This is a genomic window from Cupriavidus sp. C2SS-8b, from assembly GCF_057073745.1.
This window is the reverse complement of the sequence record NZ_CP172716.1, coordinates 2,548,890-2,604,973: the sequence shown is the minus strand read 5'-3', so window position 1 is coordinate 2,604,973 and position 56,084 is coordinate 2,548,890. Positions and strand designations below refer to the sequence as shown.

The 56,084-nt window shown below is 65.5% G+C and carries 49 protein-coding genes, 1 tRNA gene, 1 other RNA gene and 2 pseudogenes (2 of these 53 cut by a window edge); 29 read left to right on the top strand and 24 right to left on the bottom strand.

All coding sequences use genetic code 11. The features are described 5' to 3' along the window. A protein-coding gene (locus ACIGJB_RS12075; protein ID WP_483730036.1) for an Hpt domain-containing protein crosses the window boundary here: on the top strand, positions 1–18 show its 3' end. Its footprint begins 5,874 nt before the window's first position; the window shows 18 of its 5,892 coding nt (coding positions 5,875–5,892); its start codon lies off the left edge, out of view; it ends in the stop codon at positions 16–18. A 125-nt stretch (positions 19–143) separates the two neighbouring features. On the opposite strand, the gene ACIGJB_RS12070 is transcribed toward ACIGJB_RS12075, so the two are convergent. The 5 genes from ACIGJB_RS12070 to ACIGJB_RS12050 form a co-directional block, all read right to left on the bottom strand. Beyond that, positions 144–659: a hypothetical protein gene (locus ACIGJB_RS12070; protein WP_483730035.1), complete on the bottom strand. Its 516-nt coding sequence runs from the start codon at positions 657–659 to the stop codon at positions 144–146. 404 nt (positions 660–1,063) lie between these two features. Further along, positions 1,064–2,374, bottom strand: a complete 1,311-nt coding sequence (locus tag ACIGJB_RS12065; RefSeq protein WP_483730034.1) for an MFS transporter — start codon at positions 2,372–2,374, stop codon at positions 1,064–1,066. A gap of 94 nt (positions 2,375–2,468) precedes the next feature. Next, the gene (locus tag ACIGJB_RS12060) at positions 2,469–3,227 is read right to left on the bottom strand and encodes an SDR family oxidoreductase (RefSeq protein WP_483730033.1); all 759 of its coding nucleotides are present in this window, start codon (positions 3,225–3,227) and stop codon (positions 2,469–2,471) included. A gap of 46 nt (positions 3,228–3,273) precedes the next feature. Next, positions 3,274–3,516 carry a hypothetical protein gene (locus ACIGJB_RS12055; protein ID WP_276099722.1) on the bottom strand — a complete coding sequence of 81 codons (243 nt, stop codon included), beginning with the start codon at positions 3,514–3,516 and terminating at the stop codon, positions 3,274–3,276. Then, complete coding sequence (locus tag ACIGJB_RS12050; RefSeq protein WP_483730032.1) at positions 3,509–4,945, bottom strand: aldehyde dehydrogenase family protein; 1,437 nt, start codon at positions 4,943–4,945, stop codon at positions 3,509–3,511. The genes ACIGJB_RS12055 and ACIGJB_RS12050 overlap by 8 nt, the downstream gene beginning before the upstream one ends. Before the next feature lie 221 nt (positions 4,946–5,166). Between ACIGJB_RS12050 and ppa the strand changes: the two genes are divergently transcribed. Together ppa and ACIGJB_RS12040 are read left to right on the top strand one after the other, a co-directional pair. After that, positions 5,167–5,694 (top strand): inorganic diphosphatase, encoded by a 528-nt coding sequence (gene ppa / locus ACIGJB_RS12045; RefSeq protein WP_483710688.1) that lies wholly within the window; start codon positions 5,167–5,169, stop codon positions 5,692–5,694. 169 nt (positions 5,695–5,863) lie between these two features. Further along, on the top strand, positions 5,864–6,439 hold the full coding sequence (locus ACIGJB_RS12040; RefSeq protein WP_483730031.1) for a cytochrome b: 576 nt from the start codon (positions 5,864–5,866) through the stop codon (positions 6,437–6,439). A gap of 4 nt (positions 6,440–6,443) precedes the next feature. On the opposite strand, the gene ACIGJB_RS12035 is transcribed toward ACIGJB_RS12040, so the two are convergent. Further along, positions 6,444–7,691 carry a GNAT family N-acetyltransferase gene (locus ACIGJB_RS12035; RefSeq protein WP_483730030.1) on the bottom strand — a complete coding sequence of 416 codons (1,248 nt, stop codon included), beginning with the start codon at positions 7,689–7,691 and terminating at the stop codon, positions 6,444–6,446. Between the two features lie 206 nt (positions 7,692–7,897). On the opposite strand from ACIGJB_RS12035, the gene ACIGJB_RS12030 reads away from it, so the two are divergent. After that, on the top strand, positions 7,898–9,946 hold the full coding sequence (locus tag ACIGJB_RS12030) for an NAD(+) synthase (RefSeq protein ID WP_483730029.1): 2,049 nt from the start codon (positions 7,898–7,900) through the stop codon (positions 9,944–9,946). A 12-nt stretch (positions 9,947–9,958) separates the two neighbouring features. Here ACIGJB_RS12030 and ACIGJB_RS12025 read toward each other — a convergent pair whose 3' ends face one another. The 3 genes from ACIGJB_RS12025 to ACIGJB_RS12015 are packed head-to-tail and all read right to left on the bottom strand — an operon-like array spanning position 9,959 to position 11,577. After that, positions 9,959–10,216 carry a hypothetical protein gene (locus ACIGJB_RS12025; RefSeq protein ID WP_483730028.1) on the bottom strand — a complete coding sequence of 86 codons (258 nt, stop codon included), beginning with the start codon at positions 10,214–10,216 and terminating at the stop codon, positions 9,959–9,961. Between the two features lie 19 nt (positions 10,217–10,235). Further along, positions 10,236–10,562, bottom strand: coding sequence for a DMT family transporter (locus ACIGJB_RS12020; protein ID WP_483730027.1), 327 nt, complete (start codon positions 10,560–10,562; stop codon positions 10,236–10,238). A gap of 25 nt (positions 10,563–10,587) precedes the next feature. Beyond that, complete coding sequence (locus ACIGJB_RS12015) at positions 10,588–11,577, bottom strand: SLAC1 anion channel family protein (RefSeq protein ID WP_483730026.1); 990 nt, start codon at positions 11,575–11,577, stop codon at positions 10,588–10,590. A gap of 244 nt (positions 11,578–11,821) precedes the next feature. Here ACIGJB_RS12015 and ACIGJB_RS12010 point away from each other — a divergent pair, with 244 nt between their 5' ends. From ACIGJB_RS12010 to glnK, 3 genes and pseudogenes are all read left to right on the top strand, one after another. Then, on the top strand, positions 11,822–12,301 hold the full coding sequence (locus ACIGJB_RS12010; protein ID WP_483730025.1) for a hypothetical protein: 480 nt from the start codon (positions 11,822–11,824) through the stop codon (positions 12,299–12,301). 5 nt (positions 12,302–12,306) lie between these two features. Further along, positions 12,307–13,262 (top strand): annotated as a pseudogene (locus ACIGJB_RS12005) (GlxA family transcriptional regulator). Between the two features lie 277 nt (positions 13,263–13,539). Continuing rightward, the gene (gene glnK, locus ACIGJB_RS12000) at positions 13,540–13,878 is read left to right on the top strand and encodes a P-II family nitrogen regulator (RefSeq protein ID WP_039011353.1); all 339 of its coding nucleotides are present in this window, start codon (positions 13,540–13,542) and stop codon (positions 13,876–13,878) included. A 28-nt stretch (positions 13,879–13,906) separates the two neighbouring features. On the opposite strand, the gene ACIGJB_RS11995 is transcribed toward glnK, so the two are convergent. The 3 genes from ACIGJB_RS11995 to trxB form a co-directional block, all read right to left on the bottom strand. Next, complete coding sequence (locus ACIGJB_RS11995) at positions 13,907–14,548, bottom strand: trimeric intracellular cation channel family protein (protein ID WP_483730024.1); 642 nt, start codon at positions 14,546–14,548, stop codon at positions 13,907–13,909. Beyond that, entirely contained in the window at positions 14,548–15,222 is a 675-nt protein-coding gene (locus ACIGJB_RS11990; protein WP_483730023.1) for a Smr/MutS family protein, read from the bottom strand. The genes ACIGJB_RS11995 and ACIGJB_RS11990 overlap by 1 nt, the downstream gene beginning before the upstream one ends. A gap of 74 nt (positions 15,223–15,296) precedes the next feature. Beyond that, positions 15,297–16,262, bottom strand: a complete 966-nt coding sequence (trxB, locus tag ACIGJB_RS11985; RefSeq protein ID WP_483730022.1) for a thioredoxin-disulfide reductase — start codon at positions 16,260–16,262, stop codon at positions 15,297–15,299. Positions 16,263–16,428: 166 nt separating this feature from the next. Between trxB and ACIGJB_RS11980 the strand changes: the two genes are divergently transcribed. The 3 genes from ACIGJB_RS11980 (at position 16,429) to ACIGJB_RS11970 (ending at position 19,935) form a co-directional block, all read left to right on the top strand. Further along, positions 16,429–18,753, top strand: a complete 2,325-nt coding sequence (locus ACIGJB_RS11980; RefSeq protein ID WP_483730021.1) for a DNA translocase FtsK — start codon at positions 16,429–16,431, stop codon at positions 18,751–18,753. Between the two features lie 145 nt (positions 18,754–18,898). After that, the gene (gene lolA / locus ACIGJB_RS11975) at positions 18,899–19,537 is read left to right on the top strand and encodes an outer membrane lipoprotein chaperone LolA (RefSeq protein WP_483730020.1); all 639 of its coding nucleotides are present in this window, start codon (positions 18,899–18,901) and stop codon (positions 19,535–19,537) included. Between the two features lie 8 nt (positions 19,538–19,545). Continuing rightward, the gene (locus ACIGJB_RS11970; protein ID WP_483730019.1) at positions 19,546–19,935 is read left to right on the top strand and encodes a hypothetical protein; all 390 of its coding nucleotides are present in this window, start codon (positions 19,546–19,548) and stop codon (positions 19,933–19,935) included. Here the strand turns inward: ACIGJB_RS11970 and ACIGJB_RS11965 are convergent, their stop codons facing one another. Beyond that, the gene (locus ACIGJB_RS11965) at positions 19,936–20,109 is read right to left on the bottom strand and encodes a hypothetical protein (protein WP_483730018.1); all 174 of its coding nucleotides are present in this window, start codon (positions 20,107–20,109) and stop codon (positions 19,936–19,938) included. It lies immediately after the preceding gene. 220 nt (positions 20,110–20,329) lie between these two features. On the opposite strand from ACIGJB_RS11965, the gene ACIGJB_RS11960 reads away from it, so the two are divergent. Both ACIGJB_RS11960 and ACIGJB_RS11955 read left to right on the top strand, forming a co-directional pair. Continuing rightward, positions 20,330–20,743: a hypothetical protein gene (locus tag ACIGJB_RS11960; protein WP_483730017.1), complete on the top strand. Its 414-nt coding sequence runs from the start codon at positions 20,330–20,332 to the stop codon at positions 20,741–20,743. A gap of 142 nt (positions 20,744–20,885) precedes the next feature. Continuing rightward, positions 20,886–21,929: a Fe(3+) ABC transporter substrate-binding protein gene (locus ACIGJB_RS11955; protein ID WP_483730016.1), complete on the top strand. Its 1,044-nt coding sequence runs from the start codon at positions 20,886–20,888 to the stop codon at positions 21,927–21,929. 16 nt (positions 21,930–21,945) lie between these two features. On the opposite strand, the gene ACIGJB_RS11950 is transcribed toward ACIGJB_RS11955, so the two are convergent. Beyond that, a complete protein-coding gene (locus tag ACIGJB_RS11950; RefSeq protein ID WP_483730015.1) occupies positions 21,946–22,620 on the bottom strand; it encodes a hypothetical protein in 675 nt (224 codons plus the stop codon). 189 nt (positions 22,621–22,809) lie between these two features. Next, a complete protein-coding gene (locus ACIGJB_RS11945; protein WP_483730014.1) occupies positions 22,810–24,453 on the bottom strand; it encodes an ABC transporter permease in 1,644 nt (547 codons plus the stop codon). 92 nt (positions 24,454–24,545) lie between these two features. On the opposite strand from ACIGJB_RS11945, the gene ACIGJB_RS11940 reads away from it, so the two are divergent. From ACIGJB_RS11940 to ACIGJB_RS11915, 6 genes and pseudogenes are all read left to right on the top strand, one after another. Then, positions 24,546–25,646, top strand: coding sequence for an ABC transporter ATP-binding protein (locus tag ACIGJB_RS11940; RefSeq protein WP_483730013.1), 1,101 nt, complete (start codon positions 24,546–24,548; stop codon positions 25,644–25,646). A 105-nt stretch (positions 25,647–25,751) separates the two neighbouring features. After that, positions 25,752–27,092 (top strand): replication-associated recombination protein A, encoded by a 1,341-nt coding sequence (locus ACIGJB_RS11935; RefSeq protein WP_483730012.1) that lies wholly within the window; start codon positions 25,752–25,754, stop codon positions 27,090–27,092. A gap of 98 nt (positions 27,093–27,190) precedes the next feature. After that, positions 27,191–28,495, top strand: a complete 1,305-nt coding sequence (serS, locus tag ACIGJB_RS11930) for a serine--tRNA ligase (protein ID WP_483730011.1) — start codon at positions 27,191–27,193, stop codon at positions 28,493–28,495. Positions 28,496–28,575: 80 nt separating this feature from the next. Further along, positions 28,576–28,665 (top strand) — tRNA-Ser (locus ACIGJB_RS11925). A gap of 209 nt (positions 28,666–28,874) precedes the next feature. Beyond that, positions 28,875–29,747, top strand: coding sequence for a DUF1653 domain-containing protein (locus ACIGJB_RS11920; protein ID WP_483730010.1), 873 nt, complete (start codon positions 28,875–28,877; stop codon positions 29,745–29,747). Positions 29,748–29,774: 27 nt separating this feature from the next. Then, positions 29,775–30,566, top strand: a pseudogene (locus tag ACIGJB_RS11915) (phosphatase PAP2 family protein); the annotation flags it as partial. Between the two features lie 211 nt (positions 30,567–30,777). On the opposite strand, the gene paeA reads toward ACIGJB_RS11915, so the two are convergent. Together paeA and ACIGJB_RS11905 are read right to left on the bottom strand one after the other, a co-directional pair. After that, positions 30,778–32,115 carry a polyamine export protein PaeA gene (gene paeA, locus ACIGJB_RS11910; protein ID WP_483730009.1) on the bottom strand — a complete coding sequence of 446 codons (1,338 nt, stop codon included), beginning with the start codon at positions 32,113–32,115 and terminating at the stop codon, positions 30,778–30,780. A 61-nt stretch (positions 32,116–32,176) separates the two neighbouring features. Beyond that, positions 32,177–33,151: a LysR family transcriptional regulator gene (locus ACIGJB_RS11905; RefSeq protein ID WP_483730008.1), complete on the bottom strand. Its 975-nt coding sequence runs from the start codon at positions 33,149–33,151 to the stop codon at positions 32,177–32,179. A gap of 142 nt (positions 33,152–33,293) precedes the next feature. Here ACIGJB_RS11905 and ACIGJB_RS11900 point away from each other — a divergent pair, with 142 nt between their 5' ends. The 4 genes from ACIGJB_RS11900 (at position 33,294) to ACIGJB_RS11885 (ending at position 37,353) form a co-directional block, all read left to right on the top strand. Further along, on the top strand, positions 33,294–34,574 hold the full coding sequence (locus ACIGJB_RS11900; protein WP_483730007.1) for a D-amino acid dehydrogenase: 1,281 nt from the start codon (positions 33,294–33,296) through the stop codon (positions 34,572–34,574). An 87-nt stretch (positions 34,575–34,661) separates the two neighbouring features. Then, the gene (locus tag ACIGJB_RS11895; protein WP_483730006.1) at positions 34,662–35,588 is read left to right on the top strand and encodes a glutamate/aspartate ABC transporter substrate-binding protein; all 927 of its coding nucleotides are present in this window, start codon (positions 34,662–34,664) and stop codon (positions 35,586–35,588) included. A 174-nt stretch (positions 35,589–35,762) separates the two neighbouring features. Continuing rightward, on the top strand, positions 35,763–36,575 hold the full coding sequence (locus ACIGJB_RS11890; protein ID WP_483730005.1) for a transporter substrate-binding domain-containing protein: 813 nt from the start codon (positions 35,763–35,765) through the stop codon (positions 36,573–36,575). 118 nt (positions 36,576–36,693) lie between these two features. Further along, complete coding sequence (locus ACIGJB_RS11885; RefSeq protein WP_483730004.1) at positions 36,694–37,353, top strand: amino acid ABC transporter permease; 660 nt, start codon at positions 36,694–36,696, stop codon at positions 37,351–37,353. Positions 37,354–37,421: 68 nt separating this feature from the next. On the opposite strand, the gene cphA (ACIGJB_RS11880) is transcribed toward ACIGJB_RS11885, so the two are convergent. Both cphA (ACIGJB_RS11880) and cphA (ACIGJB_RS11875) read right to left on the bottom strand, forming a co-directional pair. Beyond that, complete coding sequence (cphA, locus tag ACIGJB_RS11880; RefSeq protein ID WP_483730003.1) at positions 37,422–39,992, bottom strand: cyanophycin synthetase; 2,571 nt, start codon at positions 39,990–39,992, stop codon at positions 37,422–37,424. Between the two features lie 30 nt (positions 39,993–40,022). Further along, the gene (gene cphA, locus ACIGJB_RS11875; protein ID WP_483730002.1) at positions 40,023–42,659 is read right to left on the bottom strand and encodes a cyanophycin synthetase; all 2,637 of its coding nucleotides are present in this window, start codon (positions 42,657–42,659) and stop codon (positions 40,023–40,025) included. Positions 42,660–42,901: 242 nt separating this feature from the next. On the opposite strand from cphA (ACIGJB_RS11875), the gene ACIGJB_RS11870 reads away from it, so the two are divergent. After that, positions 42,902–45,196, top strand: a complete 2,295-nt coding sequence (locus ACIGJB_RS11870; RefSeq protein WP_483730001.1) for a cyanophycin metabolism-associated ABC transporter — start codon at positions 42,902–42,904, stop codon at positions 45,194–45,196. After that, positions 45,189–45,692: a cyanophycin metabolism-associated DUF1854 family protein gene (locus ACIGJB_RS11865; RefSeq protein ID WP_483730000.1), complete on the top strand. Its 504-nt coding sequence runs from the start codon at positions 45,189–45,191 to the stop codon at positions 45,690–45,692. The genes ACIGJB_RS11870 and ACIGJB_RS11865 overlap by 8 nt, the downstream gene beginning before the upstream one ends. 33 nt (positions 45,693–45,725) lie before the next feature. Here the strand turns inward: ACIGJB_RS11865 and ACIGJB_RS11860 are convergent, their stop codons facing one another. From ACIGJB_RS11860 to ompA, 5 genes are all read right to left on the bottom strand, one after another. Further along, positions 45,726–46,127 carry a hypothetical protein gene (locus ACIGJB_RS11860; protein ID WP_483729999.1) on the bottom strand — a complete coding sequence of 134 codons (402 nt, stop codon included), beginning with the start codon at positions 46,125–46,127 and terminating at the stop codon, positions 45,726–45,728. Between the two features lie 127 nt (positions 46,128–46,254). Continuing rightward, positions 46,255–46,614, bottom strand: a transfer-messenger RNA (tmRNA) gene (gene ssrA / locus ACIGJB_RS11855). A 69-nt stretch (positions 46,615–46,683) separates the two neighbouring features. Then, complete coding sequence (gene gph / locus ACIGJB_RS11850; RefSeq protein ID WP_483729998.1) at positions 46,684–47,346, bottom strand: phosphoglycolate phosphatase; 663 nt, start codon at positions 47,344–47,346, stop codon at positions 46,684–46,686. Further along, positions 47,346–48,095: a bifunctional 2-polyprenyl-6-hydroxyphenol methylase/3-demethylubiquinol 3-O-methyltransferase UbiG gene (gene ubiG / locus ACIGJB_RS11845; RefSeq protein ID WP_483729997.1), complete on the bottom strand. Its 750-nt coding sequence runs from the start codon at positions 48,093–48,095 to the stop codon at positions 47,346–47,348. Before ubiG ends, gph begins: the two co-directional genes overlap by 1 nt. Positions 48,096–48,215: 120 nt before the next feature. Continuing rightward, on the bottom strand, positions 48,216–48,872 hold the full coding sequence (gene ompA / locus ACIGJB_RS11840) for an outer membrane protein OmpA (protein ID WP_483729996.1): 657 nt from the start codon (positions 48,870–48,872) through the stop codon (positions 48,216–48,218). A 437-nt stretch (positions 48,873–49,309) separates the two neighbouring features. Here ompA and gyrA point away from each other — a divergent pair, with 437 nt between their 5' ends. The 5 genes from gyrA to hisC all read left to right on the top strand — a co-directional run. Continuing rightward, on the top strand, positions 49,310–51,979 hold the full coding sequence (gene gyrA / locus ACIGJB_RS11835; protein WP_483729995.1) for a DNA gyrase subunit A: 2,670 nt from the start codon (positions 49,310–49,312) through the stop codon (positions 51,977–51,979). A gap of 82 nt (positions 51,980–52,061) precedes the next feature. Further along, positions 52,062–52,625, top strand: a complete 564-nt coding sequence (locus ACIGJB_RS11830; protein WP_483729994.1) for a DUF2059 domain-containing protein — start codon at positions 52,062–52,064, stop codon at positions 52,623–52,625. A 116-nt stretch (positions 52,626–52,741) separates the two neighbouring features. Then, entirely contained in the window at positions 52,742–53,893 is a 1,152-nt protein-coding gene (gene serC / locus ACIGJB_RS11825) for a 3-phosphoserine/phosphohydroxythreonine transaminase (protein WP_483729993.1), read from the top strand. Between the two features lie 93 nt (positions 53,894–53,986). Next, on the top strand, positions 53,987–55,135 hold the full coding sequence (gene pheA, locus ACIGJB_RS11820; RefSeq protein ID WP_483729992.1) for a prephenate dehydratase: 1,149 nt from the start codon (positions 53,987–53,989) through the stop codon (positions 55,133–55,135). An 18-nt stretch (positions 55,136–55,153) separates the two neighbouring features. Then, positions 55,154–56,084, top strand: partial view of a histidinol-phosphate transaminase gene (hisC, locus tag ACIGJB_RS11815; RefSeq protein WP_483729991.1) — the 5' portion only. It continues 200 nt past the right edge of the window; 931 of the gene's 1,131 nt are visible here — the first part of the coding sequence; it begins with the start codon at positions 55,154–55,156; its stop codon lies off the right edge, out of view.

Sequence of the window (56,084 nt, the reverse complement as noted above, 5' to 3'; positions counted from 1 at the left end):
GATCAGCCGGAAGCCTGAAGCGGCTTCCGGGCGCAGGGATGACAGAGCGGGCCGCCGTGAGGCGGCCCGCTTGCTTTGCGGACTTCGCTAAGCAAGTTCGATCAAGCGAGCGGGCGCATCCATGCGCGCGGCTACTCAGTCAGTCACCAGCGCATCTGCGCATTGTGCGTACCGGTGCTGACCACCTGCGTCTTGGTCCGGCCCTCATACGTAGCGCGCACGTTATAGCTGCCTGCCGGCGCCCGCAGCAGGCACTTCGGGCCGTCCGCCACGAAGTTCGCGACTTCACGACCGTTGCGCGTCAAGGTCACGGTGACGTCCGACAGGTATTCGCCGCGCGGGCCCTGCGTGAAGAGCAGCCCCATGTTGTAGTTGCCGGACTTCGCGTCCAGCGCGCGCTGTTCATCCGTGGCCACACCGCCGCAGATGTAGGTCACGGAGCCGGCCTTGCGCGGCACCATCGCATCGCGCGGCGGTGGCGGCGCAGGCGTAGCCAATGGCGGGGAGGGGGCTGGCGGGGAGGGCGCTGCCAGCGGTGGCGACGGTGCAGCCGGAGCGGTGTCGATCGGCGCGGGAGTCTGCGCAGGTGCCGCTGCCGGCGGTGTTGCCGTCGTGGGCGGCATCGGCGGCGTGCCCGGTGACGGTGGAGTCGGTGTCATGGGCGCGGCCGCGGCGTCCGCCGGTGCCGTGTAAGTCTGGGCTTGTCCCGCGGCAGGCACGAACGCAAACACTGCCGCTGCGCATGCGCCCGTGAGAAGGGCAAGCCGCTGTGTTCTGGCGCGCCGTTCCCGCGTGTCTTGCTGGTGGATGGGGCCGGACGTTTGTCGAGATAGTTTCCGCATCTTGGCCTCCTTGACGAAAGAAGGAAGGACAGTGCCGCCAGCGCCCCTTGCGGGGCCGGCGGATGTCCATTCCATGCTAAGGAGCGATGCCCGGGCGGACTGCCGGTCAGGCTCCTACATGCGTGTCGGAGGAGGGCTTTTTGCGGGGGAAGCGGGCGGCGCGCAGGCCACCCGGCAGATGCACGCCGCGGATATCCGGGGGCGTGCGAAGCGGGGAGTGCTTATGACTTGCGGCCGACCAGTCTTGCCGGCACTGACAACGTCAGTGCAGCACCCACCACCAGGCAGGCGGCGAGCAGGTACATGCCGGAATCCGTGCTGTGGGTCAGGTCCTTGAGCCAGCCGACCGCATAGGGGCTCAGGAAGCCGGCGAGGTTGCCGAGCGAATTGATCAGCGCGATGCCGGCGGCCGCGCCGGTGCCGGCCAGGAACGCCGTGGGCAGGCTCCAGAACAGCGGCAGCGTGGTCAGGATGCCGATCGTGGCCAGCGTGAGCGCCACCATGGCCAGCGCGGTGCTGTCGTGCCACTGCACCGAGAGCACCAGGCCCAGCGCGCCCAGCACGGCCGGGATCGCAATGTGCCAGCGGCGCTCGCCCGAACGGTCCGCGCTGAACGCGACCACCACCATGCCGACCACGGCGCAGCCATAGGGAATGGCGGTCAGCAGGCCGATGTCCAACGCGCCCTTGACGCCGGTCTGCTTGATGATGGTCGGCAGCCAGAAGCTCACGCCATACAGGCCCATCACGAAGCAAAAGTAGATCGCACTCATCAGCCACACGCGCGGGCTCGACAGCACGGTGCCGATGGGCGGGTCTTCCTTGTGGGCGTCCTCGCTCGCGATATTGCGCTGGAGCAGCGCCTTCTCGTCGTCGCTGAGCCACCTGGCGTGCGCGATGCGGTCATCGAGGTAGGCCAGCACTACCAGGCCGACCAGGATCGACGGGATGCCTTCGAGCAGGAACATCCACTGCCAGCCGGCCCAGCCGTTGTGGCCGTCGAAGGCCTGCATCGCCCAGCCCGACAGCGGGCCGCCGATCACACCCGACAGCGCGATGGCGGTCATGAAGAATGTAGTGGTGCGCCCGCGCCGGTTGGCCGGGTACCAGTAGGTCAGGTACAGGATGATGCCGGGGAAGAAGCCGGCTTCGGCGATGCCCAGCAGGAAGCGCAGCACGTAGAACATGGTCGGCGTGGTGACGAACATCATCGCCGCGGAAATCACGCCCCACGTGATCATGATGCGCGCAATCCAGATGCGCGCGCCGACTTTGTGCAGGATCACGTTGCTCGGCACTTCGAACAGGAAGTAGCCGATGAAGAAGATGCCCGCGCCGAGGCCGTAGACGGTCTCGCTGAACTGCAGGTCGCTGAGCATCTGCAGCTTGGCAAAGCCCACGTTGACGCGGTCCAGGTAGGCCACCACGTAGCACAGCAGCAGGAAAGGCACCAGCCGCCAGCTCACCTTGCGGTACGTGGCATCCTCAAACGCGGCGTCGCGGACGCCGGGATTCACTGCAGTCGTTGTCATGCTGTCTCCTCGGGATGATTGCGCTTCTACGACGCTTCTACGATCGGTGATGCAGCTACAGCCATGGCACGGCATGGCACGGACGACGCTATCCCTATACGCAGCGGCCGCCGTCCACTTCGATGCAGGTGCCGGTGATGAACGCGGCCTCGTCGCTGGCCAGGTACAGGCAGGCATTGGCCACATCCGGCGGGGTCGACATGCGTCCCATCGGAATGGTGGCGAGGAATTTCGCGCGGTTCTCCGGCGTATCGGGCATGCCCATGAACTCTTCGAGCAGCCCGGTCGCGCCGATCACGGGATTGACGCAGTTGACGCGGATATTGTCCTTGCCAAGCTCGGCCGCCATGGCCTTGCTCGCGGTGATGACGGCGCCCTTGCTGCCGTTGTACCAGACCAGGCCCGGACGCGGCCGGATGCCGGCGGTCGACGCGATATTGACGAACACGCCGCCGCCACGCTGGCGGAAATGCGGAATGAAAGCGCGCGCCGACCAGAAGATGCTCTTGACGTTGACCGCGTAGACGCGATCGAACTCGTCTTCGGTCACTTCCATGATCGGCTTGTTGCGGTGCGTGGTGCCGGCGTTGTTGACGACGATGTGCACGTCGCCGAAGGCGGCGAGGGTGGCGTCGCGCATGGCCTCGGTGTCGGCTTCGCGCGCGACGTCGGCGCGCACCGCACGGGCCTGGCCGCCGGCCTCGCGAATCGCTGCGGCGACACGCTCGGCGGCGTCTTCGCGCAGGTCGGCCACCATGACGCGGGCGCCTTCACGGGCGAATGTGTGCGCGATGCCCTCGCCGAAGCCGGACCCGCCGCCGGTTACTACGGCCACCTTGTCTGCCAGTCTCATCGCTCGTCTCCTTGGGTTTGTTATGTCGTGCGACGCGTCAGGTCGCTCAATGCGCAAACGGTCCGCGCCCACGCAATGCATTCGCCACCATCATCACCGCCAGCAGGAACGGCAGCGCCACATACAGGCACCAGTGCACGCGATCCCCCACGGTGTCGCCCCACTTGCGCTTGAAGACCTGCAGGCGCGGCATGCCGGACGGATTGGTGGCGCGCTTGTTCTTCACATGCCAGGCCATCCAGAAAAAGAAGATGGCAAAGGCGATCGACAGGAAATTGATGTTACCCATGTTGAATGGCAATGGTTTTCAGGGTGGTAAAGGCGTAGAGGGCTTCGAAGCCCTTTTCGCGGCCGTAGCCGGACTGGCCGGTGCCGCCGAAGGGCAGCTCCACGCCGCCGCCGGCACCGTAGTTGTTGATAAAGACCTGGCCCGCGCGCAGCTTGCGCGCCAGCCGAAGCTGCCGCCCGCCGTCTCGCGTCCACAATCCCGCCACCAGGCCGTACGGCGTACCGTTGGCCAGCGCCAGGGCTTCGGCTTCGGTGTCGAACGGCATCGCAGCCAGCAGCGGGCCGAACACTTCCTCCTGTGCGAGCCGGTGCGCGGGGGGTACATCGCGGAACAGCATCGGCACCTGGTAGTAGCCGGACTCAGGCGCGTCGCCGACGATCTGGCCCTGCGCCATCACGGCGATCCCGGCGTGCTGCGCATCCGAGACGAAGTCCCACACACGCTGCTGCTGCTTGCGGCTGATCAGCGGGCCGCATTCCAGGTCCAGCTCCGAAGGGCCGACACGCAGCGATTCGAACACCGATGCGAGCCGGTCCAGCAGCGCATTGTAAAGCGGACGCTCCACCAGCACGCGGCTGCCCGCTGAACAGGTCTGGCCCGCATTCTGGATGATGCCGTTGACGATCACCGGCACCAGCGCATCCACATCGGCATCGGCAAAGACGATCTGCGGCGACTTGCCGCCCAACTCCAGCGTGACCGGGACGTGGTTCTCGGCGGCAAGCTGGGCCACCTGCTTGCCGGTCTGCGGCGAGCCGGTGAACGAGATGTGGTTGATGCCCGGGTGGCGCGCCAGCGCGGCGCCAGCCTCATGGCCGTAGCCGGTGACGATATTGAGCGCGCCTTCTGGCAGGCCGGCCTCGGCGGCAATCTCGGCCACGCGCAGCAATGACAGGCAGGCGTCCTCGGCCGGCTTGACCACGCACGCGTTGCCGGTGGCCAGCGCCGCGCCGACGCTGCGGCCGAAGATCTGCAGCGGGTAGTTCCACGGAATGATGTGGCCCGTCACGCCGTGCGGCTCGCGCAGCGTGAGCACCGTGTAGCCGGGGTTGTAGGGGATGGTCTGGCCGTGCAGCTTGTCGACCGCGCCGGCATAGAACTCGAAGTAGCGGGCCACGGCGCGCGCATCGGCGCGGGCCTGTCGTACCGGCTTGCCGGTGTCGCGCGCTTCGAGCGCGGTCAGCTCTTCTTCGTGGGCGATCAGCGACAGCGCCATGCGGTTGAGCAGGCGCACGCGCTCGGCCGGCGCCATGGCGCCCCAGGCGCCATCGGCCGCTTGCCGCGCGGCATGCACCGCGACGTTGATGTCAGTGGCGTTGCCGCGGGCGATCTCGGCAAAGGGTTCGCCGCTGGACGGGTCGAACACCTTGATGCGCAGGCCGTTGTCGGGCGCGATCAGGCGGTTGGCAACGAAATGCTGGGCATGCATGAGAGATCTCCGGGAAGCTTGCGCGGGGTTACCGGTGCGAATATCGACGAATCGTTGCGAATCGGTGGGGCTCGGAATTCAGCGCTGGCTGAAGAATTCGCCATTATCGCGCAGCCCGGGCGGCGTGCAAGGCAGGCACGGTCTTTGTCAGCCTCGGGTCAGGGGCGAGCCGCTATAATGCCCGCCATCCATAAACACACCGCAGGCATCTGGAGAATCGCATGAGCTTCAATCTCGTCTCCCCGGGCAAGGACATCCCCAACGATTTCAACGTCATCATCGAGATTTCCGCCCAGAGCGATCCGGTGAAGTATGAGGCCGACAAGGAAACCGGCCTGCTGTTCGTGGACCGCTTTATCGGCACCGGCATGCGTTATCCGGCCAACTACGGCTTTATTCCGCAGACGCTGTCGGGCGACGGCGACCCGGTGGATGTGCTGGTGCTGAGCCCGTTCCCGATCCTGGCCGGCGCCGTCGTGCGCTGCCGTGCACTCGGCATGCTCAAGATGACCGACGAGTCGGGCGTGGACGCCAAGCTGGTCGCCGTGCCCCTGGACAAGCTGTCGCCGGCCACCGCCTTCATGAAGGGCCTGTCGGACGTGCCGCAGAACCTGCTCGACCAAATCAAGCACTTCTTTGAGAACTACAAGGCGCTGGAAGCCGGCAAGTGGGTCAAGGTCGAAGGCTGGGCCGGCATCGAGGAAGCGCACAAGGAAATTACCGACGGCGTGGCGAACTTCAAGAAGTAATTGCGGCCAGTCAGGCAATTTATGCGTCGTTCTCGCGCAAGCCTGAACGTCTGCTGAACGAACCCCGCTGCGGCGGGGTTTTTTATTGCGAAAAACCTGACCGTCGGCAAGCCGCGCAAGCGGATGCGGGAGTACGCTGTCGGTGTCCCTAAAATCACAGGAGTCCCCCATGAACCGCCTGCAGAGCGTTCCCGGTGCCATTGATTTTTCCGGAACCGCGCGCCGCTACTCCGGCCTTGCCATCTTTTTCCATTGGGCGGTGTTCCTGCTGATCGCAGCCGCCTATGCGGCAATCGAGCTGAAGGGGTTTGCCGGCAAGGGCACGCCGGCCCGCTCGCTGGCCATGGCAACGCATGAGTGGGCTGGCGTGCTGGTCCTTGTGCTGGCCGTGCCGCGCCTGCTGTGGCGTCTTGTGCATGGCGCGCCGACGGCAGAACCGGGGCCGCGCTGGATGCAGTGGGCAGGGGAGGCGATGCACTGGGTGCTGTACCTGTATATCGTGGCCCAGCCGATCCTCGGTCTGCTCGCGCTCAATGCCGGCGGCCACGTGCTGGCGCTGCCCGCGCTCGGCATCGAGATTCCGGCGCTGGTGGGCCCGGACCAGGCGCTGAAGAACCAGGTCAAGGAGATTCACGAAACGCTGGGAACGGCGTTCTATCTCGTGATCGGTTTGCACGCCATGGCGGCGCTGTTCCACCACTACATGCTGGGCGACAACACCCTGCGCCGCATGTGGCGGCGCTGAGCGCTCAGTCCCGCTGGGCGAACGGCGTGCGCTCGTTCAGTTCGTCGAGGTAGGCATCGATGCCTTCGCGCTCGCGTACCAGGAAGCGCTCCACGGCGTCGGCAAAGGCCGGATGCGCGAGCCAGTGCGCCGAGCGCGTGGGCACGGGCAGGAAGCCGCGGGCCATCTTGTGCTCGCCCTGCGCGCCGCCTTCGAAGGTGCCGATGCCGTGGCGGATGCAGAACTCCAGCGGCTGGTAGTAAGCAGTCTCGAAGTGCAGGCACGGGTGATACTCCAGCGCGCCCCAGTAGCGTCCGTACAGCGTGCTGATGCCCGGCGTGTCGTCGTAGACCAGCAGCGAACTCGCAATGCGTTGCCCCGCGCGCTCCGCAATCACCAGCAGCAGGTGCTGGGGCATTGTGGCACCGATGCGCCGGAAGAAATCCAGGTTCAGGTACGGCGTCGAGTGGTGCTCGCGGTAGGTCTGGCGATAGCAGCGGTTGAAGAAGCGCCAGGCCTCGTCGTCGATCTGCGTGCCGCGCAGGTGACGGAAGGTGATTCCGGCTTCGGCCACATGGCGGCGCTCGGCGCGGATGTTCTTGCGCTTCTTCTGCGACAGCGTGGCGAGGAAATCGTCGAAGCTCGCGTATCCCGTATTGGTCCAGTGAAACTGCACGCCGTGCCGCATCATCATGCCGGCCTGTTCCATCAGGTCGGCCTCGGCATCGTTGGGGAACAGGACGTGCAGCGATGACATCCCGCTTTCCGCCGCCAGTGCCAGCGCAAGCTGCAGCAGCATCCGTCGCGCGTCGGTGTTCTCGGCGAGCAGCCGCGCACCGCGCACGGGCGAAAACGGGATCGCCGACAACCACTTCGGGTAGTACTCCAGGCCATTGCGCGCGTAGGCATCGGCCCAGGCCCAGTCGAACACGTACTCGCCATACGAATGCGCCTTCGCGTACAGCGGCATGGCGCCCGCGAGCCTTTCCGGCTGGCCGTTGGCGGCGGGTGCCCACAGGGTGAGATAGCGCGGATTCCAGCCGGTGTCGGCGCAGGCGCTGCCGCTGGCATGCAGCGCGTGCAGGAACGCGTGGCGCAGGAAAGGGGTGGCGTCAGGATCGGTGGCGACCAGGGCATCCCAGGTATCGGCAGCGATTTCGGCGAGATCCGAGACGATCTCGGTCCGGTAGTCCCGCATGCTGCCAGACTCAGGCGGTTCCGCGGCTTGCCGCGTGTCGAGCGCGTCGCCCTGGTTGCAAGATTCCGACTGCATTGCGCCTGATTCCGTGTCTCCAACGATCGGGCCGAGTCTACCGGAATCCGCCCGATAGCGCCCGATACCGCCGCACGCCGCTCCTGCCGCAGCGTTGGCGTGCGCAGCGTCGTAAAATGGCGCATGGCCGTCACAGTACGGCCCCCAGATTCCCCGATGCCGCCGGCCGCACGCCGGCGCGCTGCAGACGCCGGCAAAGGCCCGATATGAAGAATCCGTTTTTCAACCTGTATTCCCACGGCTTTGCGCGCGTCGCGGTCGGCGTGCCGGTCTGCCGCGTGGCGGACCCGGCCTTCAATGCGGCCGAAACCATCGCGTTGGCGACGCAGGCGGCAAAGCAGGGCGCCGTGCTGGTCGCGTTCCCGGAACTCGGACTCTCGGCCTATACCTGCGACGACCTGTTTCACCAGCGTGCGCTGCTGGATGCCTGCGAAGCGGCCCTCGGGACGATCGTCGAGGCCTCGCGCAAGCTGACGGCGGCGCTGATCGTGGGCATGCCGCTGCGCGTCGAACACCAGTTGTTCAACTGCGCAGTCGTGGTGGCCCGGGGCCGCGTGCTGGGGGTGGTGCCGAAGTCCTACCTGCCGAACTACTGGGAGTTCTACGAGGCGCGCCAGTTCAGCGAAGCCGACAATGCGGCCACCGATTCCGTCCGCCTGCTTGGCCAGGAGGTGCCATTCGGCGCCGGATTGCTGTTCGAGATCGAGGACATTCCGTTCTTCCGCTTCCATGCGGAGATCTGCGAAGACGTGTGGGTGCCGATCCCGCCGTCGTCGTTCGCCGCGCTGGCCGGGGCCACGGTGCTGGTCAACCTGTCGGCGTCGAATATCGTGATCGGCAAGGCGGGCTACCGGCACCAGCTCGTGTCGCAGCAATCGGCGCGTTGCCTGGCGGCTTACCTCTATACCTCTGCGGGCAAGGGCGAGTCTTCCACCGACCTGGCGTGGGACGGCCAGGCATTGATTTGCGAGAACGGCGAACTGCTGGCCGAATCCGAGCGCTTTGCCGATACCTCGCACCTGCTGTTCGCCGATGTGGACGTCGAACGCCTGTCGCGCGAGCGCATGCACCAGGTCACCTTCGGGCACTCGGTGCGCCGGCACAAGGCCGAGGTGGACAAGTTCCGCGTGGTCCGTTTTGCGCTGGACCTATCGCTGGACAAGGCGCTGCCGCTGGACCGCAAGGTCGCGCGCTTCCCTTACGTGCCGGCCGACCCGCGCCAGCGCGACGAGCGCTGCCATGAGGTCTACAACATACAGGTGCAGGCGCTGGTGCAGCGGCTGTCGGCGAGCAAGATTTCAAAGGTGGTGATCGGCGTGTCCGGCGGGCTGGATTCCACGCATGCGTTGCTGGTTTGCGCCAAGGCGATGGACCGCCTGGGGCTGCCGCGCGCGAACATCCTGGCGTACACCATGCCGGGCTTTGCCACCAGCGACCGCACGCTGGGCCAGGCGCGCCAGCTGATGGAACTGGTCGGCTGCACGGCCCGCGAGATCGATATCCGCCCGAGCTGCCTGGCGATGCTGAAGGACCTGGACCATCCCTACGCGCGTGGCGAGAAGGTTTATGACGTGACCTTCGAGAACGTGCAGGCCGGCGAGCGCACCAACCACCTGTTCCGGCTGGCCAACCACAACGGCGCGATCGTGATCGGCACCGGCGATCTCAGCGAACTGGCGCTGGGCTGGTGCACCTACGGCGTGGGCGACCATATGTCGCACTACAACGTGAATGCCAGCGTGCCCAAGACGCTGATCTCGCACCTGGTGCGGTGGGTGGCGGAAACCGGGCAGGTCGGCACGGGCGGGTCTGACGTGCTGATCAACGTGCTCGACACGGACATCAGTCCCGAACTGGTGCCCGGCGATTCGAACCACGGCCCCGAGCAAAAGACTGAGAGCACCATCGGTCCGTATGAGTTGCAGGACTTCAACCTCTACTGCACGCTGCGCTTCGGCTTTGCGCCGTCGAAGATCGCCTTCCTCTCGCTGCATGCATGGGGCGACCGAGAGCGCGGCACCTGGCCCTATGGGCCCCATGTGGCGCGCAACCAGTATGGTCTGCCCGACATCAAGCGCAACCTGGCGATCTTCCTGGATCGCTTCTTCCGCACGAGCCAGTTCAAGCGCTCCTGCATCCCGAACGCGCCCAAGGTGGGCTCGGGCGGCTCGTTGTCGCCGCGGGGCGACTGGCGTGCGCCGAGCGATTCGGAATCGGTGGTGTGGCTGAAGGACCTGGAGAAGGTGCCTGACTGAGGCGCTGGTTAGCTAGGCGGCCGGCGGCGTTTCAAAACTGCCGGCCAGCAGGTCACGGCGGAACGCCATGAGCCAGTCGGCGGTTTCATCGAGCGGGTAGGCCTGCTGCCTGCCGCTGGCGACGCAGTCGACCACGGCATATCCATAGATGCCGGCCGGGTCGGCCTGCTGCCGTTCGCGGCCAGTCAGGCGGAAGTCCGCCTGGACCTTGTCATGGCTGCGCACCAGGGCCAGGAACAGTACGCGTTCAGCGGTTTCTATCATTGGCATGAGGATGTTATCGGCTCTGTCACGATAGGTCGGCCGAGACCAGCTTCAGGCCGATCACGCCGCACAGGATCAGCGCGACGCAGCCGATGCGGGCCGGCGATGCCGGCTCGCCCAGCAACACCATCCCCAGCATCGCTGTGCCCGCCGCGCCGATGCCGGTCCAGACCGCGTAGGCCGTTCCCACCGGCAAGGCCCGCAGGGCCAGCGTAAGCAGCACGATGCTGCTGAGCCCGGTGAGCACGGCAAACAGGCTCGGCCACAGCCGGCTGAAGCCGGCGGACCATTTCATGCCAAAGGCGAAGGCAATTTCGAGCAAGCCGGCGCAGGCCAGCAGGATCCAGGACATCTCGGGCTCCGTGGTGAAAGGGTAGTCAGCCGACCAGCAGGCGATGCGTGAACAGGCGATGCAGGGTGCGGACAAACAGCAAGGCGATGGCAAGGGTCAGCAGCGCCAGGATCACCGCGGCCACGATGTACAGCAGGCCGGTATCCGCATGGTGCGCATACTTGAGCGCGGCGTTGGACAGCGCAGCCATCGGGAAGCTGATGGCCCACCACGAAGCCGCGAACGGCACCGAGCGGCGGAACACCTTGGCCGCGAGCACAACGAACAGGAACAGGCCGAAGTAGAACAGCAGGCCGGCGAACATGTCGACGTGCTGCGTGACGTTGACGTAGGCCAGGAAGCCGACTTCGAACGGCGCGATCAGGATGATCAGCGAAGGCACCATGCCGGCGGGCAGCGGGTCGTGGTGGACCAGACGCGAGAAGATCATCGCAAAGAACACCAGCGCCATCACGGCACCGACCGACACCGCGAACAGGTTCAGTTCGGGCGCCCAGGCCATCGGCATGGTGCCGCCGGCCACGGCGATATCGAGCGTCGCCACGCCGGGAATGAGCCAGGCCGGCCCAACATGCGCCGGGTCGCCCTTGCCACGAAACAGGCGGCTGGCGATCACGTAAGTCAGCACGATAGTCAGCACCGAACCGATGGTCCACACGACCTGGCCCAGCGTCTCGCTGTAGACCCCGACCACCGACGACAGCAACAGGATGGCAATGGTGATGGTGCCGAAGAAGTTGCCGGCGATCGGGTGGTTGAACTCGGCCTTGACGGCGGCCGGATACAGGCGCCACTTGGCCAGATAGCCGATCGCCAGCGCCACGAACGTGAGCAGGGCCACCACGCCGATGGCGTCGGCAATGGCGGGGCTGGTGCCAAATACCTTGCTCGCGCCACGCCATGCCAACGACAGCCCCGACAGGCCCATGACGGCGCCGAACAGGTTGACGGGGAGATGCTGGACCGAACTGCGCGGGAGGGGCGCGGCGGCGGCGGGGTTGGCTGCAATAGTCATGGTGCTTCGTCTGCCTTTTTGGGTTGCCGGGCGCGTCGCGTCGGCGGTGGAACGACCCGGGGGTGGCTTTCCGGAATGGAGAAGGCGCCGGGTGCATTGATTATGGAAAAAGCCGGTTCTGACTTAAAGCAGCTAGATACGTCAATTTCTGCCAATCCGTGAAGGCTCTCGGCCAGCAGCGTTCCGCTGGCCTTAGGCGCCTCTAGACTGCGCTCCTTTCCGCTGAAGCTATCGAGGGCGCAATATGAACATCAGGAAAATGAGAGGTGCCAGAATCACCTTGGTCGTGCTGTGCAGTGTGGGACTCGCGGCCTGTATCCAGGCGCCGATCCAGCGTTATGAAGGTAGTCACGCGTTGAGAGAAGGACGAGGTGGCGCGCGCGAAAGTGTGGATGGCATCGATATCTGGACGCGAGGCGAACCTTCCGGTCCATACGAAGTGCTTGCTTACACTACGGTGGAGAGCCCGGACGGCTGGATCGGGGGCCGTATCCTGCTTTCGCGGGTGGCGGAACGCGTGCGTGCGGCGGGTGGCGATGCCGCTGTCATCGGTCCCGAGCGCGCGCGCGTAGACGGCACGCCGCTGGACCGGGGCCGGACCCTGCTGGAGGGGCGACGCGTTGTGGAGATCACCATCGTACGCTATCGATCCCGAGCGCGAGTTTTGGCGCCTGCGGGCTGGCCGAAACTGACTAAAATTGCGGAATCGGATTTTGCTGCCTGATCGTCATGAAGATTGCCGTACTCGCGTTTCCAGGGGTCCAGATGCTGGACCTGGCCGGCCCCATCGATGTCTTCCACGAAGCGGCGCGCCAGGCTGGTGAACCCGGCGCCTATGCGTTCGAGATCGTGTCACCGGTCCCTGGCGTACTGCGTGCGTCAAACGGCATGACCATCACGCCGGACGCGACGCTTGAAACCAGCAGCCCGGATATCGACACCTGATCGCCGGCAGCCCGCAGGTCAGCCTGTTCGAAAACGACAGCGCCATCGGCGCGTGGTTGAATCGCTATGCCAGGACGGTGCGGCGGCTCGGGTCCGTGTGCTCTGGCGCCATGCTGCTGGCCCACGCCGGCCTGCTGGACGGGCGCAGCGCGACCACGCACTGGAATTCCACGGAACGGCTGTCCCGGCAATTTCCTCAGATCAGGGTGCAGCCGGACCAGATCTATGTGAAGGACGGCAACCTCTATACGTCGGCGGGTGTCACAGCGGGGCTCGACCTGGCGTTGGCCATGGTGGAGGAGGATTTCGGGCGCACCGTGGCGCTGAAGGTCGCGCGCGAGTTCGTGATGTTCCTGAAGCGGCCGGGTGGCCAGTCCCAGTTCAGCGCGCACCTGGCCGCGCAGAGCGCGGAAAAGAGCGCGATCCGCGATGTACAGAACTGGGTGGTCGAGAATCTGGCGGAGCGGTTGTCGGTCGAGAGCCTGGCCGAGCGGGCCGGCATGAGCACGCGCAACTTCGCGCGCATCTTCAAGCAGGAATGCCAGGTCACGCCGGCGGATTTCGTCGAGAGCGCGCGCATCGACGCGGCCAGGCGCCTGCTCGAAGAAACCCGGAATCCGCTCAAGCGCGTGGCCGCGCTGACGGGCTTCAACGACCCTAACAGTCTGCGACGCGCGTTTATCCGGCGGCTGGGCGTGTCACCCGCCGACTACCGCAGGCGTTTTCGTGCGACGACGTAGCGAAAGCTTTCCACACAGAGTCCACAGGCGGTCCACAGTCAATCCACAGCTTTTGCCACCGGTTCATCACACGGTTGCCCACAGGCTTATCCACAGGTATGTGGCGCGCAAGCCAGTCTGGTGAAGCGCGTGCCAGCGCACCCTGTGCATGCATTGAACGACGCGCGCCGTCGATAGGCCGCGTCAATGGCTGGTAAAATGCCAGGCGAACCACGTCCTGTGCGCGCGCATCGCGCGCCGCGGCGCGTTACCCAACGACTATAACCAGGGGCCAGTCATGAAGCAGATTACCGCCATCATCAAACCGTTCAAACTCGACGAAGTGCGCGAATCGCTCGCGGATGTTGGCGTGACGGGGCTGACGGTGACCGAAGTGAAAGGATTTGGCCGCCAGAAGGGGCATACCGAGCTGTATCGCGGCGCCGAGTATGTGGTCGACTTCCTGCCGAAGATCAAGATCGAGGTCGTGGTCGCCGAAAACCAGCTCGACACCGTGCTGGACGCGATCGTCAAGGCCGCGCATACCGGCAAGATCGGCGACGGCAAGATCTTCGTGACGGAGATCGAGCGCGTGATCCGTATCCGTACCGGCGAGCAGGACGAAGCGGCGGTCTGATGCCTGCGCCGGGCGCCGCCGCCAGGCGTCAGCTCGGCAGTTTCCAGCCGTAGCGCACTGACACCAGCCGCATCGCGATGACGGTCAGTGCGCCGGTGAGCAGCGCGGCTTCCTGCTGCACCTGCAGCCAGGTCAGCCCCATATAGACCCAGCAGCCCACGAACGAGCACGTCGCGTAGGGCGAGCGGTCGCGCAGGATCATCGGGACTTCATTGCAGAGCACGTCCCGCACCACCCCGCCGAACACGGCCGAGATGATGCCCATCATGACCGCCACGGTCGGCGTCATCTGCGCCACCAGCGCCAGCGAGGCGCCCGTCACCGAGAACAGGCCCAGGCCGATCGCATCCGCCACGATCATGGCGCGCTCCGACGCCACGCGGCTGACCACGCGCAATACCAGCGACGCGCCGATCGACATCGCGAAGATCAGCAGCACATAGCCTTCGTGCTCCACCCAGTAGAACGGGCGGCGATCCAGCAGGACGTCGCGCACCGTGCCCCCGCCGAAGGCGGTGGCGAACGCGACGACGAAGGTGCCGACCACGTCCAGGCGCTGCTTGCGAGCGTCGACCACGCCCGATATGGCAAACGAAAGCATGCCGATCACCTCCATCACATGGAGGATCAGGGGCAGGCGCCCCATCAGCAATTCGAGTGGAAGGTGCATCAGGCGCGCGGCTGGCGCAACAGGACCATCAGCGCGCCGGCGCCGCCCAGGGCCTCGCGGGCCTGGACGAAGGCGATGACTTCCTCTTTCTGCACCAGCCAGCTGCGGACCTTGCCTTTCAGGACCGGCAGCTTGTCAGGCGAGCCAATGCCCTTGCCGTGGATCACGCGCACGCAGCGCACGCCGTTGCGCACCGAGCGGCGCAGGAATTCCGACAGCGCTTCGCGCGCTTCGTCGCTGCGCAGGCCGTGCAGGTCGACCTTGTCCTGCGGCACCCACTCGCCACGGCGCAGCTTGCGCACGACATCCATGCCGATGCCGGGGCGGCGGAAAGACAGGGACTCGTCCGTTTCCAGCAGCATGTCGACATCGTATTCATCGGACAGGGACGCTTCCAGCACGGCCTTGTCGTTGCGCTGGGTTTGCACCGGAATCGGGGCGGGGCGGGGACTCGGGAGGGTGGCGTGATTGCGCTCGCGCAACTGGCTGACCTGGCCGACGCTGCTGCGAAAGACATCGGCTTCCGCGCGCGCGCGTTCCGCGGCCTGTTCGGCGGCGAGCCGTTCGGCTTCGCGGCGCTCGGTATCGGCCTTGAGGGTTTTGCGCAGCCCGGCCAGGTCATTCAGGCCAAAGCGCTTGGTCGGACGGTCGGGTTTGCTGGCGCCGTGCGTCATGGAATTCTCCGGGGGCTCGGCGCCAATTATATCGGCAGGGGGAGGGCCCGGCCGGTCGGCCGGGCCGCAGGGGCTTACTTGAGGGCTTCGATAAAGCGCTGGGCGTCCAGCGCGGCCATGCAGCCCGTGCCGGCGCTGGTGATGGCCTGGCGGTAGACGTGGTCCTGCACATCGCCGGCCGCGAACACGCCCGGCACGCTGGTGGCGGTGGCATCGCCGGTCAGGCCCGACTTGGTGACCAGGTAGCCGTTCTCCATCGCCAGCTGGCCGACGAAGAGGTCGGTGTTGGGCTTGTGGCCAATGGCAATGAACACGCCGGCCAGCTTGATGTCTTCAGTCTTGCCCGACTTCGCGCCGCGAATGCGCATGCCGGTCACGCCGGAGTCGTCGCCCAGTACTTCGTCCAGCACGCTGTCGTAACGGATTTCGACGCGGCCTTCCTTCACGCGCTGCAGCAGGCGGTCAACCAGGATCGGTTCGGCGCGGAAGCTGTCGCGGCGGTGGACCACGGTCACCTTGCTGGCGATGTGGGACAGATACAACGCTTCTTCCACGGCGGTATTGCCGCCGCCGACCACGGCCACTTCCTGGTTCTTGTAGAAGAAGCCGTCGCAGGTGGCGCAGGCGGACACGCCGCGGCCCATGAACGATTCTTCGGACGGCAGGCCCAGGTACTGCGCCGAGGCGCCGGTGGCGATGATCAGCGCATCGCAGGTGTACTCGCCGGCATCGCCGATCAGGCGGAACGGGCGGGCCGGGTTGCCGCTTTCATCGACGAGCTTCGCCGTATGGATGTGATCGAAAATGATGTCGGTCTTGAACTCTTCCGCGTGGGCCAGCAGGCGCTGCATCAGTTCGGGGCCTTGCACGCCCTTGGCGTCGCCGGGCCAGTTCTCGACATCCGTGGTGGTCATCAGCTGGCCGCCTTGCGCCAGGCCGGTGATCAGCACCGGCTCCAGGTTGGCGCGGGCTGCGTAGACAGCGGCGGTGTAGCCGGCGGGACCGGATCCGAGAATCAGCACTTTTGCGTGTTTTGCCATGATGCATTCCTGTGGCGGTGCGCCATGCTGCGCACCGGCATTGCTCGAAACCGACATTATAAGAGGAGCCGCATTTGCCCACTGTTGCAAATTCCAATGGCGGCGATAGGGCCGGGCCACGTTAAAATGGCCGCCACCATCACCTGCAAGCGAACCAGACCAAGGCATGGCCAGAGCAACCACCACCACCCGGACGGACCCGTCGGCGCTGCCTTCGCGCATCGGCAAACTGCTTGGCGAAGTGCGCTGGTTCCTGCTGCTGGCCGTCACGCTGGGCTTCCTTTGCGTGCTGGCCAGCTACAGCAAGACCGACCCCGGCTGGTCGCACGCCAACCAGGTGGCTGATATCCACAACCTCGGCGGCCGCGTGGGCGCCTGGGTATCGGACGTGCTGTTTTTCATCTTCGGCTTCTCGGCCTATTGGCTGGCCGTGCTGCTGGTGCGCCGCTGCTGGCGCGGCTGGCGCACGCTGACCGCGGAACTGCCCGAGCGCGAGGAGCACCGCCAGGGCGTGACGGTGAGCTGGATCGGCTTCGGATTGACGCTGTTTTCCAGCATGGGCCTGGAAGCCATCCGCATGTACCCGCTGCGGGCTGCGCTGCCGCGCGCGCCGGGCGGCGTGCTGGGCGACCTGCTCGGCGGCTGGCTGCAGACCGCGCTGGGCTTCACCGGCGCCACGCTGCTGTTGCTGCTGATGCTTGCCATCGGCCTGTCGCTGTTCTTCCATTTCTCCTGGCTGACGGTGGCCGAACAGATCGGCGGCTTTGTCGAGTCCCTGTTCCTGGGCTTCAAGGCCCGCCGTGAGAGCAAGCAGGATCGCATCATCGGCGAAGCCGCCAAGGTGGAACGCACCGAGACCGTGGAGGTGCAGCGCGTGCGCATCGAGGAAGCGCCGCCGGTGCAGATCGTGCGCCCGCAGGCGGTGCCCAAGCACGAGCGCGTCGAGCGCGAGAAGCAGCAGCCGCTGTTCGCCGATATCCAGGATTCGGACCTGCCGCCGCTGGCACTGCTCGATCCGATCCCGCCGCACCAGGAAACGGTCAGTGCCGAGACGCTGGAATTCACCTCGCGCCTGATCGAGAAGAAGCTCAAGGACTTCGGCGTCGAGGTCAAGGTGGTGGCCGCCTATCCGGGCCCGGTGATCACGCGCTATGAAATCGAGCCCGCCACCGGCGTGAAGGGCAGCCAGGTGGTGAACCTGGCGCGCGACCTGGCACGTTCGCTGTCGCTCGTGTCGATCCGCGTGGTCGAGACCATTCCGGGCAAGAACTACATGGGGCTGGAGCTGCCAAATCCGAAGCGCCAGACCGTGCGCCTGTCGGAGATCCTGGGCTCGCAGGTCTACAACGAAAGCGCGTCGAGCCTGACCATGGCGCTGGGCAAGGACATCGCCGGCAAGCCGATGGTGGCCGACCTGGCCAAGATGCCGCACTGCATGGTGGCCGGCACCACGGGCTCGGGCAAGTCGGTTGGGATCAACGCCATGATCCTGTCGCTGCTCTACAAGGCCAAGCCGGAAAGCGTTCGCCTGATCCTGATCGACCCGAAGATGCTCGAAATGAGCGTCTACGAAGGCATTCCGCACCTGCTGTGCCCGGTCGTGACCGATATGCGCCAGGCCGGCAACGCGCTGAACTGGGCCGTCGGGGAAATGGAGCGGCGCTACAAGCTGATGAGCAAGCTCGGCGTGCGCAACCTGGCCGGCTACAACAAGAAGATCGACGAGGCGGCCGCCAGGGAAGAGAAGATCCCGAACCCGTTCAGCCTGACGCCGGACGCGCCTGAGCCGCTCGAAAAACTCCCGACCATCGTCATCGTCATCGACGAACTGGCCGACCTGATGATGGTCGTGGGCAAGAAGGTCGAGGAACTGATCGCGCGGATCGCGCAGAAGGCGCGTGCCGCGGGCCTGCACCTGGTGCTGGCCACGCAGCGCCCGTCGGTCGACGTGATTACCGGGCTGATCAAGGCCAACGTGCCGACGCGCATCGCGTTCCAGGTCAGCAGCAAGATCGACTCGCGCACCATCCTCGACCAGCAGGGCGCGGAAGCGCTGCTTGGCATGGGTGACATGCTCTACCTGGCCCCGGGTACCGGCATGCCGGTGCGCGTCCACGGTGCCTTTGTCTCTGACGACGAAGTGCACCGCGTGGTGGAAAAGCTCAAGGAAGGCGGCGAAGCCAACTACATCGAAGGCATCCTGGAAGGCGGCCTGGCCGAAGGCGACAGCGGTACGGACGGCTTTGGCGGCGGCGCGGGCATTGGTGGCGGCGGTGGCGAAGCCGATCCGCTCTACGACCAGGCCGTGGAGGTCGTGCTGAAGAACCGCCGCGCGTCGATCTCGCTGGTGCAGCGCCACCTGCGCATCGGCTACAACCGCGCGGCGCGCCTGCTCGAAGATATGGAGAAGGCCGGGCTGGTTTCGGCCATGTCGGGCAACGGCAACCGGGACATCCTTGCAGCGCCGGGCGCCGCAAGGGAAGATGACTGAGCGCCGCATCGGTAACATGCAGTTACCCGGCAAGTGGCGCCGGGCGGAATCTGGCGCCGCTCCAGCGCTCTAACCAGACAGGTTGCACCGCCGCGGCAGATACGCAGACGGTGCGGCGCCTCTTCCATCAGCAAGGATCTGATACATGCGAAATCGCATTCTCGTGTCGGCTTGTGCAGCGCTGGCCGTATTTGCCCTGCACGTGCCCACGGCCCTGGCCGCCGCCACCGACCAGCTCCACAGCTTCGTTTCCGGCGTCAAAAGCGCGAAGGGCGAATTCACGCAGCGCCAGGTCAAGGGACAGGGCGACACGCTCAAAGTTACCGGCACATCGAGCGGCAGCTTTGTGTTCTCGCGCCCGGGCAAGTTCACCTGGCACTACGCCAAGCCCTACGAGCAATTGCTGCAGGCCGACGGCCAGACGCTCTACATCTACGACAAGGACCTGAACCAGGTCACCGAGCGCAAGCTTGACGCCGCGCTGGGCTCCAGCCCGGCGGCCATCCTGTTCGGCAGCAACGACTTCGAGAAGAACTTCACCGTGAAGAACGGCCCCACGCGCGACGGCGTGGAGTGGCTGGAGATGACGCCCAAGTCGAAGGACACGCAGTTCGAACGCATCGGCATCGGCTTCAAGGGCGGCAACCTTGAGGCGATGGAGTTGCGCGACGCCTTCGGCAACACGACGCTGCTCACGTTCTCCGCGATGCAGAAGAACCCGCCATTGCCGGCGGATGCGTTCCGGTTCACGGTGCCCAAGGGCGCCGACGTGATGAAGCAATGAGGCGCGCCATGTCTGCACTGAAACCGGTGTTTTTGGCCCTGGTTGTCGTATCCGGGCTGTCTGCCTGCGCGACGGCGGGAGGCGGCAAGTTCGATGTCGATTCCTTCCTGCGCGCGTCCGACACGGCGCTGCCTGAAGTGCTCGGCAACCAGACCTTCCTGTCCGCGACGCGCATGCCAGCGAACGAGTGCGCGACCATGCTGCAATCGGCCAGCACCGGCGTGCTGGAAGACCTGCCGCCCAGCAGCAGTGCACGCGGCCCGGCCTGGGTGCTGCATCCCGCCGGTTCGCCCGGCAAGGTCTGGCTTGTCACCAGTGAAGCCGGCGGCGAGCGAACCTGTCACGGCCCGCTGCCCGCCGATGCCATGAAGACCCTGGTCGACCGGGCCAAGGGCTGATCAGCTAGCCGTGCTGCCCATGTGCGCGTAGCGCTGGCGCGGCACCGGCAGCGCCTTGAGTTGCTCGCGCCGCAGGTGGATGGCTTCGGCGTCGCCGCGCTTGATGGCGGTGCGAAGCTTGAGCACGGCTTTGCGATATTGCTTCTTCTTTCGAATCCTGGTGGTGATGGCCATAGCAGGCAGTCTCCGTCTGGTGAGAACAGTGGGACGGCCGGGCCAGCGGGCACGACCGTGCATGCCATGGTACTGCCGGCGATTCATGCGGGCGGTCGCTGCCCAAAAGATTCAGATCGGCTTGCCAGGAAACTGAATGCCGGTCGGCCCTGTCCCACCATAGAGGTCGCGGAAACAGAGGGTCGCGACAGACTGAAGTTATCGGACCAAGGAAAATAATATGCTCTCCGTCCTTCGTCGGCGTGCACTGCACACGCTAGCCTTCGCAGCGGCGCTTGGCGCACTGGGCGCCGGTTGCGCGGCGGCGCCGTCAGCATCCTCATCGGTAACCGCCAGCCCTGTCACGACTGCCGGCGCTGCCAGCCCGACCCAGGGACCGTCCCAAGGCCCCACGCGCAGCCCGACAGGCCCGCAGGGTGCGCTGGGTTCGCCGGAAGGCTGCCAGGCCGACAAGCTTGGCGACGACAGCCTGGTCGGCAAGACCGAAGCCGACGCCATAGCGATGCTGCAAGGCTGCGCATGGCGACTGGGCGAGCGCGATGGCCAGCAGTATCCCGGCACCATGGACTACAACCCGCAGCGCCGCACGCTGGGCATCACGTCAGGCAAGGTGGCGTGGGTCCGTCGCGGCTAGTTGCCCACCGGTTCTCCTGAGCAGCGTCAAACATGACACAAATGTAATTTGACCGCCTAAACGGGAATGATTATTTTTTCGGCTCTATCCGAATAAGCAAGGCGAGCCAGGGCTGGTTCGCCGCCATCACAGGGAAAGAGCCATGCGTGTCACCGCCACTGTTTGTCGTCTGCTGCCCTTGTCCGCAGCGCTTGCCGTCCTGATGCAGCCGCTTGCCGCGACCGCGCAGGAAAAGGTGCTCAACCTCTACACGGCGCGCCACTATCAGACCGACGAGGCGCTTTACGCCAATTTCACCAGGCAGACCGGCATCAAGATCAACCGCATCGAAGGGCAGGAAGATCCGTTGCTGGAGCGCATCCGAAGCGAGGGCGCCAACAGCCCGGCGGACGTGTTCATCACGGTGGATATCGGCCGCCTTTGGCGCGCGCAGCAGGCGGGCGTGTTCGCGCCGGTGAAGTCGACGGTGCTGGCGTCTCGCATTCCGGCGAACTACCGTGATCCGTCGGGCGAGTGGTTCGGTTTTTCCGCGCGGGCGCGCGTCATTGCCTACAACAAGACGGCCGTGAAGCCTGGCGATATCGGCCGCTATGAGGACCTGGCCGACCCGAAGTGGAAGGGCAAGGTTTGCACGCGTTCCGGCGGGCATGTCTATAACCTGTCGCTGGTCTCGAGCCTGATCGCGCACGATGGCGAGGCGAAGACCGAGCAATGGGCCCGTGGCGTCGTGGGCAACCTGGCGCGCGCGCCCAAGGGCGGCGACACCGACCAGCTCAAGGCCGTGGCCGCCGGCGAATGCGATGTGGCCATCGCGAATACGTACTACATCGCCCGCATCCTGAAATCGACCAAGCCAGAGGACAAGGCCGTGGCCGACAAGCTCGGCGTGGTCTGGCCCAACCAGGGCAGCCAGGGCGCGCATATGAACATTTCCGGCGGCGGCATGCTCAAGCACGCGCCCAACAAGGAGGCGGCCGTCAAATTCCTGGAATACCTGGCCAGCGACGACGCGCAGCGCTACTTTGCCGATGGCAACAATGAGTGGCCGGTGGTGCCGGGCGTGAAGGCCGCCAATCCCGCGCTCGAGGCCATGGGCCCGTTCAAGGCGGATGCCATCAACGTGGGTGAACTCGGCAAGTTCCAGCCGCAGGCCCAGAAGCTGCTGGACCGCGCGGGCTTCAAGTGATCGCTGGGAGCGGGCGTCAGAGCAGGAAGCGCTTGTTGCTTGTCACCTCGGCCGGCTCGACCTTGCGGAAGGTGAGCTTCACGCTGCTGTCGAGCCGCCGGCCGGCCTGTTTGCGCCGCAAGGCGCGTTGGACCAGGCCCTTGTGCCCCACGGTCCCTTCTGCGTAGGGCTGGCCGTTGCCGATCTCCAGCGCCCCGGCGGCCAGTGCGGCATTGCGCTCGGCCGCGCTCTTTTCCAGCAGCTTGTCGAGTGCCAGCCGCGCGCGCACTTGCGCCACCAGTCCCGCATCGGATGGATTGGCGCGGGCGCGGTCGGCATCCCGCGGCAACTGCACCTTGCCGGCCAGCCGTCGCAGCGCCGCGCGTAGCTCGGCGCCATCCATCTTGTTGTCCAGGACAATCCCGACCGCATCATGACGGAGCAGCGGTTCGGCATCGGCCATCCTGCGCAGCAGCACGGCCGGCAGGCCGGGTGCGCCCAACTGGTGCGAGCGGCGGATGGCGTTGATCGTGATGCGCCGGATCTGCGGGTTGGCATGATCGGCCAGGTCGGCGAGCACGCGCTGTGCGGCGTCTGGCGAGTCGATCATTTCGGCCAGCTGGCCGGCCAGGGAAACTTCCTCCACGCTGCTGAGCTTGCCCTTGCCAACCAGCCGGTTCAACTTGAAGACCAGAAAATGATACTTCAGCATAATTCCCCAAGGCGATCTGCGGCCGCGTGGTAGGTGGCGACGTCTGGCCGGCCCTGCCCACAGCCTTGTCTGCTGTCCCCGGACGATGGAAGTTTCCCGTGGCGGCGAGGGGGCGCGCTCGCAATCAAGGGAATCCGGAACCGGGCCAAGCCCCGATATCGGCAGCCGGCGTGCTGGACTTGAGCGAAATCAGGAATCCGCGCCGCGGCGGATCGTTCGCGACAGCAGCACCACCGGCAACAGCCCCACGGCCACGATGACCAACGACGCCGTGGCGGCCTCTGCCAGGCGTTCGTCGGCGGCCAGGTTGTAGGCCTGGACCGCGAGCGTATCGAAATTGAACGGGCGCATGACGAACGTGGCCGGCAGCTCCTTCATCACGTCGACAAACACGATCAGGCCAGCAGTCAGCAGGCTGCCGCGCAGCATCGGTAAATGCACGCGGCGCAAGGTGGCGGCCGGGCCGTGGCCGAGGCTGCGGGCCGCGGCGTCCATGCTGGGCGTGATCTTGCCCAGCCCCGCATTGACGGTCTGCAGCGCCACGCCCAGGAAACGCACGAGCAGCGCATAGACCAGCGCGGCAATGCCACCGGTCAGCAGCAGGCCGGCAGCAATGCCGAACCGCTGCTGCAGCCAGCCCGACAAGGCATTGTCGAGCCAGGCCACCGGCACCAGCACGCCAACGGCGATCACCGATCCTGGCAGCGCATAGCCCATGCCGCAGAGTCGCGTCAGTCCGCGCACCAGCCAGCCGCGCCTGGCGTTGGCGGCGCGTCCCGCATAGCCGATCGCCAGCGCGATACCGACGGCGACCAGCGCCGTGGTGCCGGCCAGCAGCACGCTGTTGCGGATCAGGCCAATAAAGCGCGGGCCGAGCTGCGCATCGCCATCGGTCAGCGCCATGCGGCACAGCATCAGCGCCGGCATCAGGAAACCCAGCAGCACTGGCGCCGCGCAGGCCAGCAACGCCAGCCAGGCACGCACGCCGGTGAGCGGGTTGGCCGGCGCGCGCCGCTGGTTGCCGTAGACCTGTGCGCGACCACGGCTGGCGCGCTCTGCCAGTAGGATCGCCATGACAAAGGCCAGCATGCAGGCCGACAACTGCGCGGCCGCGGTCTTGTCGCCGAGCGAGAACCACGCGCGGTAGATCCCGGTCGAGAACGTCGGAATGGCAAAGTAGGCAACCGTGCCGAAATCCGCGAGCGTTTCCATCATGGCCAGCGCGGTGCCGGCGACGATGCCGTGCCGCGCCAGCGGCAGCATCACGCGCCACAGGCGGCTCCACGTGCCATGGCCGAGCAGCCGGGCGGCTTCGAGCGTGTTCTGCGTCTGCTGCAGGAAAGCCGCGCGCGCGGTCAGGTAGACATAGGGATAAAGCACCAGCGAGAACAGCGCGATGGCGCCGCCCAGCGAGCGGATCTCGGGGAACCAGTACTCGCGCGCCTTCCAGCCTGTGAGCGCACGCAACCAACCTTGCACCGGGCCGGCGAACTGCAGCGCGTCGGTGTAGGCGTAGGCGATCACGTAGGCCGGCATGGCCAGCGGTAGCACCAGCGCCCACTCCATCAGACCGCGTCCGGGAAAACGGTAGGTCGTCACCAGCCAGGCCGATGTCACGCCAAGCGCCAGCACGCCGCACGCCACGCCGAGCAGCAGCCACAGCGTGTTGGCGACGTACTCCGCCAGCACCGTGTCGACGAGGTGGCGCCAGGTCTCGCTCGCCGGCGCCAGCACGCTGGCTGCCACGAACACGATGGGCACGGCCACGAGCAACGCCATGGCTAGCGCGACAAGGGTCAGCGGATGCAGGCGGCGATGACGGAGCAGGAGCATGCGGACGGCGCGCTGGGCGACTGGAACAGCCGGCCATTCTAGCAACCTGGGCGTCGTGCGGACCACATCGCGCCAGTCCCTATAATTCGCGGATGCGAGCCGATTCCTTCACCCCATCGGGCGCCAGCGCGCCTGTCATTGCTCCGGTCCTTGACGTTGACAACATCCGGCATGCCTTCGGCCGGCAGGTCGTGGTCGATGGCCTGTCGTTCCGGCTGGCCCGCGGCAGCATTGCCTGCCTGCTGGGCCCGAGCGGCTGCGGCAAGACCACCGTGCTGCGTGCCATTGCCGGGTTCGAACCGTTGCGGGAAGGGCGCATCTTGCTGGACGGCAAAGTGGTGTCCTCAGCGGGTTACGCGGTGCCGCCCGAGCAGCGGCGCATTGGCATGGTGTTCCAGGACTACGCACTGTTCCCGCACCTGAATATGGCCGACAACGTTGCCTTCGGGCTGAAAGGCGTGGGCCGTGCGGAACGCGCGGCCCGCGCGGCGGAAGTGCTCGAACTGGTCGGCTTGTCCGGCACAGGTGCAAAGTATCCGCATGAGCTGTCAGGCGGCCAGCAGCAGCGCGTGGCGCTGGCGCGCGCACTGGCACCGCGCCCGGAACTACTGCTGCTGGACGAGCCGTTCTCGAACCTCGACGTCGACCTGCGCGAGCGGCTGAGCCTGGAGGTACGCGACATTTTGAAGGCGCAGGGCACCACCGCGATCCTGGTCACGCACGACCAGTACGAGGCCTTTGCCATGGCCGACGAGATCGGCGTGATGCATGGCGGCGCGATCGAGCAATGGGCGAGCGCGCATGCGCTCTATCACCGCCCGGCCACGCGTTTCGTGGCGGACTTTGTCGGGCAGGGCGTGCTGATGCCGGGCCGCATGCAGGGCAATGGCGAGATCGGGCTGGAACTGGGCACGTTGCGCCCGGCGGTGCCGCTGGCCTTGCCCGATGGCGCGCCGGTCGATGTACTGGTCCGGCCCGACGACATCGTGCACGACGATGCCAGCCCGCTGCGCGCCGACGTCGTGCACAAGGCGTTCCGCGGTGCCGAGATCCTCTATACGCTGCGCCTGGCCGGCGGCGGCAAGGTGCTGGCGCTGGTGCCGTCGCACCACGACCACGTGATCGGCCAGCCGATCGGCATCCGCGTGGAGATCGAGGATGTGGTGGCGTTTCCGGCCGCCGCGCAGGCCTGACGGGCCAATGGTCTACACTGTCACGTTCCCCGGCGCCGCTGGCGCCCACCACGCCGATGCCTTGCAGCGGGCGCGTGGTCTTGCGATTTACGAGGCCTGAATACCGTGGCGGACACGCTGTTTTCCGATTCTTCCGACCGTTCCCGGCAACCGCTCGCCGAGCGCCTGCGTCCACGCAATATCGACGAGGTGATCGGCCAGCAGCACTTGCTCGGCGCGGGCAAGCCGCTGCGCGTGGCGTTCGAGTCCGGCGAGCCGCATTCGATGATCCTGTGGGGGCCGCCCGGCGTGGGCAAGACCACGCTCGCGCGGCTGATGGCCGATGCCTTCGACGCGGAATTCATCGCGCTGTCGGCCGTGCTGTCGGGCGTGAAGGACATTCGCGAAGCCGTGGAGCGCGCCGAGCAATTCCGCGCGCACGGCCGTAGCACGCTGGTGTTCGTGGACGAGGTTCACCGCTTCAACAAGAGCCAGCAGGACGCCTTCCTGCCGCACGTGGAAAGCGGACTGTTCACGTTTATCGGCGCGACCACCGAGAACCCGTCATTCGAGGTCAACGGCGCATTGCTGTCGCGCGCCGCCGTGTATGTGCTCAAGAGCCTGGACGATGCCGAGCAGACGCAGCTCGCGCAGCGCGCCAGCGAGGAACTGGGCGGCATCACCTGGCAGGAGGAGGCGCTCAAGCTCATCGTGGCTTCCGCCGACGGCGATGGCCGCAAGCTGCTGAACAATATCGAGATCGTGGTGCGCGCCGCGCGCAACGCCGGCAAGAGCGAAATCGACACCGCCCTGCTCGGCAGCGCGCTGTCCGAGAACCTGCGCCGCTTCGACAAGGGGGGCGATGCGTTCTATGACCAGATCAGCGCGCTGCACAAGTCGGTGCGCGGCTCCGATCCCGATGCCGCGCTGTACTGGTTCTGCCGGATGATTGACGGCGGCGCGGATCCGCGCTACCTGGCGCGGCGTATCGTGCGCATGGCGTGGGAGGACATCGGCCTGGCCGATCCACGCGCCGCCCGCATCACCCTGGATGCTGCCGAAACCTATGAGCGCCTCGGCTCGCCCGAAGGCGAACTCGCGCTCGGCCAGGCGCTGATCTATCTCGCCGTGGCGCCCAAGTCCAACGCCGGCTACAACGCGTACAACGCGGCGCGCGCCTTCGTGTCCAAGGACAAGTCGCGCCAGGTGCCCGTGCACCTGCGCAATGCGCCGACGCGGCTGATGAAGGAACTCGGCTATGGCCATGCCTACCGCTACGCGCACGACGAACCCGAGGCCTATGCCGCCGGCGAGCACTACTTCCCCGACGACCTGAAGGCGCAGGGCTGGTACCAGCCGGTGCCGCGCGGACTGGAGGGCAAGATCGCCGAGAAGCTGCGACATCTGCGCGAACTCGACGAAGCCTGGCACCGCGAGCACCGCGGCAAGGGCAAAACCGGCGAATAAGGCGGCAACCCGCACAGTTCCGAGGCGTCAGGGCGCGCGGGTGAAGTAAAATGGCGGGTCCGCCGGCATGTCGCCGGCCCAGCACTTCACACCGCAACATGCTCGACACCCAGCTGTTCCGCAAAGACATCGACGCCGTGGCGCAACGCCTTGCCACGCGCGGCTTCCAACTCGACGTGGCGGCCTTCCAGGCGCTCGAAAGCGAGCGCAAGCAGCTGCAGACCCAGACCGAGGAACTGCAGTCCCGCCGCAACAGCCTGTCCAAGCAGATCGGCATGCTCAAGGGCAAGGGCGAAGACGCCTCGGCCGTGATGGCGGAAGTCGGCGGCATCGGCGATACGCTCAAGGCCTCCGCCGCGCGCCTGGAGGAAATCCAGGCCCAGCTGTCGGAACTGATGCTGTCGATCCCGAACCTGCCGCACGAAAGCGTGCCGGTCGGCAAGGACGAAACCCAGAACGTCGAAGTGCGCCGCGTCGGCGAGCCGCGCAAATTCGACTTCGAGGTGCGCGACCACGTCGACGTGGGCGACAAGCTCGGCCTGGACTTCGATACCGCCGCCAAGGTGACCGGCTCGCGCTTCTCCATGCTGCGCGGCGGCATGGCGCGCATGCATCGCGCGCTGGTGCAACTGATGCTGGACACGCATACGCAGGAGCATGGCTACACCGAGATGTACGTGCCGTACATCGTCAACGCCGCGTCGATGCGCGGCACCGGCCAGCTGCCGAAGTTCGAGGAAGACCTGTTCAAGGTGCCGCGCAAGGTCGGTGGCGAGGATGGCGAGCGTACAGAGAACTTCTACCTGATCCCGACTGCCGAGGTGCCGCTGACCAATATCGTGCGCGATGCCATCGTCGCGGGCGACAAGCTGCCGCTGCGCTTCGTCGCGCATACGCCGTGCTTCCGTTCGGAAGCGGGCTCGTATGGCAAGGACACGCGCGGCATGATTCGCCAGCATCAGTTCGACAAGGTCGAGCTCGTGCAGGTGGTGCCGGCCGAGCAGTCGTTTGACGCGCTGGAGCAGCTGACCGGCCACGCCGAGGCGATCCTGAAGAAGCTCGGCCTGCCGTTCCGCACCATCGTGCTGTGCACGGGCGACATGGGCTTCGGCGCCACCAAGACCTATGACCTCGAAGTCTGGATCCCGGCGCAGAACACGTACCGCGAAATCAGCTCGTGCTCGAACATGGGCGACTTCCAGGCGCGCCGCATGCAGGCGCGCTACCGCGTGGGGCAGGGCAAGCCGGAGCTGGTCCATACGCTGAACGGCTCGGGCCTGGCCGTTGGCCGCACGCTGGTCGCCATCCTCGAGAACTACCAGAACGCCGACGGTTCCGTCACCGTCCCGGCCGCACTGCAGCCTTACATGGGCGGCACCACGCGGCTGGAACCGGAACTGTAAAAAATTGCACGCCAGCCTATTGCGCTGGCTGGCTCAATCTGTCTATAATCTTGGTTTCGCTGCACGGCGACCAAGTTACCGGAGAGGTGGCAGAGTGGTCGAATGTACCTGACTCGAAATCAGGCGTACCGGCGACGGTACCGTGGGTTCGAATCCCACCCTCTCCGCCAAACAAGAAGCTGCCGATTGTTCGACCACCGGCAGACAAGAAAACTGTAGTAAAACTCAGACCGACTCTTGCGCAAGCAGGCGTCGGTTTTGTTTTTTGTGCGCCGGTTTTTTTGCTAGCCCTATGCCGGGCATCGATATAAGCCGATAGTGCTACCAATGCGTGCGCGTTCACCGGCTCCGATGCGGGCCGTACTTCCGAGGGCAGCCGATGACATCCACCCCCGCCGATCCTCCGCGCTTCCAGGGCGATCCCGATGAACTGCCGCGCGATGCCGACCTGGTGCCCGGCATGCCGTACCGGCACTACAAGGGCGGTGCCTATGCCGTGATCGGCGTGGGCCGCTTCGAGGCCGACCTGTCCCCCGTGGTGGTCTATGAAGCGATGCGCGATCGTTCGCTGCTGTGGGTGCGTACCGCCGACGTCTTCAGCGAGCCCGTGGCGACGCCGCAAGGCACGGTGCCGCGCTTTGCGCCGGACTGGCCTGCTGCACTGGCCTGCCTCGATTTCCTGCCGCGCAGGGCCGTGCTCGATGTGCTGGCCTTGTATGACGCTCCCTATCGTCGCTATCACGACCGTCGCCACGTGCTGGAAATGTTCGAGCAGGCCCGGGTCCGCGGCGTGATGCTGAATCCCGCCCAGGCACTGGCGGCGCTGTTCCATGATGCCGTCTATGTCCCCGGCTGCGAACACAACGAGGCTGCGTCCGCGGCGCTGATCCCGACCATGGCGCCCGGTGTCGATGCGGCTACAGTCGAACTCGCCGCGCAGATCGTGCTGGATACGCGCACGCATGATGCCACCCTCGCGGAGTCGGCGGCGGTGCTCGATCTCGATCTGTACCGACTCGCCGTGTCTGCGGAAGAGTTCGATGGATACAGCCTTGCCGTCTTCGAAGAGAACCGCGCCTTGCTGGCGGTGCGCACGGGGCTGTCGGGCGAAGCGCTGATGCAGGCCTTTTGCGAGCGCCGGTCTGCGTTCCTGTCCACGCTGGCACAGCGTCCGCGGTTGTTCGTGACCGACGCCTTCGCCGATTGCGAGGCACGGGCGCGCGCCAACATTGCGCGCGTTGCGGGTGGCTGAGTACGGGCACGAGACACGAGAGCAATCATGGACGCGCAGGGATTCCAAAGTGACGGACACTGGCTGATCCCCGCCAATGTGCTCGGCGTGCTGGCGCTGTTCGCGCTGGCGGTCTTGCTGCTGTTCTGGCTGGTCCCGCTGTTGCTCATTCTCCTGCGGCCGCTGGTGAGCCGGCTGGATGCCTGGCGCACCGCGGGCGCTTCGGCATTGGCCAGGCGTACTGCCGACGAGGGCGGACGGGCTTCGCGGTTCAGTGCCGTGACGCTGCGGATCCTGGAGCGCGACGCTGCCGAGTTGCTGCTAGTCGCGGCTGCGGGCGCGATCCTGTTGGCATGCGGCGGTGCGCTGCTCTGGCTGGTCGACGGGATTGCCGCAGAGCGGGGACTGTTCGTGCTGGACCACGCGGTCTTCGCGCAGCTGCGCGCGTCGCGGCAAGGCTGGCTCGACGTCGCCATGATCGCCGTCACCGAGCTTGGCGGCGCACGGGTTTCGGTGGCGGTAGGCGTCGCCGTGTTTGCGTGGCTGGCGTGGCGGCGAGCATGGGCCACCGCGGCGTACTGGACGGTTGCCTTGCTTGGTGCGCGCGCCTGCGTGGTGGCGCTCAAGTTCGGCCTGCAGCGCCATCGTCCGGCCAGCATCTACAGCGGCCTGGAGTCCTACTCGTTTCCGAGCGGCCATGCCACCAGCAGCATGGTGACCTATGGCTTCCTGGCGTTCCTGATCTGCCTGCGCCAGCCGTGGCGCGTGCGCGTCCCGGTGCTGTCGCTGACCACCGTGGCCGTGACGGCGATCGGCCTGTCGCGGCTGTACCTGGGCATGCACTGGCTGTCGGATGTCGCGGCCGGGTTTGTGCTCGGGCTTGCATGGATTGCACTGCTCGGCACCGCCTACATCACGCTGCATGTGCCGGCGCGCTTGCCGGCATGGCAGCTTGGTACGGTAGCGGCCGTTACGGTCATGGCGGCCACCGCTTATCTCGTGGCGTTCCGCCTGCCTGACAGGATCGCGCAGTATCGCCAGGCGGGGGCGCTCAGCGTCCAGGTTCGGGCTGCGGCTGCGGCGTCGCCTGGGCTGTCGTCGTCCCGGCCGGCAGACGCGACACCAGCAGCTGATCGATCTTGTGATGGTCGATGTCCAGCACTTCAAAGCGATAGCCCGCCACGGTGATCGATTCGGATTTCTTCGGGATGCGCTTGAGCGCGTAGATCACCAGTCCCGCCACGGTATCGACGTAGTCCTCGCCGGGCAGCGAATCGAGTTCGAGCGCCTTTTTCAGGTCGACCAGCGGCGTCAGGCCGTCCACCAGCCACGAGCTGTCGTCGCGCCGCACGATCTGCTCGTCTTCGCTTGAATAGAGGATGTCCCCCATCAGCGCGCCGACGATGTCGTCGAGCGTGACGATGCCGACCACCAGGCCGTATTCGTTCATCACCACGGCAAAGCTCTGGTGCATCTCGCGGAAGCGGGTCAGGGCTTCGGACAAGGTCAGCGTGTCGGGGATCACCAGCACGTTCTTGTCATGGTGCCTGCCGATATTGCCCATCACGGCCGCGGTTTCGTCGGCCAGCAGCAATTGCAGGATGTCCTTCGAGTCGATGTAGCCCTGCACGTCGTCGAGATCGTGCCCGCATACCGGATACTGCGCGTGCGGCTGGCTGACAAGCTTGCGCCGCACGCTGTCGGCGGTCTCGGCCAGGCTCAGGTAGACCACGTCGTCGCGCGGCGTCATGATCGCCGTGACGCTCTTGGAATCGAGCTCGAACACGTTCTCGATCAGGCGGATCTCGTGCTTGAGCAGCACGCCGGCCTCGGCGCCGGCATCGACCATGGCGGCGATGTCCTCGGTGGTGATCTGCTCGACCGTCTTGGTCGGCAGGCCGAACAGCCGCAGCGTGGCATCGGCAGCGGCGTTGAAGACGAACACCAGCGGCTTGAGCACGCGCAGCAGCATCAGCATGGGGTCGATCACCGCGAGCGCGCACGCCTCGGGAAAACTCATGGCGATGCGCTTGGGAATCAGGTCGGCAAACTGGATGAACAGCAGCGTGACGATCAGGAACGAGCCGATATTCGCGACGCGCTGCGCAATGCCGACCTCCAAATAGGGCGACAGTCCCGCGAGCACCAGGTCCGACACATGTTTTTCACCGAGGATACCGGCCAGGATCGCCACGCTGTTCACGCCGATCTGGACGATGGTGAAGAAGTTTCCGGGCTCTTCCTTGAGCAGCAGCACCTTGGTGGCGCGGCGATCGCCGCGTTCGGACAAGGTCTGGAGCTTGGTGCGGCGGGCGGCGGTCAGCGCAATCTCGGAAATCGAGAAGAAGGCGCTGATCAGGATAAGGAGGAGCAGGATCAGTACGAACATGGCTGGATACGGGCACCGTTCGGGCGCCTTGATGATGGTGCAGGCCGCGCGCGGCTGTCAATCAATCGCGCCCCCGCGATGCGGCAGCCGTGGTGGCCTCGAAGCTGGCGGCGGGCGCTTCGAGCCGCTCGGGCAGGGTGGCGGCCAGGGCCGCGGCGGCCTGCGCGAACTGCTCTCGCATGTCGTCGACCAGGCTCGATGCCGCGCGGTGGCTTGCGCGCAGCAACTGGATTTCAAACGGCAGCGCGGGCTGCACCGCGTGAAGCGAAACCTTGCCCGGGTTGGCGCTCAGCGCGGTGTACTGGTCAAGCAGCGCCATGCCAAGGCCGGCTTCCACCAGCGCCAGCGCCAGCGAATACGTCTGGACTTCGAGCGTGGAGCGCGGCTCCAGCGCATGCCGTGCCAGCGTTTGCCGCACCAGCAGCCCGAGCGAGCTGTTGTCGTCGTAGCCGACAAAAGGGCGCTCCATCAGCTTGCGCATCGGCACCACATGGCGCCGGCCGCCGGCCGGCAGCGGTTGGTCGCGTGGTACCGCAAGCAGCATATGCCCGACGGCCACCGGCTCGCAGGTGATGGCTTCATGGCGCGGCGGCGAGAAGGCGAAGCCCAGGTCGATCTGGTTGGCGAGCAGCGCGCCGACGATCTCGTCGGTATGGTGAGTGAGCACCTGTACCTGGGTTTCGGGATAGCGCGCGCAAAAACCGCGCACCGCCGGCACCAGCAGCGGGCCCGCCAGGCTCGGCGTGGCCGCCACGCGCAGGCGGCCGACGCCCTTGTGGCGCAGGCTTTCCGACACGCGCCGTACGCGCTCGATCTCGCCATATAGCCTTTCGACATCGCCGTACAGCGCGGTGGCTTCCGGCGTCGCCTGCAGGCGGCCGCGCACGCGCTCGAACAGCCGGAAGCCGAGCGATGCCTCGGCGTGCTGCAGCACGCGCGTGACCACGGGCTGCGAGACGTGGAGCAGGCGCGCGGCCTCGCTGACCGTGCCGGTCAGCATGATGGCGCGGAAGACTTCGATCTGGCGCAATCGCATGATGGAGGTGCTGGTGCGGTGGTGCGGGGGAAGTTAGCCGGCCCATAGCCTGAAGACATATTCTGGCACGTATTGGCATTGGGCAAGCCGCGTGCGCTCGTCTACGCTGCTGCCATCGGATCGAAAGCGACAAAGGATGGCAATGCGGTTAGTGATCGTGGGCGCCGGCGTGGTCGGCATGACCAGCGCCTGGCGGCTGGCCCAGGACGGCCACGAGGTGACGGTGCTCGAACGGCATGACGGCCCCGGCGAGGAAACCAGTTTCGCCAACGGCGGCCAGCTCAGCTACAGCTACGTGGCCCCGCTGGCCGGCCCGGGCGTGATGGGCAAGGTGCCGGGCTGGCTGCTGCGGCGCGACTCGCCCATGCGCTTCCGGCCCGTGGCGGACCCCGCGCAGTGGCGCTGGCTAGCCGCGTTCATGCGCGCGTGCAACGCCGCCACCAGCGAAGCCACCACGCGCAAGCTGCTGCGCCTGGCGTTCTACTCGCGCGACCTGATGCAGGCGTTCGTGGCCAGCGAAGGCAGCAAGGCGGGGGCGGGCACAGATTTCGATTTTGCGCGGCGCGGCAAACTGATTGTGCACCGCGATGGCGACGCGTTCGAGTCGGCGCGCCGCCTGCTTGACTACCAGGCCAGCCTGGGTTGCGAACAGCAGGCGCTGGACCGCGAGGCCTGCGTGGCGCTGGAACCCGCGCTGCTCGGCATCCGCGACGAGATCGCCGGCGCGATCTATACGCCGAGCGAGGAAGTCGGCGACTGCCACCGCTTCTGCCTGTCGCTGGCACGCTTGCTGCAACAACAGTCCGGCGTGTCGATGCGCTTCGGCACCATCGTGCAGGGGCTGGTGCAGGAAGGGGATCGCATCAGCGGTGTGCGGACGGCGTCTGGCGTGGTGCCGGCCGATGCCGTGGTGGTTGCAGGCGGCATCGGCAGCGTGCCGCTGCTGCGTCCGCTCGGCGTGCGGCCGCCGTTGTGGCCGCTCAAGGGCTACAGCATCACTGTGCCGCTGGCGGAAGGCGCGCGTGCGCCGCATATCAGCATCACGGATTTCGCCAACAAGATCGTCTATGCGCGCATCGGCAACACGCTGCGCGTGGCGGGCATGGCCGACCTGGTGCGCGGCGGCGCGCGCATCGACCCCGAGCGCGTCGGCGCGCTGGTGACGCAGACGCGCGCGCTGTTTGAAGGTATCGTGCCCGATATCCCGCTGGCGCAGCTGCAGCCGTGGGCGGGGCTGCGGCCCGCCACGCCGGACGGCTTGCCGATGGTCGGACCGTCACGGCTGCGTGGACTGTGGCTCAATCTCGGGCATGGCGCGCTGGGCTTTACGCTCGCCATGGGCAGTGCGGGACTGCTGGCCGACCAGCTCGCCGGCCGCAAGCCCGCGGTCAATGCAGAGGAGTTTTCCGCCGCGCGCGCCTAGCCGCGCGGCAGCGTTTAGCGTTTTGCAGTACGTGGTTTCGATGGAATGCCTCGATCAACAAGCACCCTCAACAGAAGGAGCGCCAACATGAAGCAACTGCACTCTAGCCGCAAGCGGGTCCCCCTGCGCCTGCTGGCAGCCACCGCCCTCAGCCTGGTCAGCACACTCGCCGCCACCGCGGCCAGCGCCGCCGATGGCGACACGCTGCGCAAGATCAAGGAGAGCGGGGTGATCTCGCTCGGCTACCGCGAGTCGTCGATTCCGTTCTCGTACACCGACGGCAAGGAGGTGATGGGCTACTCGCACGAGATCCTGCTGCAGATCGTCGACAAGGTGAAGAGCGATCTCAAGCTGTCGAACCTGCAGGTCAGGCTCACGCCGATCACCTCGCAAAACCGGATTCCGCTGGTGCAGAACGGCACCATCGACATCGAGTGCGGCAGCACCACCAACAATCTCGAGCGGCAGAAGCAGGTAGCGTTCTCGAACAGCCTGTTCGTGTACGGCATCAAGATGCTGACCAAGAAGGACTCGGGCGTGAAGGAATTCACCGACCTGAAGGATCGCAACGTGGTCACCACCGCCGGCACCACGGGCGAGCGCCTGCTGGTCAAGATGAACGGCGAGAAGGCCATGAACATGAACCTGATCAGTACCAAGGATCATGGCCAGTCGTTCCTGATCCTGGAAAGCGGCCGTGCCGCGGCCTTCGTCATGGACGAGCCGCTGCTGTACGGCGAGCGCACCAAGGCCAAGAGCGCGGGCGACTGGGTGGTGGTGGGCGCGCCGCTGCAGACCGAGAACTACGCGTGCATGTTCCGCAAGGACGACCCGTCGTTCAAGAAGCTGGCCGATGGCGTGGTGGCTGACCTGATGACCAGCGGCCGCGCCGAGAAGCTGTACAACAAGTGGTTCATGTCGCCGATCCCGCCGCGCGGCATCAACATGAACTATCCGCTGTCCGCGGACATGAAGGCGCTGTTCGCCGCGCCGAACGACAAGGCCTTCCAGTAAGGCGTTCCAGCAACGCGCGGCAGGGCAGACAGTTATATAGCCATGATGAATCGTTATTTCGCTATCGATAGGGTTTGCGGTAGTGTTGAGGCCGATATAGGCTCATAGCAGCACAACCGGCCGGCAGGCCTCTACAAGAGGCTGCCGGCCATTCCGTATCCCACTGGAGAACATATGCGATCGATTCGTCATGGCTGGCTCAAAACCCTGCTGGCTGCCTCGCTGATCGCTGGCGCCGCCGGCCTGAGCGCCACCGCGGCCCGTGCCGCAGACCTGCTCGATACCGTCAAGCAGGCCGGTGTGCTGAAGATCGGCCTGGAAGGTACCTATCCGCCGTTCGGCTTCCGCAACGCCAAGAATGAACTCGACGGTTTCGATGTCGACGTGGCGCGCGCCGTGGCCGCCAAGCTTGGCGTGAAGCCGGAATTCGTCACCACCGAATGGAGCGGCATCATTGCCGGCCTGCAGGCCGGCAAGTTCGACGTGATCGTCAACCAGGTCTCGGTGACGCCGCAGCGCAAGCAGGTGCTGGACTTCTCCACGCCTTATGTCTATTCGGCCGCCCAGCTCATCCAGCGCAAGGATGACAAGCGCGAGTTCAAGTCGCTCGACGACCTGAAGGGCCACAAGCTCGGCGTGAGCCTGGGCAGCAATTACAACGACCTGGCCAAGTCGGTGCCGGGCATCGACGTCAAGACCTATCCCGGCGCGCCCGAATACCTGCGCGACCTGGCCGCGCAGCGCGTGGATGCCGCGCTCAATGACAGGCTGATGGTCAACTACCTGATCAAGACCGCCAACCTGCCGCTGCGCCCTGGTGCGGTCGTGTCGGGCGCCAATGCCGAGGTTGCCATTCCGTTCCGCAAGGACAACCCGAAGTTTGCCCAGGCCATCGACCATGCGTTGGACGACCTGCGCAAGGACGGCACCCTTACCAAGCTGTCGGTGAAGTGGTTCGGCTCGGACGTGACCAAGCCCGGCAAGTAAGCAGTCCCTGCCCAGTCCCTGCCATTGACCAGCACCCCGCCCGGCCGCAGGCCGCGCGGGGTTTGCGCGCATCCCGGCGGGCCGTTACGATTGGCGCGTCTCTTCCTGCCTCCCGCAAATGTCCGCTCTCCAGCTCGTCTCCGATTCCATGCCCGTGCTGCTGCAGGGCACGCTGCTGACCATCAAGTTCGCACTGTGGTCGATGGCCTTCGGGCTGGTGCTGGGCACGGTGGTGGCGCTGATGGGCATCAGCCACAGCGCCGTCCTGAAGGGCATCGCGCGCGGGTACGTCAGCATCATGCGCGGGACGCCCTTGCTGGTGCAGATCTTTGTCGTTTACTACGGCTTGCCGGGCATCGGCATCGCGCTGGAACCGACGCCGGCCGGTGTGCTGACGCTGAGCCTTAACGTGGGCGCCTACCTGTCCGAGAGCATGCGAGGCGCGATCCTTGGCATCGCGCGCGGCCAGTGGCTGGCGGCGTACAGCCTGGGCCTGACGCCCGGGCAGACGCTGCGCTATGTGGTCGGGCCGCAGGCTTTGCGCCTGGCCGTGCCGAGCCTTTCCAACAGCCTGATCAGCCTGATCAAGGACACCTCGCTGGTATCGGTGATTACGGTGACGGAGTTGCTGCGTACCGCGCAGGAAGTCATTGCGGCGACTTACCAGCCGTTGCCGCTTTATCTCGCGGTGGCGGTGATCTACTGGGTGCTGAGCACCGGGCTTTCGGGGCTGCAGCATGTGCTGGAGCGCCGCCTTTCATTGCCTGGGCGGCACTAGAAAGCGCCCGGCCAAACAAAAAGGGCCAGCCCGTCGGGGCTGGCCCTTTGTCCATCCAGGCGGCTGGTTTAACCCTGCGCGACGCGGCTCGCGATGTGCGCCAGCGCTTCGTCCACCTGGTCCACCAGGATAAGGCAAAGATCACCGGCCTGCACCCGCGACAGCGACGTGTCGATGGCCACAAACTCGCCGCGGATCTCGTCGATGGTGCTGGCGCGCGTGGCGCCCTGCAGGCCCTCACGCAGCAGCGCGAGCACTTCGCCGTCCTCGCGGCCGCGCTGGCACTGGTCCTGGTACAGGATCACCTCGTCGAATACGCCGCCCAGGATCTGGGTCTGCTTGCGGATGTCTTCGTCGCGGCGGTCGCCGGCGCCGCTGATTACCACCATGCGGCGCTTGGCCGGCATGGTCTGCACGGCATTGCACAGCGCCTGGATGGCGTCCGGGTTGTGGCCATAGTCGGCAATCAGCGTGGCGCCCCGGTAGTCGAACACGTTGAAGCGGCCCGGGGCCGTCTGCGCGTCATTGACGAAGGTCGCCAGGCCGCGGCGGATGACGGTCCAGTCGATGCCAAGCGCCCACGCCGCGGCGATCGACGACATGGCGTTCTCGACCTGGAAGCCGATCGTGCCGTTGCGTGTGAGCGGGATCTCGGCCAGCGGGAATCGCACTTCGTTGTCGCCTTCGGAGGCCACGATGTGGTCGCCGTCGACAAACACCACGCGCTTGCCCTGCGCACGGTGCGTGGCCATGGCCGGCTGGCCCGGGTCATGCGCGAAGAACGTCACCGAGCCCGGGCAGGCATCGGCCATGCGCACCACCATCGGGTCCGCGGCGTTGAGCACGGCCATGCCATGCGGCGCCACGTTTTGCACGATCACGCTCTTGAGCACGGCCAGGTCTTCCACCGTGCTGATGTAGGACAGTCCGAGGTGGTCGCCTTCGCCGACGTTGGTCACCACGGCCACGTCGCAGCGGTCGAAGGCCAGGCCTTCGCGCAGCAGGCCGCCGCGCGCGGTCTCGAACACGGCCGCATCGACGTCCGGATGCAGCAGCACGTTGCGCGCGCTGCGCGGGCCGCTGCAGTCGCCGGTGTCGATGCGCTCGCCACGGATATAGACGCCGTCGGTGCCGGTCATGCCCATGCGCAGGCCGCTGGTGGCCATCAGATGGGTGATCAGGCGGACCGTGGTGGTCTTGCCGTTGGTGCCCGATACCGCCACCACCGGAATGCGGCCATCGTCGCCGTCGGCGAACATGGTCGACACGATGGCTTCGCCCACTGCGCGGCCTTTGCCGTACGAAGGCTGCAGGTGCATGCGCAGGCCAGGCGCGGCATTGACTTCGACCACGCCGCCGGCCTGTTCCTCGAACGGCTTGAGCATGGTCTCGCACACGGCGTCCACGCCGGCGATATCGAGGCCGACCATCTGCGCGGCGGCCACGGCGCGCGCGGCGATGTCCGGGTGGACGTCGTCCGTCACGTCGGTGGCGCTGCCGCCGGTCGACAGGTTGGCGTTGTTGCGCAGCACCACGCGCGTGCCCTTGGGCGGCACGGATTCCGCCGTCAGGCCCTGCTTGGCCAGCGTCGCCAGGGCGATATCGTCAAAGCGGATCTTGGTGAGCGAAGTCGCGTGGCCCTCGCCGCGGCGCGGGTCGCGGTTCACTTCCTCGACCAGCTGGCGCACGGTATGCGAGCCATCGCCGATCACCTGCGGCGGGTCGCGGCGCGCCGCGGCGACGAGATGCTTGCCCACCACCAGCAGGCGGAAATCATGGCCGGGAATGTAGCGCTCGACGATCACATCAGAGCTGATGTCCGACGCGACCTCATAGGCCGTCATCACTTCTTCGCGCGTGCGGATGCGCACGGCCACGCCCTTGCCCTGGTTGCCGTCGCGCGGCTTCACTACCACGGGCGCGTCGATTTCCTGCGCGGCTTCCCAGGCTTGCTCGGCGCTGCGCACCGAGCGGCCCAGCGGCACCGGCACGCCGGCCGCATGGAGCAGGCTCTTGGTCAGTTCCTTGTCCTGCGCGATGGATTCGGCCACGGCGCTGGTCGCGCTGGTTTCGGCGGCCTGGATGCGGCGCTGCTTGCTGCCCCAGCCAAACTGCACCATCGAACCCTGCGTCAGGCGGCGATACGGAATGCCGCGCGCCACGGCGGCGTAGACGATAGAGCCCGTGCTGGGCCCCAGGCGCACGTCTTCGTCGAGTTCGCGCAGGCGGTGCAGTGCGTCGTCCAGGTCGAACGGCGCGTCATCGCGCGCGGCCAGGCACAGTGCCTGGGCCAGGTCGAACGCCAGGCGGCCGACTTCTTCCTCGCTGTACTGCACGATCACCTGGTAGGTGCCGGGCTCGACGGTCTGCGCCGTGCGGCTGAACGTCACGGGGCAGCCGGCCGCGGCCTGCAGGCGCAGCGTGGCGCCTTCCAGCACGTGCGCGAGCGACAGCTCGCCGGCATCTTCGTCCGGATGCAGCGGCCCGATGTCGGGAAAGCGCGCGCGCAGGCGGTCTTCAAAGCCGGGCAGGGCGGCAACCATGTCCGAGGGTTCCGGACAGGCCACGATCGCCTCGATGGCGGTGTGGCGGCACCACAGGTTCGGGCCGCGCAGGGCCCGGATGCGAGAGACTTCCATAGATTCTGGGTTCCGTTCTTCTTCGGGCCGTCAGGCGCGGCGCGGGGGCTGGCCCATCCACTGGTGCACGCGGTCGACGGTGGCGCCGGGGGCGCCTTCGTCGCACTGCAGGACCAGCAGGTCCCCGGCCACCAGCTGGCCGAGCGCGGTCTCGATGGCGTCGCGGCGCGTGCCTTCGTCGATGATCTTGGTGACGCGGCGCCCCTCGTAGAGACCTTGCTTGAGCAGGGCGCGGGCCTCGGTGTCAGGCAGCGCGCGCTTGACGCTCTGGTCTTCGCACAGGAACACGCGGTCGAAGCTGGCGCCCAGGACCTTGCCCTGGCGCACCATGTCTTCGTCGCGGCGCTGCACGCCGGCACCGTAGACGATCATGCGGCGTTCGGCCGGGAAACGGTCGAGCGCGGCGGCCAGGGCCTCCAGCGCAGGCGCGTTGTGCGCGTCATCCACCACGACGATGGCGCCGTTGCGCTCGAACAGCGTGAAGCGGCCCGGCACGTCGACCTGGCCCACGTCGAAGGTCACGATGCCCGCGCGGATCAGGTCGTTGGAGATACCCAGCGCCCAGCCGGTGGCGACTGCCGCCAGCACGTTTTCCACCTGGAACGAGACGCGGCCGGCGTAGGTCACCGGAATGGCGGCGACATCGGTCAGCGGCGTTTCGCTTTGGCCGGTGGCCAGCACGACCTTGCCGTCGCGCACGAACACGGCACGCTTGCCATTGGCTCGATGCGCGACGATGGCCGGCAGTTCGGCGGACAGGCCGAAGAAAATCACGTCGCCGTCCGACAGCTCGGCCATCTCCACCACGCGTTCATCGCGCGCGTTGAGCACGGCGGCGCCGTTCTTGAGCACCACGTCCACCTGGGTGCGCAGCACGTTGAACATGCGGTCTTCGTCTTCGACATAGTAGTCGCCCATGTGGTCGGGTGCATCGAAGTTGGTGACCACGCCGACCTGGCAGCGGTCATAGACCAGGCCCTCGGAAAGGATGGCGCCGCTGTCATTCTCGAACACGGCGGCTTCCACCGCGCGGTTCATCAGGATGCGGTGGCCGGCGTCCCAGTTGGCGCGGTCGCCGCCCTGCACCAGGCGGCGGTCCAGGAACAGGCCGTCGCTGCAGGCGAGGCCGGTGTGCTTGCCCGACAGCTGCAGCAGGCGGGCGACCAGCTTGGCCACCACGGTCTTGCCGTTGGTGCCGGTAATGCCCACCACCGGGATGCGGCCGGGGTTGGTGTCGTCGGCCTCGGGGAAGAGGTGGTCGACGATGGCGCGGCCCACCGGGCGCGGCGTGCCTTCCGCCGGCTTGAGGTGCATGAGCAGGCCAGGGCCGGCGTTGACTTCCACGATGGCGCCGCGTTGCTCGGCCAGCGGGCGCGAGATGTCCTCGGCCACCAGGTCCACGCCCGCGATATCCAGGCCGACCACGCGCGCGGCCAGCGCCGCATGCGCGGCCACGCTCGGGTGCACGCGGTCGGTGACGTCGAAGGCCACGTTGCCCGTGCGTTGGATCAGCACGGTCCTGCCTTCGGGCGGGACCGAGGTGCCATCCATGTTCTGGCGCTTGAGCTCCAGGCGCGCCGCCGAGTCCAGTCGGACGCGGTTCAGCGGATGATCTTCGGTGCTGCCGCGGCGCGGGTCCGAATTGATCTGCAGTTCGATCAGTTCTTCGATGGTCGACTTGCCGTCGCCCACCACGCTGGCGGTCTCGCCCATCGCGGCGGCAACCATGCGCCCGCCGACGACCAGCAGGCGGTGTTCGTTGCCAGGGATGAAGCGCTCGACGATCACGCCGTTGCCTTCCTCGATGGCCACCGCGTAGGCAGTCGCGACTTCTTCGCGCGTCACCAGGTTGGTAAAGACGCCGCGGCCATGGTTGCCGTCATACGGCTTGACCACCACCGGCACGCCGATGTCCTCGGCGGCTTCCCAGGCGTCTTCGGGCGACTCGACCATGCGGCCCTCGGGCACCGGCACGCCGCACGATTCCAGCAGGCTCTTGGTCAGGTCCTTGTCGCGCGAAATGCTCTCGGCGATGGCGCTGGTGCGGTCGGTCTCGGCCGTCCAGATGCGGCGCTGGCGCGCGCCGTAGCCGAGCTGCACCAGGTTGCCGTCGGACAGGCGGATGGACGGGATGTCGCGGTCGTCGGCGGCATCGGCGATGCAGGCCGTGCTTGGGCCGAGGCAGTGCTCATCGACCAGGCGGCGCAGGTTGTCGACGGCAGCGGGGACGTCGAAAGGGCGATCCTCGATCGCGGCCATTATCAGGTCGCGTGCCGCGAACAGCGCGGCGCGCGTGACCTGCTCATGCCAGGCGCGGACGATCACCTTGTAGACGCCGCGGACCGGGGTCTCGCGGGCCTTGCCGAACCCGCCGGGCATGCCAGCCAGGTTCTGCAGCTCAAGCGTCACGTGTTCCAGGATGTGCCCCGGCCATGTGCCTTCCTTGAGGCGCTGCAGGAAGCCGCCGCGCTCGCCAATGCTGCAGCGATGCTCGACGAGGGTCGGCAACCACGCCGACAGCCTTTCGTAGAACCCCGGAATCGTGTTGGAGGGAAAATCCTCCAGCTCCCCGATATCGACCCACGCCTCCAGCACAGGCCGATATGTCCACATATTCGGGCCGCGCAGCGACATGACATCGAAAATCTCAATGTCCTTCTTTTTCATTGATTTAGCTTGAGGCAATGGGCGGAAACGCCCGAGAAATGGAAGCCTAACCTTTCAGTAACGTTACAGCATACGTCAGGTTGACTTCTTTGGCTGACATCCGATTGTGCAATGCATCAGGGGCACCCGCTGGTTGGCGTTATGTATACTTGCGGGCAAAATCGCGGGCCGCCAGTGTGCGGCCATTCTAAATTGTTTCAAGTTATGTCCGTTTCCGCTGGACGCTGCAAGGCGCGCCGACAATGACCCGATCCTCCCTGCCTGTCTCTCAAAGCAACGTGCCGGACGAGCCCTGGCGGGCCGAAGCCGGCGCGGCGCTTCGCCCCGGCGAGACCATCCTGGCCGGGCTGGAACTCGACCTCGACGCGAGGCTGCATTTTACCCAAGGGTGGCTGGTTGTGACGGACCGGCGTCTTCTGGCTCGCGCTCCCGGTGAAAAAAATGTGCGGGAATGGGCCATCGAGCCCGGCCTGCACCTCTCACATACCGACCACGCGGGTGTTGGCACCCTCGAACTGGGGAATGACACGGCTCGCTTCGCCTGCTGGCGCTACACGCTTGGTTACAATCCTGCCGCGCTGCGGCTGGTCGACCAGTTCGAGGCGCGCCGCGACGCGGCTGTTGCCGAAGTGCCACAGGATGCCGGCGAAGTGTTGTGCCCCACCTGCAAGGCCCCGCTGCCGCCGGGCGAGGAGCAATGCCCGCAGTGCAGCCGTGAGCTGGAAACCCCGCCGTCGACGTGGGCGCTGCTGCGCCTCTGGCGCTTTGCGCGCCCCTACCAATGGCAGTTGCTGGCGGGTTTCCTCCTGACGCTGCTGTCCACGGCGGCGACGCTGGTGCCGCCGTACCTGACCATGCCCCTGATGGACAAGGTGTTGATCCCGTTCCAGAACGGCGTGCCGATCAACTACGGCCTGGTGCGGCTGTACCTGGCCGGCCTGCTGGGCGCAGCGCTGGTGGCCTGGAGCCTGGGCTGGGCGCGCACCTACCTGCTGGCGCGCGTGTCCGAGCGGATCGGCGCGGACCTGCGCACCACTACCTACGAACACCTGCTGAAGCTGTCGCTGGAATACTTCGGCGGCAAGCGCACGGGCGACCTGATGGCGCGCATCGGCTCGGAAAGCGATCGCATCTGCGTCTTCCTGTCGCTGCATCTGCTGGATTTCGCCACCGACGTGCTGATGATCCTGATGACGGCGGCCATCCTCATCTCGATCAACCCGTGGCTGGCGCTGGTGACGCTGGTGCCGCTGCCGTTCATCGCGTGGATGATCCACCTGGTGCGCGACAGGCTGCGCCATGGCTTCGAGAAGATCGACCGGATCTGGTCGGAGATCACCAACGTGCTGGCCGACACCATTCCGGGCATCCGCGTGGTCAAGGCTTTTGCGCAGGAGAAGCGTGAAGTGGCCCGCTTCCGAGAGGCCAACAAGCACAACCTGGCCATCAACGACCGCGTGAATGCGGTGTGGTCGCTGTTCACGCCGACCGTGACGCTGCTCACTGAAATCGGCCTGCTGGTGGTGTGGGTGTTCGGTATCTGGCAGGTGTCGCACAGCGCCATCACAGTGGGTGTGCTGGTGGCTTTCTTGACCTATATCAGCCGCTTCTATACGCGGCTCGATTCGATGAGCCGCATCGTCTCGGTCACGCAAAAGGCGGCGGCCGGCGCCAAGCGCATCTTCGACATTCTCGACCACGTGTCGAGCGTGCCGGAGCCCGTGCGCCCGGCAAAGCTGGAGAAGGTAGAGGGCGCCATCGAAATGCGCGACCTCGGCTTCCGCTACGGCAACCGCGCGGTGATCCGCGGCCTGGACCTGTCGATCGCGCCGGGCGAGATGATCGGACTGGTCGGGCACAGCGGCTCGGGCAAGAGCACGCTGGTCAACCTGATCTGCCGCTTCTATGACGTGTCCGAAGGTGCGATCCGCGTCGACGGGATCGACATCCGTTCGCTGCCGGTTTCGGAGTACCGCCGCCATATCGGCCTGGTCCTGCAGGAGCCGTTCCTGTTCTTCGGCACGATCGCGGAGAACATCGCCTACGGCAAGCCTGACGCCACGCGCGAGGAGATCGTTGCGGCCGCACGCGCCGCGCATGCGCACGAATTCATCCTGAGGCTGCCGCACGGCTACGACTCGCTGGTCGGCGAACGCGGCCAGGCGCTGTCGGGTGGCGAGCGCCAGCGCATTTCGATTGCGCGCGCGCTGCTGATCAACCCGCGCATCCTGATCATGGACGAGGCGACTTCGTCGGTCGATACGCAGACCGAGAAGGAAATCCAGAAGGCACTCGATAACCTGGTGCAGGGGCGGACCACGATCGCCATCGCGCATCGTCTGTCCACGCTGCGCAAGGCCGACCGCCTGGTGGTAATGGACCGCGGCCAGATCGTCGAAGTGGGCGGTCACGATGAGTTGCTCGCACGCGAAGGTGCCTACTACAAGCTCTATCAGGCGCAAGCCCGCAACGTCGATACCGAGGACCAGCCGGCCGATGTGGAAGCCTTGCTGGGCACGGAGACCGCCAATGCTTAATGACGCCAATCTCGACGCCGACGAAATTCCCGATACCGAATTCACGCTGAGCCGCAACGCGCTCGGCAAGCTGGTGCTGACGCTTGGCGACGGCACGGCGCACGAGGGCGTGGTGCCGGTGCGCGCCTTCCCGATCGGCGCGCCCGATGATGGCATCGGCATGATGAGCACGGATGGCCGCGAGCTGGCCTGGGTGCCGCGGCTTGACGGGCTTTCGGGACCGCAGCGTGCGCTGGTGGAAGAAGAGCTGGCCGCGCGCGAATTCATGCCGGAGATCCAGCACATCGTCAGCGTTTCGACATTCGCTACGCCGAGCGAGTGGACCGTGCAGACCGACCGCGGGCAGACTACGCTGGTGTTGCGCGGCGAGGAAGATATCCGCCGCCTGGCTGGCAGCACGCTGCTGATTTCAGACAGCCACGGCATCCACTACCTGATCCGCGACCTGATGGCGCTGGATCGCCACAGCCGCAAGATACTCGACCGCTTCCTCTGAACTTTGCGCTGATGGCGGTGCGGGGCTGCTGCGTCAGTGCAGCAGTTCCTCGCCGTCTTCGTCGTCGTACTGGTCGTCGTGCATCAGCGGGGTATCCGCGACCATGTCGAATACCGTTGAGTGGTAGTGAAGGCTGAACCAGTCGCGGAACATGGCCAGCGACAATTTTTCTGGCCACAGCGACTCGTCAAACCACTCGGCGAGCATGAATTCGAAGAAATTGCGCCAGCGTTTTTCCACCCAGTGCCGGGCACTGTCGGTGGTGTCCGCGAGTTCCTCCGGCAGCAGGAAAACGCTCTGGTCTTCCCGCACGTGTTCGAGCGTCAGGTTGGGCACGGGCTCCGGGTCGACAGCCCGGATCCAGTCCAGGAACGGCTGCTCCGGAACGATCGCGACCAGCGCGCGGTTGATGGTGAAGCGGGGATAGTCGGACATGGCAACGCTACAGGGCAGACTGCAGGACGGTATTGTAGACGCCAATGCGGCGTGGGCGGACAGCTTGTCTTCTCGCCATCCGGCCAAGAAAAAACCCAGCCTGGCACAGGCTGGGTTTCGGAAATACTGGTGGAGCCGGCGGGAATCGAACCCGCGTCCGCAAGCCCTCCACAGAGAGTTCTACATACTTAGTTCTGTCATTTGATTTAACCGTACCATCGCGGACGAACACGCTCTGTTACGGCGAGTCACTTGGTTTTCGTCCCCGCAGTCGTGACACCGACGGGGCTTATCTGACGTAAATGACCTCGCTGGTTCTTGCGAACCCTAGCCCGTCAGCGAGCCAGTGCGAGGACGGCGGCCCTTAGGCTGCCAGTGCGTAACGTTCGTCGTTAGCAGTTATTGCATTCCCATTGATTAACGAGGTGACGGGTCCTCGGTATGCCCTCCACTGCTTCGCAACCCACGTCGAAACCAGGTCGGCCCCAGTGATAAGAAAACGGATTGTACCCGGTTTGGACGGATGCTGCCGCGCCGGGTTCCGTTTTTGCTGCGATCAGGCCGGCATGAGCAGCGGAATCAACTCGGCGGGATGCCGCACCAGGTAGTCGGCGCCCCAGCTTTCCGGCGGTTCGCCTTCGCCACAGTACCCATACGCGGCGGTGATGGTGACCATGCCGGCTGCCTTGCCGGCCTGGATATCGCGCAAGTCGTCGCCCACATAGACGCATCGCTGCGGTGCCACGCCGCTCACTTCGGCGGCGTGCAACAGTGGCGCGGGATGAGGCTTCGCGTAGGGCGTCGTGTCGCCGCTGACCACGGCAGAGGCCCTCGGCGCGAGCCCGATGGCGGCCACGAGGGGAACGGTGAATCTCGCGATCTTGTTGGTGACGATGCCCCAGCGGATGCCGGCGGCCTCCAGCGAGGCCAACACCTCGGCCATGCCGTCGAACAGACGTGTATGGACGGCAATGTCGGCTTCGTAATAATCGAGGAACAGGTCGCGCAGGGCAGGGAAGTCAGGGTCGTCGGGCTGCTTGCCGAACGCTGCACCGAGCAGTCCGCGGGCACCATGCGAGGCGACCGGCCGCAACTTCTCGTACGCGACAGGGGGACGTCCTTGCTCGACCACCAGGCGATTGGCCGCAGCGGCCAGGTCGGGGGCGGTATCGGCCAGCGTGCCATCCAGATCGAAAAATACGGCGTCAATCCCGGTCATTACGCGCTCACCCGGCAGAAGGCCATCATGTAGTTCACGTCCGTATCATGGCCCAGCGAATAAATCTCCGAGAGCGGGTTGTAAGTCATGCCGCGTACCTCGAGCAGATCCAGTCCGGCATTGCGCGCAAATCGAGCGAGTTCGGATGGCGTAATGAATTTTTCATAATCATGGGTGCCGCGCGGCAGCATCTGAAGGATGTATTCGGCGCCCACGATAGCCATCAGGTAGGCCTTCAGATTGCGATTGATCGTGGACACGAAGACATAACCGCCTGGACGCACCAGCGTTGTACACGCCTGGATGATGGAGGCCGGGTCCGGCACGTGTTCCAGCATCTCCATGCAAGTCACGACATCTACGCTGCCCGGTTCGCGGGCGGCGAGCGCTTCGGCGGCGATCTCCTCGTAGGTAATGGCAACGCCGGACTCCAGGCTATGCAGGTCTGCGACGCGCAGGGCTTTGCTTGACAGGTCAATGCCGCGGACCTGGGCGCCGAGCCGCGCCATGCTTTCCGAGAGGATGCCTCCGCCGCAGCCAATATCGACCACCTTCTTGCCGGCCAGTCCGGCGATCCCGTCGATCCAGTTCAGTCGCAGCGGGTTGAGGTCGTGCAGCGGCTTGAATTCGCTGTTGGGATCCCACCAGCGATGGGCCAGTTCGCTGAATTTGTCGATTTCCTTGGGGTCGGCATTCCGGCCGGCGGTATTGCCGGCGGAGGGCGGCAGGATGTGCGTAGGCGACGTCATGGTATGCGGTGCTGGCCCGGCGCCATGTGCGCGAGCCGGCAGATAGGAGGGAGTCTGGCCAACTGTACCAAAAAAAAAGCCCAGCTTGCGCTGGGCTTTTCTGTATCGGAAAAGATCCGATTAACGTGCGCTGCGGGTGCCGACCACTTCGACTTCCACGCGACGGTTCGGCTGCTGGCAGGCGATCTGGGCCTTGCGAGCGCCCTTGCACGACTTCGGATCGACCTTCAGCTGGCGCTTGCCCTTGCCTTCGGTGTACACGCGGTTGGCTTCAACGCCCTTGCTCACCAGGTAAGCCTTGACCGATTCAGCACGACGGATCGACAGGCGATCGTTGTACTTGTCCGAACCGAACGAGTCGGTGTGGCCAACGGCGATGATGACTTCCAGGGTAATGCCTTGCAGCTTCGAGACCAGGTCGTCCAGCTTGGCCTTGCCTTCCGGCTTCAGGACAGCCTTGTCGAAGTCGAACAGGGTGTCAGCAGCGAAAGTGACCTTCTCGCTGGAAACAACCGGAGGAGCAACCGGTGCCGGTGCCGGTGCCGGTGCTGCGGCCGGGGCCAGGGCGCCGTCGCACAGGGCATTGGCGGTAGCCGGGGTCCAGGAGCTGTCGCGCCAGCAGAGCTCGTTCGTGCCATTCTTCCACACGTACTCGCTCGTACCGTTGCCCCAGTTGTCATTCACGGCCTTCTTTTCATAGGGGACGGACTGGGCTTGAGCGGATGCAGCCATTACTGCGGTAGCTGCAACGAGCGCGAGCTTGGCAAATTTTTTCATATTTCTCCTCTCAGGATGAGATCACCGCAGGGTTACTGCGAGCAAATGGACGAAAACAAGTCATACATTCTTCGGAGTATAACATTCTCGATGTGGTGTATGCTCCACTTCGAACAACGTCTGGCTCTTCGCTGGGGAATTGTGCCACAAGGGTCGTTTCCTAAGAAGTAAATATATTCGATTCCATCAACGGGTTTTGACCCCTGTGGTGTTTGTGCAACATGGCTCTTGAGCTACCCGCAAAGCCTTGTGGCATCAGGCTTTGCGGGTTTCGATCCAAGCCCGGTGGAGGGCTGAACAGGGGCGGGGGAGGGGGGCGGAGGCGGGTCCGCGCGCATGTTAGAATGGCACGTTGGCCTGCCGCCGGATGCCTCGCGCATAGGGGCGGAAAACATCGGCCTCCTTTCGCTTAAACCCGCCGCATAAACCACGCCGCAATGGATCCATTCGCAAAAGAAACCCTTCCGGTCTCCCTCGAAGAGGAAATGCGCCGCTCGTATCTGGATTACGCAATGAGCGTGATCGTGGGCCGGGCGCTTCCCGATGTACGAGATGGCTTGAAGCCGGTTCACAGGCGCGTGCTCTATGCGATGCATGAGCTCAACAACGACTGGAACCGGGCGTACAAGAAATCGGCCCGTATCGTCGGCGATGTGATTGGTAAGTACCATCCGCACGGCGACACGGCTGTATACGACACGATCGTCCGCATGGCGCAGAATTTCTCGCTGCGCTACATGCTGGTCGATGGCCAGGGGAATTTCGGCTCGGTGGATGGGGATAACGCGGCTGCCATGCGTTATACCGAAATCCGCCTCTCGAAAATCGCCCACGAGATGCTCCACGATATCGACAAGGAAACTGTCGATTTCGATCCTAACTATGACGGTTCGGAAAAAGAGCCGGCTATTCTCCCGGCTCGAATTCCGAATCTGCTTATCAATGGTTCGTCGGGTATTGCGGTCGGCATGGCCACCAATATCCCGCCACATAACCTGAATGAAATTGTCGACGGCTGTCTTCACCTGCTGCGTAATCCGCAGGCGACGATCGACGAACTGATTGAATTGATTCCCGCGCCCGATTTCCCGACCGCCGGCATTATCTACGGCATCCAGGGCGTGCGCGAGGGTTATCGCACCGGACGTGGCCGTGTCGTCATGCGTGCCCGCACGCACTTTGAGGATATCGACCGCGGCCAGCGCCAGGCCATCATCGTCGACGAACTGCCGTACCAGGTGAACAAGCGCACGCTGCTCGAGCGTATCGCCGAACTGGTCACCGACAAGAAGGTCGAGGGCATCTCGGACATCCGCGACGAGTCGGACAAGTCCGGCATGCGCGTGGTGATCGAACTCAAGCGCAATGAAGTGCCTGAGGTCGTCCTCAACAACCTATATAAGAACACCCAGCTCCAGGACACCTTCGGCATGAACATGGTGGCCCTGGTTGACCGCCAGCCGCGCCTGCTCAACCTGAAGCAGATGCTGGAGTACTTCCTGCAGCACCGCCGCGAAGTGGTGACCCGCCGCACGGTGTTCGAACTGCGCAAGGCGCGCGAGCGCGGCCATGTGCTGGAAGGCCTGGCCGTGGCGCTGGCCAATATCGACGAGTTCATCGCCATCATCAAGGCGGCGCCGACGCCGCCGATCGCGAAGCAGGAACTGATGACGAAGTCGTGGGACTCGGGCCTCGTTCGCGAGATGCTGTCGCGCGCCGAATCCGACACCCCGGGCGGTCGCGCATCCTATCGACCGGATGGCCTGCCGGCCGTGTTTGGCATGCAGTCCGACGGACTGTACCGGCTTTCGGACTCGCAGGCGCAGGAAATTCTGCAGATGCGCCTGCAACGCCTCACGGGCCTGGAGCAAGACAAAATCGTCCAGGAATATCGCGAAGTGATGGCGATCATCGCCGATCTGCTCGATATCCTGGCTCGTCCGGAACGCATCACCACCATCATCTCCGACGAGCTGACCGCTATCCGCGCGGAATTCGGTGACGATCGCCGTTCGCAAATCGAGCTGAACGCGACCGAGCTGGATACCGAGGACCTGATCACCCCGCAGGACATGGTGGTCACGCTGTCCCACAGTGGCTATATGAAGAGCCAGCCGATTTCCGAGTACCGCGCCCAGAAGCGCGGTGGTCGCGGCAAGCTGGCGACGGCCACCAAGGAAGACGACTGGATCGACACGTTATTCGTGGCCAATACTCACGACTATATCCTGTGCTTCTCGAACCGCGGCCGCCTGTACTGGCTGAAGGTCTACGAAGTGCCGCAAGGCTCGCGTAATTCGCGTGGTCGGCCGATCGTCAATATGTTCCCGCTGTCGGATGGTGAGAAGATCAACGTCATTCTGCCGGTGCGCCAGTTCGACGCCGAGCACTTCATCTTCATGGCGACTGCCCGCGGCACCGTCAAGAAGACGGCGCTGACGGAGTTCTCCAACCCGCGCAAGGCCGGCATCATTGCCGTCGACCTCGATGAGGGTGACTACCTAATCGGTGCCGCGGTCACGGATGGCCAGCACGACGTGATGCTATTCTCGGATGCCGGCAAGGCCGTGCGCTTCGACGAGAACGATGTGCGTCCGATGGGTCGCCAGGCCCGTGGCGTGCGAGGCATGAATCTTGACGAAAGCCAGACGGTCATCGCCATGCTGGTGGCGCCGGCCGAAACGGCCGAGGGCGTCGATATGGCCGAACTGGCCGAGGCCAACGCGCCGGGCAGCGTGCTGACCGCCACGGAGAACGGCTACGGCAAGCGTACCCCGATCACTGAGTACACTCGACACGGGCGCGGCACCAAGGGCATGATTGCGATCCAGACGAGCGAGCGCAATGGCCGTGTGGTGGCTGCTGCACTGGTTTCGCCGGAAGACGAGATCATGCTGATCACCACCGGCGGGGTGTTGATCCGCACGCGCGTGGCGGAAATCCGCGAGATGGGCCGTGCCACGCAGGGCGTTACGCTGATCAACGTGGACGAAGGCACCAAATTGTCGGGACTTCAGCGCATCGTGGAAAGCGATGCCGATACCGGCGCCGGCTCGGAAGAGGCGGAAGAAGCCGATGGCCCCACGGACGCCGACGCCAATTCGTAAGTTGTTGCAACAATAGGACACCGGCCGGAACTCGCCAGATGGCGGGCCGGACTAAAACGGACATATTTTCCAGGGAGTCACAATGCTCAAAACCTACCGACGTATCGCTGTTCTGGCTGCTTTTGTTCCTACGTTCATGGTGGCGCAACATGCCCACGCCCAGGACGCGGACAAGACCGCAGCCATCAAGGAACTGCTTTCCGTCATGCAGGCTGACCAGGCTGTGAAGGGCCAGGCTGACAACTGGCAGCAAGGCGCCAAGCAGGAAGCTCCGCTGGTGCTGGAGCAGGTGCTGGTCGAGAACAAGACGCTGAGCGACAAGCAGAAGCAAGCCGCTGTCGAGAAGCTGAAGAAGAACGGTGCCGTACAGCGCATGGTCGACGGCGCCGGCACGGCGTTCAACACCGACGGCTTCCGCAAGGATGCGATCCAGGCGCACTATGACGCCTTCGGCAAGTACTACAGCACGCAGGAAATCAAGGACCTGACCACGTTCCTGAAGTCGCCGACCGGCCAGAAGTTCATGACGAACCAGGGCAAGGCGACCCAGGAGATCTGGGGTTCGATGATGCAGAAGTACGGTCCGCAAGTCGGCAAGTCGATGCGCGACGCCGCCGAAAAGGAAATCTCGGCTGCCGCGAAGTAATCGCCGGCCGGGCAGGGCGCTGGTCCCGCGCCCGCCCCGCATCGCCCTACGGGATGCGGGTTTGAGGGATAATGGCTGCTTGGGTTACACCGGCAGCCATTTTTCTTTTCCAGTCCATGAACGATCCACAAACTCCCGCTCTCGCTGGCTTGCAGCGCGCCTTGGCCGAACGTGTCTTCAACTTCTCGCCGGGCCCGGCAGCCCTGCCTGCCGAAGTGCTGCAACAGGCCGCCGAGGAAATGCTGTCATGGCATGGGACGGGCGTGTCGGTCATGGAAATGAGCCATCGCAGCAAGGAGTTCGAGGGCATTCTGGCCGAGGCCCTGGCGGATCTGCGCGAACTTCTGCACATTCCCAAGAACTTCCGCATCCTGTTCCTGCAAGGCGGCGCGATCGGCGAGAACGCGATCGTGCCGCTGAACCTGATGCGCCTGCGCAATGCGGAGCAACCCAAGGCGGATTTCGTGCTGACCGGCGCGTGGTCGGTCAAGACCGAGCAAGAGACCCGGCGCTATGGCGAAGTCAATATCGCCGCATCGAGCGCGGACCGAAAGTTCACCAATATCCCCGCAGTAGCCGACTGGAAGCTGTCGGACGACGCGGCCTACGTGCACCTCTGCACCAATGAAACCATCGGTGGCGTGGAGTTCCACGACATTCCGGATATCGGGCAGGGCAAGGGCCGCGTCGTGGTCGCGGACGCGTCGAGCCATATCCTCTCGCGTCCGGTGGACTGGTCGCGCGTGCAGGTCATGTATGGCGGCGCGCAGAAGAACATCGGCCCCGCGGGCGTGACGATCGTGATCGTGCGTGAGGATCTGCTGGGCCACGCTCACCCGTTGTGCCCGTCGGCGTTCAACTGGCGCGTGGTGGCGGAGCATGACTCCATGTACAACACGCCGCCGACTTATGCGATCTACATTGCGGGCCTGGTGTTCAAGTGGCTGAAGCGCCAGGGCGGCGTGCCGGCGATCGAACAGCGTAATATCGCCAAGGCCAAGGCGCTGTATGACTTCCTCGACCAGAGCGATTTCTATCGCAACGACATCGATCCTCACTGCCGTTCGCGCATGAACGTGCCGTTCCTCCTCGCTGACGAGACCCGCAACGAGGCGTTCCTGCAGCAGGCCCGCGCCAACGGCCTGCTGCAGCTCAAGGGCCACAAGTCCGTGGGCGGCATGCGCGCCAGCATTTATAACGCCATGCCGATCGAAGGCGTCTATGCCCTGATCGATTTCATGCGCGAGTTCGAACGCGCCGCTGCCTGACGGCGCCGCGTCGGCCGGCCGCGTGCCATCGGTGCGCGGCGTTGTTTCATTCTCAGGCCCTCCTGCGCGGAGCGGCCCAACGGGTTTCTGCAAATGACAAGCGAAGACAAAAACACCGCGCGCGAAGAGACGCCGCAGAGCGGTGCTTCCCCGAGCGAGGCGGAGCGCGCGCTCGGTGCTGAACTGGCCCCCCTGCGCGAGCAGATCGACACCGTGGACCGCGAACTGCTGGCCATGCTGAACCGGCGCGCGCAGCTGGCGCTGGACGTCGGCGAAGTGAAAAAAAAGTACGGCGCGCCGGTGTTCCGCCCGGAGCGCGAACTGCAGGTCGTGCGCAAGGTGCAGGCCGCCAATCCCGGGCCGCTGCTGGGCGAGAGTGTCGCGTCGATCTGGCGCGAGGTGATGTCGGCTTGCCGCGGGCTGGAAAAGCCGCTGGAAATTGCCTTCCTGGGCCCGGCCGGTACGTTCTCCGAGCAAGCGCTCTATGCCCACTTCGGCCATGAAGTGTCTGGCGTGCCGTGTCCGAGCATCGACGAGGTATTCCGCGCGGTGGAGGCGGGGACCGTCGAGTACGGCGTGGTTCCGGTCGAGAACTCCACCGAAGGCGCGGTGTCGCGCACGCTGGACCTGTTCCTGCAGACTTCGCTGAAGATCAGCGGCGAGATCGCGCTGAAGGTGCACCACAACCTGATGGCGTCTTCGCCCGACATGAAGGGCGTCAAGGTCGTGCGCGCGCATGCGCAGGCGCTGGCGCAGTGCCAGCACTGGCTGACCGCGAACTATCCGCATCTGGAACGCCAGGCCGTCTCGAGCAATGCCGAGGCCGCGCGCATGGCGAGCGAAGATCCGACGGTCGCGGCCATTGCCGGTGAAACGGCGGCCAACCGCTATCACCTCCATGTCATCCGCCCCCATATCCAGGACGATCCGCATAACCGCACCCGCTTTGCAGTGATCGGCCGCTACGAGACCGAGCCGTCGGGCAGCGACCAGACCTCGATGATCCTGTCGGTGCCCAACAAGGCCGGCGCGGTCTACCAGCTGCTTGCGCCGCTGGCGGAGAACGGCGTGTCGATGTGCCGTTTCGAGTCGCGTCCGGCGCGCAGTGGCGCCTGGGAGTACTACTTCTACGTCGATGTCGAAGGTCACCAGCATGAACCGGCGGTCGCACGCGCGATCGAGACGCTGCGGCGCAATGCCGCCTACCTGAAAGTGCTGGGGTCGTACCCGTCCAGCAAGTAAGCGCGGCAAGGAGACAAGATGGCAGAGCAAGGCAATCAAGGCAGCAAGTTGCCGTTTGGCCCGGATTACGTCAGGGCAATCTCGCCCTACGTGGCGGGCAAGCCGATTTCCGAGGTGGCGCGCGAGTTCGGGCTGAACGAGGCCAGCATCGTCAAGCTGGCCTCGAACGAGAATCCGCTAGGCATGCCGGAATCCGCAAGGCACGCGGTGGCCGCGGCGGTGGCCGAGCTTGGGCGCTATCCCGACTCGAACGGCTTCGAGCTTAAGGCAGCGCTTTCCGCGAAGCTCGGCGTGCCGCAGGACTGGATCACGCTGGGCAATGGCAGCAACGACATCCTTGAGCTGGCCGCGCACGCGCTGGTCACGCCGGGACAGTCGGTGGTGTATGCCGAGTACTCGTTTGCAGTCTATGCGCTGGCGACCCAGGAAATCGGCGCGCGTGCGATCGTGGTGAAGGCGCTCGACTATGGCCATGATCTCGATGCCATGGCAGCGGCAATCACTGCCGATACCCGCCTTGTGTTCGTCGCCAACCCGAACAATCCGACCGGAACGTTCGCGCCTGCAGCGGCACTGGAAGCATTCCTGGCCAAGGTGCCGGCCCATGTGGCAGTGGTGCTGGACGAGGCGTACAACGAATACCTCGACGATGACCAGCAATATGACTCGGTGGCGTGGGTGCGCCGCTATCCAAACCTGCTGGTGTCACGCACGTTCTCGAAGGCATACGGACTGGCCGGCCTGCGCATCGGTTATGCGGTAGCGCAGCCCGAGCTGACGGATCTGCTGAACCGCATCCGCCAGCCGTTCAACGTCAACAGCGTGGCGCAGGCCGCGGCGGTTGCGGCGCTGGGCGACACCGCATTCCTGCAGCGCAGCGCCGAGCTGAACCGTGCCGGCAAGGCCCAGCTTGTCGACGCTTTTGCGCGCCTGGGGCTTGAGTTTGTCG

What these genes read in the sequence shown, in the direction of transcription:
- ACIGJB_RS12070 (WP_483730035.1), bottom strand. Translation starts at nt 659, where the DNA reads ATGACACCGACTCCACCGTCACCGGGCACGCCGCCGATGCCGCCCACG.
- ACIGJB_RS12065 (WP_483730034.1), bottom strand. Translation starts at nt 2,374, where the DNA reads ATGACAACGACTGCAGTGAATCCCGGCGTCCGCGACGCCGCGTTTGAG.
- ACIGJB_RS12060 (WP_483730033.1), bottom strand. Translation starts at nt 3,227, where the DNA reads ATGAGACTGGCAGACAAGGTGGCCGTAGTAACCGGCGGCGGGTCCGGC.
- ACIGJB_RS12055 (WP_276099722.1), bottom strand. Translation starts at nt 3,516, where the DNA reads ATGGGTAACATCAATTTCCTGTCGATCGCCTTTGCCATCTTCTTTTTC.
- ACIGJB_RS12050 (WP_483730032.1), bottom strand. Translation starts at nt 4,945, where the DNA reads ATGCATGCCCAGCATTTCGTTGCCAACCGCCTGATCGCGCCCGACAAC.
- ppa (WP_483710688.1), top strand. Translation starts at nt 5,167, where the DNA reads ATGAGCTTCAATCTCGTCTCCCCGGGCAAGGACATCCCCAACGATTTC.
- ACIGJB_RS12040 (WP_483730031.1), top strand. Translation starts at nt 5,864, where the DNA reads ATGAACCGCCTGCAGAGCGTTCCCGGTGCCATTGATTTTTCCGGAACC.
- ACIGJB_RS12035 (WP_483730030.1), bottom strand. Translation starts at nt 7,691, where the DNA reads ATGCAGTCGGAATCTTGCAACCAGGGCGACGCGCTCGACACGCGGCAA.
- ACIGJB_RS12030 (WP_483730029.1), top strand. Translation starts at nt 7,898, where the DNA reads ATGAAGAATCCGTTTTTCAACCTGTATTCCCACGGCTTTGCGCGCGTC.
- ACIGJB_RS12025 (WP_483730028.1), bottom strand. Translation starts at nt 10,216, where the DNA reads ATGCCAATGATAGAAACCGCTGAACGCGTACTGTTCCTGGCCCTGGTG.
- ACIGJB_RS12020 (WP_483730027.1), bottom strand. Translation starts at nt 10,562, where the DNA reads ATGTCCTGGATCCTGCTGGCCTGCGCCGGCTTGCTCGAAATTGCCTTC.
- ACIGJB_RS12015 (WP_483730026.1), bottom strand. Translation starts at nt 11,577, where the DNA reads ATGACTATTGCAGCCAACCCCGCCGCCGCCGCGCCCCTCCCGCGCAGT.
- ACIGJB_RS12010 (WP_483730025.1), top strand. Translation starts at nt 11,822, where the DNA reads ATGAACATCAGGAAAATGAGAGGTGCCAGAATCACCTTGGTCGTGCTG.
- glnK (WP_039011353.1), top strand. Translation starts at nt 13,540, where the DNA reads ATGAAGCAGATTACCGCCATCATCAAACCGTTCAAACTCGACGAAGTG.
- ACIGJB_RS11995 (WP_483730024.1), bottom strand. Translation starts at nt 14,548, where the DNA reads ATGCACCTTCCACTCGAATTGCTGATGGGGCGCCTGCCCCTGATCCTC.
- ACIGJB_RS11990 (WP_483730023.1), bottom strand. Translation starts at nt 15,222, where the DNA reads ATGACGCACGGCGCCAGCAAACCCGACCGTCCGACCAAGCGCTTTGGC.
- trxB (WP_483730022.1), bottom strand. Translation starts at nt 16,262, where the DNA reads ATGGCAAAACACGCAAAAGTGCTGATTCTCGGATCCGGTCCCGCCGGC.
- ACIGJB_RS11980 (WP_483730021.1), top strand. Translation starts at nt 16,429, where the DNA reads ATGGCCAGAGCAACCACCACCACCCGGACGGACCCGTCGGCGCTGCCT.
- lolA (WP_483730020.1), top strand. Translation starts at nt 18,899, where the DNA reads ATGCGAAATCGCATTCTCGTGTCGGCTTGTGCAGCGCTGGCCGTATTT.
- ACIGJB_RS11970 (WP_483730019.1), top strand. Translation starts at nt 19,546, where the DNA reads ATGTCTGCACTGAAACCGGTGTTTTTGGCCCTGGTTGTCGTATCCGGG.
- ACIGJB_RS11965 (WP_483730018.1), bottom strand. Translation starts at nt 20,109, where the DNA reads ATGGCCATCACCACCAGGATTCGAAAGAAGAAGCAATATCGCAAAGCC.
- ACIGJB_RS11960 (WP_483730017.1), top strand. Translation starts at nt 20,330, where the DNA reads ATGCTCTCCGTCCTTCGTCGGCGTGCACTGCACACGCTAGCCTTCGCA.
- ACIGJB_RS11955 (WP_483730016.1), top strand. Translation starts at nt 20,886, where the DNA reads ATGCGTGTCACCGCCACTGTTTGTCGTCTGCTGCCCTTGTCCGCAGCG.
- ACIGJB_RS11950 (WP_483730015.1), bottom strand. Translation starts at nt 22,620, where the DNA reads ATGCTGAAGTATCATTTTCTGGTCTTCAAGTTGAACCGGCTGGTTGGC.
- ACIGJB_RS11945 (WP_483730014.1), bottom strand. Translation starts at nt 24,453, where the DNA reads ATGCTCCTGCTCCGTCATCGCCGCCTGCATCCGCTGACCCTTGTCGCG.
- ACIGJB_RS11940 (WP_483730013.1), top strand. Translation starts at nt 24,546, where the DNA reads ATGCGAGCCGATTCCTTCACCCCATCGGGCGCCAGCGCGCCTGTCATT.
- serS (WP_483730011.1), top strand. Translation starts at nt 27,191, where the DNA reads ATGCTCGACACCCAGCTGTTCCGCAAAGACATCGACGCCGTGGCGCAA.
- ACIGJB_RS11920 (WP_483730010.1), top strand. Translation starts at nt 28,875, where the DNA reads ATGACATCCACCCCCGCCGATCCTCCGCGCTTCCAGGGCGATCCCGAT.
- paeA (WP_483730009.1), bottom strand. Translation starts at nt 32,115, where the DNA reads ATGTTCGTACTGATCCTGCTCCTCCTTATCCTGATCAGCGCCTTCTTC.
- ACIGJB_RS11905 (WP_483730008.1), bottom strand. Translation starts at nt 33,151, where the DNA reads ATGCGATTGCGCCAGATCGAAGTCTTCCGCGCCATCATGCTGACCGGC.
- ACIGJB_RS11900 (WP_483730007.1), top strand. Translation starts at nt 33,294, where the DNA reads ATGCGGTTAGTGATCGTGGGCGCCGGCGTGGTCGGCATGACCAGCGCC.
- ACIGJB_RS11895 (WP_483730006.1), top strand. Translation starts at nt 34,662, where the DNA reads ATGAAGCAACTGCACTCTAGCCGCAAGCGGGTCCCCCTGCGCCTGCTG.
- ACIGJB_RS11890 (WP_483730005.1), top strand. Translation starts at nt 35,763, where the DNA reads ATGCGATCGATTCGTCATGGCTGGCTCAAAACCCTGCTGGCTGCCTCG.
- ACIGJB_RS11885 (WP_483730004.1), top strand. Translation starts at nt 36,694, where the DNA reads ATGTCCGCTCTCCAGCTCGTCTCCGATTCCATGCCCGTGCTGCTGCAG.
- cphA (WP_483730003.1), bottom strand. Translation starts at nt 39,992, where the DNA reads ATGGAAGTCTCTCGCATCCGGGCCCTGCGCGGCCCGAACCTGTGGTGC.
- cphA (WP_483730002.1), bottom strand. Translation starts at nt 42,659, where the DNA reads ATGAAAAAGAAGGACATTGAGATTTTCGATGTCATGTCGCTGCGCGGC.
- ACIGJB_RS11870 (WP_483730001.1), top strand. Translation starts at nt 42,902, where the DNA reads ATGACCCGATCCTCCCTGCCTGTCTCTCAAAGCAACGTGCCGGACGAG.
- ACIGJB_RS11865 (WP_483730000.1), top strand. Translation starts at nt 45,189, where the DNA reads ATGCTTAATGACGCCAATCTCGACGCCGACGAAATTCCCGATACCGAA.
- ACIGJB_RS11860 (WP_483729999.1), bottom strand. Translation starts at nt 46,127, where the DNA reads ATGTCCGACTATCCCCGCTTCACCATCAACCGCGCGCTGGTCGCGATC.
- gph (WP_483729998.1), bottom strand. Translation starts at nt 47,346, where the DNA reads ATGACCGGGATTGACGCCGTATTTTTCGATCTGGATGGCACGCTGGCC.
- ubiG (WP_483729997.1), bottom strand. Translation starts at nt 48,095, where the DNA reads ATGACGTCGCCTACGCACATCCTGCCGCCCTCCGCCGGCAATACCGCC.
- ompA (WP_483729996.1), bottom strand. Translation starts at nt 48,872, where the DNA reads ATGAAAAAATTTGCCAAGCTCGCGCTCGTTGCAGCTACCGCAGTAATG.
- gyrA (WP_483729995.1), top strand. Translation starts at nt 49,310, where the DNA reads ATGGATCCATTCGCAAAAGAAACCCTTCCGGTCTCCCTCGAAGAGGAA.
- ACIGJB_RS11830 (WP_483729994.1), top strand. Translation starts at nt 52,062, where the DNA reads ATGCTCAAAACCTACCGACGTATCGCTGTTCTGGCTGCTTTTGTTCCT.
- serC (WP_483729993.1), top strand. Translation starts at nt 52,742, where the DNA reads ATGAACGATCCACAAACTCCCGCTCTCGCTGGCTTGCAGCGCGCCTTG.
- pheA (WP_483729992.1), top strand. Translation starts at nt 53,987, where the DNA reads ATGACAAGCGAAGACAAAAACACCGCGCGCGAAGAGACGCCGCAGAGC.